Origin of the sequence: Streptomyces sp. NPDC101191, assembly GCF_044767915.1 — a bacterium.
GTDB lineage: Bacteria > Actinomycetota > Actinomycetes > Streptomycetales > Streptomycetaceae > Streptomyces.
Genome location: NZ_JBIWOU010000007.1, coordinates 173,150 through 225,412, shown reverse-complemented (window position 1 = coordinate 225,412; position 52,263 = coordinate 173,150). Strand labels below are relative to the sequence as shown.

Sequence of the window (52,263 nt, the reverse complement as noted above, 5' to 3'; positions counted from 1 at the left end):
GTGGGGGTGTCCGGACGTGGCGGCGACCTTCCCGAGCGAAGCGAAGGGAAGCTCGCAGTCCGGACACCCCCACCCCCGCGGAGGCACCGGACCCCGCGCACCCACGGGGTGAAGGCCCGCGGTGGAAGGCCCGCGGCACCCCACCCCCGGCGCCCCACGCCGTACCGCCAGGTCTCACCTCACGCGGCCCCACCCTCGCGGAGCGCACGCCCTCGCGGAGCCCCCCGCCCTCACGGAGCGCCCATACTCACGCGGCCCCACCCCCGCGGAGCCCCGCCCCCACCCTCGCGGAGCGCCCACCCTCGCGGAGCGCCGGCCTCACCCCGCCGGCCGCGCCCGCGTCAGCGCCAGCAGGTCGCGCGCGGGGCCGGTCGGCCGGTGCCCCGTCGGCCAGACCGCCCGCAGGTCGCGGCGGAGCAGGACGCCCTGCACCGGGACCGCGACCAGTCGCCGCGAGGCGAGTTCCTCGGCGACGGCGAGTTCGCTCAGCACGGCCGGGCCGGCGGCGCTGACCGCGGCCGCCTTCACCGCCGTGGTGGAGGCGAGTTCGAGGAGCGGGCGCGCCAGGCCGCCGAAGGTGGCGAGCGCCGCGTCGAGGACCTGGCGGGTGCCCGAGCCGCGCTCGCGCAGGACCAGCGGGGTGGCCGCCAGTTCCGCCGGGTCGACCGGACGGCCGCGCCGGGCCCAGGGGTGCGAGGGGGCCGTGACGACCGCGAGGCGGTCGTGGGCGACGACCGCGCCGTCGAGCCCCTCGGGAACGGCGAGCCCCTCCACGAAACCGAGGTCCGCCTCGCCCGCGAGAAGCCGCTCGGCGACGGCCGCGGAGTTGCCGGCCTGGAGCGAGACGGCCGTGTCGGGGCGTTCGGCGCGCAGCGCGATGAGCCAGCCGGGCAGCAGGTACTCGGCGATCGTCATGGACGCGGCCACCCGCAGCCGCGAGTCCCGCCGCCCGCGCAGCGCCTGCACACCGGCGTCGAAGGCCTCCGCCGACTCCACGATCCGCCGCGCCCAGTCCGTCACGAGCACCCCCGCGTCGGTCAGCCGGGACCCGCGCGGGGAGCGGTCCACCAGGGCCACTCCGAGCTGCCGCTCCATGGAGCGGATGCGACTGCTGGCGGCGGGCTGGGTGATGCCGACCTCGCGCGCGGCCCGTCCGAGGCTGCCGTGCCGGGCGACGGCGAGGAGCAGTTCGAGTGCGCCGAGGTCGGGAACCCGGTGGGAGAGCAGGCTGGGCGGGTCGCCCGGACGAGAACTCATAACGCCAGCTTATGACCTCATAGCAACATAGTCCCTGGTGGGGGCATTGATCGCGCGTGAGGCTGAGGTCATGGCAACCATCGCACCTTCTCGGTCGGTCTCCGGCGTCACCACCCCCGACGCCCGGTGGACCTCGGTCCGACACCTCGGACCCCACTGGTACGCCTCGGTGATGGGCACGGCGATCGTCGGCACCGCGGGTGCCACGCTCCCCGTGGACGTCCCGGGTCTGCGCACCGCCTGCACCCTCCTCTGGGCCCTCTCCCTCGCGATGCTGCTGACGCTGCTCACCGCCCGCGCCCTGCACTGGACGCACCATCGCGACCAGGCCCGCGCCCACCTTCTCGACCCCGCGGTCGCACCCTTCTACGGCTGTCTTTCCATGGCCCTGCTGGCGGTGGGCGGCGGCGCCGTGGTGGTCGGCCGCGACTGGATCGGCCTTCCCGCCGCCCTCGCCCTGGACACCGTCCTGTTCACCGCCGGCACGCTGATCGGCCTGGCGGCCGCGGTGGCGATCCCGTACCTGATGGTGGCCCGCCACCGCATCGAGGGCGCGACCCCCGTCTGGCTGCTTCCGGTCGTCGCCCCGATGGTCTCCGCCGCGCTGGGTCCGCTGCTCGTCCCCCACCTCCCCGCCGGCCAGGCCCAGGAGACGTTCCTGATCGCCTGCTACGCGATGTTCGGCATCAGCCTGCTCGCGACCCTCGTCATGCTGCCCCTCGTCTTCGGCAGCCTGGTCACCCACGGCCCGCTCCCCCTGGCCCTCACCCCCACCCTGTTCCTGGTCCTGGGTCCGCTGGGCCAGTCGACGACCGCCGCGAACAAGTTCGCCGACGTCGCGCCGGGCGTGCTGCCCGCGCCGTACGCCCACGCCTTCTCCGCCTTCGCGGTGCTCTACGGGGTCCCCGTCATCGGCTTCGCCCTGCTCTGGCTGGCCCTCGCGGGCGCCCTCGTCGTCCGGGCCCGCCGCCGGGGCATGGGCTTCGCGATGACCTTCTGGGCCTTCACCTTCCCCGTCGGCACCTGTGTCACGGGCGCCGAGGGCCTGGCCCAGCACACCGGTCTCACGGCCTTCCGCTGGCTGGCGGCAGGGCTGTACGTGCTCCTCGTCGCGGCCTGGCTGGTGGCGGCGGGCCACACGCTGCGCGGTCTGTTCAGCGGAGCGCTGCTCGCAGCACCCGGGGCGCCCCGGCCAGCGACGGCCCGTACCAGGTGAGGTGACGTCCGTCGACGAGTGCCACGGCGGCCCCGGGGAACGCCTCGGGGCCGTCGGCGCGCGTGAAGCGGTAGGGCTCGTCCGGCAGCACGACCAGCTCGGGCGCGACGGCCCTGAGCTCGTCGAGGGGGACGCGCGGGTAGCGCTCGGGGTGGGCGGCGTACACGTTCCGCACGCCGAGGCGGGCGAGCAGGTCGCCGGCGAAGGTGTCGCTTCCGAGCACCATCCACGGGCGGCGCCAGATCGGGACGACGGCGGTGCGCGGCGGCCCGTCGGGGGTGACGGCGGCCCACGCGGCCTCGGCCTCGTCGAGCCACCCGGGCCGGCTGCGTACGGCGCAGGCGTCGAGGACCCGGTCGAGCTCGGCGAAGGCCTGGTCGAGGGTGCGGACGCAGGTGACGAGCACGTCGAGGCCGGCGGCGCGCAGCGCGTCCAGGTCCGGCGCCCGGTTCTCCTCCTCGTTGGCGATCACCAGGTCGGGGCGCAGCGCGGCCACGGCGTCGACGTCGGGGTTCTTGGTCCCCCCGATCCGGGCGGCCCCGCCGAGGTCCGCGGGGTGGGTGCACCAGTCGGTGACTCCGACGAGGGCGCCGGGCGCGGAGACGGCGACGGCCTCGGTCAGCGACGGCACCAGCGAGACGACCCTCATGCCGTCGCCCTCACGTCTCGGCGGCCTCGATGTGGTCCGCGACGGACACGAAGACGAGTCGTGTCCCGGCCGCGGTGGCCCGCCAGCGGTGCCGCACCCCGCCGGAGAGGTAGAGGCTGTCGCCGCGCCCCAGTCGGTAGGCGCGGCCCTCGGCCTCGATCTCGACGGAGCCGTCGGCGACGTATAGCAACTCGTCGTTGCGGTGCAGGAATTCACGTCCGGCGTCCTGCTCGCCGGTGAACTCCAGGGCCTGCAGCTGGTGCCGGCCGCGCACCAGCGGCCGTACGCCCGGGGGCATCTCCCACAGTTCCTCGTGGGCGCGGACGACGTCGACGGTCCGGGCGGCCTCGGCCGCCGCGAGCAGTTCGGCGGCGGTGGTCTCCAGGGCGGTGGCGACGAGCTGGAGGGAGCGGTCGCTGGGGCGGGCCCGCTCGTTCTCGACCTGGCTGAGGAAGGGCACGGACAGGCCGCTGCGCTGGGCGACGACGGCCAGGGTGAGCTGGAGCGCCCGGCGGCGCCTTTTCACGGCTGCGCCCACGCGCAGCGACTCCTTGTCGTCCATGTCGGCCCCCTCCCTCGTGTCACTCGTGGTCTCGTACTGGTCGGTTACCTGAACCTTACGCAGCTTTGGGCCGGTGTTTCGCGTCGTGGCGAAAAGGGGTGGTCGCCGAATACGTTCGGCGACCACCCCTTTTCGGACAGGAGTCGATATTCCTATTGCGGGGCGAGCCGCTCGGCGACGCCCTGGTTCCGGTCGAGCCAGGTGCGGACGGCCTCCTGCTCCTTGCCCTTGCCGGTCTCCTGGATGACCGCCTCCAGGCCGGTGAGCTCCTTCTCGCTCAGCTTGAAGCGCTTCAACCAGGCCCCGACCTCGGGGTTCTCGGCGGCGAAGCCCTTGCGGGCCAGGGTGTGCACGCCGTCACCCTTGCCCCAGCTGCCCTTCGGGTCCTGGAGCTTCTTGAGGTCGTACGTGGAGTAGGCCCAGTGCGGCGACCAGAGGGTGACCGCGATCGGCTCCTTCTTGGCGTACGCACGCTTGAGTTCGGCCAGCATGCCGGGCGTGGAGCCGTCGACGACCTCGTACTCGCCCTCCAGGCCGTAGTCCTTGAGGACCTTGTCCTTGAGGATGCCCATCATGCCGGCGCTCGGTTCGATGCCGACGATGCGGCCCTTGAACGTGCCCGCCTTGCCCTTGAGGTCGGCGAGGGTGTTCACGTCCTTCATGTAGGAGGGGACGCTGAGCTCCAGGGAGGTGGGGCCGTACCAGGAGCCGAGGTCCTCGAGCTTGTTGCGGTACTTCTCCCAGTACTGGGCGTGGGTGACGGGCAGCCAGGAATCCGTCTGGAAGTCGATCTGGCCGCCGGCGAGGCCGGTGTAGAGGGCGCCGGCCTCCAGCTGCTTGGTCTCGACCTCGTAGCCGCGGCGCTCCAGGAGCTCCTTCCAGAGGAAGGTGGAGGCGATGCCCTCGTCCCAGGGGATGTAGCCGAGGCTGATCTTCTTGCCGTGGCCGGTGTTCGGACCGGACGCGGTGGTGGAGGCGCCGCCGCTGCCGCCGAGGAAGCCCATGCCGCCGGCGACCAGCGCGAGGACGACGACGCCCACTAGCGCGGTGACGGGCTGCGGGCGGTGGCCCCAGATCTTCGCGCCGGTCCGGGCGACGCTCGCGGCGCGTGCCTTGGCGGCGGCGCGGCGGCCGAGCGGCGAGACCTGGCGGCCGAGGGCTCCGGTCATCCGGTCGAGGTACATGGCGAGGATGACGATGGAGATGCCCGCCTCGAAACCGAGGCCGATGTCGACGTTGCCGATGGCGCGGTAGACGGCACCACCGAGACCACCACCGCCGACCATGCCGGCGATGACGACCATGGACAGGCCGAGCATGATCACCTGGTTGACGCCCGCCATGATCGTGGGCAGGGCGAGCGGCAGCTGGACGCGCAGCAGGGTGTTGCGCGGCGTGGTGCCGAAGGCCTCGGCGGCCTCGACCAGCTCGCTGTCGACCTGCCGGATGCCGAGCTCGGTCATGCGGACGCCGGGCGGCAGGGCGAAGACGATGGTCGCGATGATGCCGGGGACCACGCCGACGCCGAAGAAGATGATGCCGGGGATGAGGTAGACCATCGCCGGCATGGTCTGCATGAAGTCCAGGACCGGGCGCAGTACGGCGCTGACGGTCTTGGAGCGGGCCGCCCAGATGCCGAGCGGTACGGCGATCACGAGCGTGACGAGGGTGGCGACGAGCACCAGCGACAGGGTCGCCATGGCCTCGTCCCACAGTTCGACGGAGTCGACGAGCGCGAAGGCGGCGAAGGCGACGACGCCGGTGGCGAGGCCGCGCAGCCACCAGGCCAGGACGGCGAGGATGCCCGCGAAGAGCAGCGGCTGGGGCGCGGACAGGACGGCGTCGATGCCGTCGTAGAGGCCGGTGACGCCGGTGCTGATGGCGTCGAACAGCCAGGACAGGCGGCTCTGCAGCCAGTCGACGCTGCTGTCGACCCACTGGCCGAGGGGGATCCTAGGCATGGGCGGTCACCTCCTCGGCGCCGGTGCGGGGTTCGCCGACGGCGGTGTCGGCCTCGGCCTTCTGGACCGGGATGCGGGAGCCGCGCTCCGCGTCCGTCCCGGCGGCAGGGGCCTTGTCGGCCGGACTGACGTCGGCGTCCAGTCCGCCCATGACACCGAGCAGGCGGTCCTGGGCGACGACACCGAGGACCCGGCCGTCGGCGGCGGTGACGGCCACCGGGTGGAGGGAGCGCGCCGAGACGGCGCACAGCTCGGCCAGCGGCATCTCCGGGTGGACGGTCTCGCAGCCGCAGCCCGGCGGGCAGTCCTCGGGTGCCACCGTGCCGGCCGTCATGACGGACTCGGCGGTGAGCACACGGGTCCGGTCGACGTCCTGGATGAAGGACGCGACGTAGTCGTTGGCGGGGCGGACCAGGATGTCCTCGGCGGTGCCGAGCTGGACGATCCGGCCGTCACGCATGACGGCGATGCGGTCGCCGAGGCGCATGGCCTCGTTGAGGTCATGGGTGATGAAGACGATGGTCTTCTTCAGCTTCTGCTGCAGCACGAGCAGCTGGTCCTGCATGTCGCGGCGGATCAGCGGGTCGAGGGCGCTGAACGACTCGTCCATGAGGAGCAGGTCGGCGTCGGTGGCGAGCGCGCGGGCGAGGCCCACCCGCTGCTGCATGCCGCCGGAGAGCTCGTCCGGCCAGGACTTCTCCCAGCCGGCGAGCCCGCACAGCTCCAGGGCCTCGGCGGCGCGCTTCTCGCGATCGGCGCGCGGCACGCCCTGGACCTCCAGACCGTAGGCGGCGTTCTCGAGGACGCTGCGGTGCGGGAAGAGCGCGAAGTGCTGGAAGACCATGCTGATCTTCTTCGAGCGGACGTCGCGCAGCTCGCGCGGGGCGAGCGCGGTGAGGTCGCGGCCGTCGAAGAGGACCCGGCCCGCCGTGGGGGCGAGGAGTCCGTTCAGCATGCGCAGGAGGGTGGACTTGCCCGACCCGGACAGACCCATGACGACGAAGATCTGGCCGGGTTCGACGACGAAGGACGCGTCGATCACGGCTGCCGTGGTGCCGTCGGCACGCAGGGCGTCGCGGTCGACCGCGTTCTCTCCTTCCGCGGCGAGTTCACGGACTGCTTCGTCGGGTCGTCTGCCGAACACCTTGTACAGGTGGTCGGCCTGGAGCCTGGACACATACACCTCAGGGGTAGCAACGAAAAACGGCCCGCCACCCCCGCAGCAGCCGGGCCGTGGAGCGAGGCGCGGGATCTGCCCGCGCACCCGTCGCGTACGGAATCCGTCCGCGCCCGGATCTGTCGTCCGGACGGCCGGATCCCCTACCGGGTCCGCTCCGGGCTCCCGCCTGCCCGGGCTCCTACCCCCCAAACACGAAGGTGACCGGTGTCACGCCTGGTGGGGGGCGTTGTCGGTGGGGTGCGGCATGATCGGGGTGTGACGCGACGCCTGATGCTCCTCGACACCGCCAGCCTCTACTTCCGCGCGTACTTCGGCGTGCCGGACTCGGTCCGGGCGCCGGACGGGACGCCGGTGAACGCCGTGCGCGGGCTGCTCGACTTCATCGGCCGGCTGGTCCAGGACCACCGGCCGGACGACCTGGTGGCCTGCTGGGACGACGACTGGCGCCCGCAGTGGCGGGTGGACCTGATCCCCTCGTACAAGGCGCACCGGGTGGCCGAGGAGACGCCGGTGGGACCTGACGTGGAGGAGATCCCGGACACGCTGTCGCCGCAGGTCCCGGTGATCGTGGACGTGCTGGCGGCGCTGGGCGTCGCCCGGGTGGGCGCGCCCGGCTTCGAGGCGGACGACGTGATCGGCACGCTGACGGCGCGGGCGACCGGCCCGGTGGACATCGTCACGGGCGACCGCGACCTCTTCCAGCTGGTGGACGACGGGCGCGGGGTGCGCGTGCTGTATCCGCGCAAGGGCGTGGGCGACTGCGACCTGGTGGACGAGAAGCTCATCCTGGAGAAGTACGGGGTGCGGGCCGACCGGTACGCGGACTTCGCGGCGCTGCGCGGCGACACCAGCGACGGGCTGCCCGGCGTGAAGGGCATCGGCGAGAAGACGGCGGCGCAGCTGATCACGGAGTACGGGGACCTGGCGGGCGTGCGCGCGGCGGCGGGCGACCGGACGTCGAAGCTGACCCCGGCGAAGCGGCGCGGGATCATCGAGGCGGCGGACTATCTGGACGTGGCGCCGACGGTGGTGCGGGTGGCCCGGGACGCGCCGCTGCCGGAGTTCTCGGCCGCGCTGCCGTCGGCGCCCCGGGACCCGGAGGCGCTGGCGCGCCTGGTGGAGCGGTGGGGCCTGGGCGGTGCGGTGGGACGCCTGCTGCCGGTGCTGGGCGGCTGAGGGCCGGACCGTTCCGTCCGGGCCCATGGTCCCTCTGGGCCCGGCGACCCCCGGGATGCTAGCTTAGGCAAACCTAAGTAATCATCCGAACGGGAGACCCTCGTGGCAGAACAGCCCGCACGCAAGGCACCGAGGGCCCACGAGGCCCAGGTGGTACGCACGGAGCGGATCACCCCGCACATGGTGCGCCTGGTGCTCGGCGGCCCCGGGCTCGACGCCTTCGAGATCGGCACGTACACCGACCACTACGTGAAGCTCCTCTTCGCGCCCGAGGGCGTGAGCTACCCGGAGCCCTTCGACATGGAGCGGATCCGGGCGGAGTTCCCGCGCGAGCAGTGGCCGACGACCCGGACGTACACGGTGCGGGCCTGGGACCCGGTGCACCGCGAGCTGACCGTCGACTTCGTGGTCCACGGCGACGAGGGCCTGGCCGGCCCGTGGGCGGCGCGGGCCCAGGAGGGCGACACCGTGCGCTTCCTCGGCCCGGGTGGCGGCTACGCCCCGGACGAGGCCGCGGACTGGCACCTCCTGGTCGGCGACGAGAGCGCGCTCCCGGCCGTCGCGGCCGCCCTGGAGCGGCTGCCGGAGGGCACGACGGTGCACGCCTTCCTGGAGGTCCCGGACGCGTCCGAGGAGCAGAAGTTCACGACGGCGGCAGGGGTGGGGGTGACCTGGCTGCACCGCGGCGCGCGCCCGGTGGGCGAGGCCCTGACCGAGGCCGTGCGCGCCCTCGACTTCCCGGCCGGCGAGGTGCACGCCTTCGTCCACGGCGAGGCCGGCTTCGTGAAGGACCTCCGCCGCCACCTGCGCCTGGAACGCGGGGTCCCGCGTGAGCGCCTCTCGATCTCGGGCTACTGGCGCCTGGGCAAGACGGACGAGGCCTGGCGCGCGATCAAGCGCGAGTGGAACGAGCAGGTGGAGCGCGAGCAGGAGGCCTGACGCGCCCCGCGCGACGACGCCCGAGGGGCGGGAGCCGGCCGGCTTCCGCCCCTCGGGCGTTTCGCGCCCCGGAGCGCCGACGTCTCTCAGCGCCACACCCCGGCGTCAGCGTTCCGCACCGAAGACCTTCCCCGAGGCGTCGGCGTGGGCGAGGCGGCGCAGTGCGCCGAACATCGCGTCGCCGAGGACGATGCCGACGACGACGCTCTCGACGAGCTCCTCACGGACCACGTTGCGGGCCACGTAGTCGAGGTCCGTGCGGGCGACGCGCTCCGCCGCTTCGGCGTAGGCGTCCAGGACCTCGACGAAACCGCCGTGGCCGACGTTCTCCAGGGCGGCGAGGGCGACCGCGAGCGCCTCGGCGGCCGGGCCTTCGGGGTCGGTGTGCCAGCCGCGGCGGGCGATCAGGTCCACGACCGCCGCACGGGCGCCCACCAGGGCCTCCCCCGGCTCGTCGCCCGCGCCCTGGTAGCGCGGCACCACGTTGTCGGCGGCCGCACCGAGCATGTCGTGCAGCGGCCGCTCGGAGTCGTCGACCGCGGCGACGACCTCGCGGACCCCCGCGACGGACAGCCCTCCGACGTCCAGCAGGGCGCGGATCAGGCGCAGCCGCCGCACGTGCGCCTCGTCGTACGAGGCCTGGTTCGGGCTCGTCAACTGGCCTGCGGGCAGCAGCCCTTCCCGTACGTAGTACTTGATCGTCGGTACAGACACCCCGGTCCTGCGACTCAACTCTCCGATGCGCATGCCCTGTTCACCTTCCCGGTCGCCACCCGACCTCACTTTCGGCCTTGCCGACCGCACCTCCATCATAGATAGTGGGACTATCAGATAGCGGCGAGTGCCACTATCCATTCTGCGTTCACGCGCATCCCACGGGGGGATCTCCCATGTCATCGACGCCAGCGACGCCTTCGACGCTCTCGGCTCCCCAGCTCCGCACCCTCCACCGGCCCCTGGTCTGGTTCGTCGCCTCCATGGCCGCCCTGACCCTCGTCGCGGCCGGCGGGCTCGCCCTCGACGACCGGGTCCTGGTCGGCGCGCCGATCTGGGCCAAGCCCTTCAAGTTCTCGGTCTCGTTCGTGGCCTACGGGCTCACGCTCGCCTGGATGCTCTCCCTGCTCCCGACGGCCCGCGCCCGGCGCGTCGGCTGGTGGGCCGGTACGGTCCTCACGGTGGCCAGCACCGTCGAGATGGTGCTGATCACCATGCAGGTGATCCGCGGCGAGCAGAGCCACTTCAACAACGCCACCCCCTTCGACACGGCCGTCTTCCAGGTCATGGGCGCGACGGTCGTCATCCTCTGGCTGGCCGCCCTGCTGATCGCCGTCCTGCTGCTGCGCGCCCGCTTCCTCGACCGGGCGACCGCCTGGGCGGTGCGGCTCTCCTCGCTCATCGCCCTGGCCGGCGCGGCGGTCGGCTTCGTCATGGTCCGGCCGACCCCGGAACAGCTCGCCCAGGACGACCCGGCGACCCAGGGCGCGCACAGCGTCGGCGTCCCCGACGGCGGCCCCGGCCTCCCGGTCCTGGGCTGGTCGACGACCGGCGGCGACCTGCGGATCGCGCACTTCTTCGGCATGCACGCGCTGCAGTTCGTCCCGCTGCTCCTGCTCGTCCTCGCGGCCCTCGCCCCGCGCTACGCCCGGCTCGCCGACGACCGCATCCGGCTCCGCCTGATCCTGGTCGCCTCCGCCTCCTACGCCGCGACCTTCCTCCTCGTCGCCTGGCAGGCACTGCGCGGCCAGGCGCTCCTCTCCCCGGACGCCCTCACGCTCGCTGCGGCGGCCGCGATCACCGCCCTGACCGTCACGGCCACGGCACTCGCCCTGCGCACCCCCACCTCCACGCCCTCGACAAGCCGGGAGCTCGCGGCATGACCGCCTTCCTCTTCGAACTCTCCTTCCTCCTCGCGGCCCCGGTCTGGTTCCTGATGATCTTCGCGCCGGGCCGACGGATCACGGACCGGGTCGCTTCGTCGCCCCTGACCGTCCTGCCGATCCTGGCGGTCTACCTGCTCCTCGCCGCACCGGTCCTGCCCGAACTCTGGGCGGCCGTCAGCCGTCCGGACCTCGACGCCTTCCGGGACCTCACCGCCCTCGCGGACGGGGCGGGCGCGGTCTGGGCCCAGATCATCGCCTGGGATCTCCTGCTGGGCCAGTGGATGTACCGCGAGTCCCGCCGCCTGGCCCTCTCCCCGTTCCTGACGGGCCCCCTTCTCGTCCTCACCATCCTCCTGTCCCCCTTCGCCCTCCTCCTGTTCCTGCCGATCCGCGCGATCAGGACGGCCCGCACCGGCCCCGCGCTAGCCTCGGCCGATGCGACATGAAGACCGCGCCGTCGGCGCCGTACTGGGTTCCGCCGTCGGGGACGCGCTCGGGGCGCCGTTCGAGTTCGGATTGCCCGGGGTCTTCCGGGAGCGGTTCGCCGACGGGGCCGGCGAGATGTGCGGGGGCGGCGGGTGGGAACCCGGTGAGGCCACGGACGACACCCAGATGGCGGTGCTGGTCGGGAAGTCGCTCCTCGACCGCGGCGGGCTCGATCTGCCCGACGTCTTCGCCCGGTTCCGGCGCTGGGCCCTCGCCGACCCCAAGGACATCGGGCTCACCACCGAGGCCGTGCTGCTGGGCGGCGACTCCTGGGACCTCGCCGCCGCCCTGCACTTCCAGCTCAACGGCCGCGGCGCGGGCAACGGTTCACTGATGCGGGCCGCCACCTCCGCCGTCTACTACGCCGCCGCCGGCCGCGCCGCCACCATGGCCGCGGCCCGGCGGATCGCCGCCCTCACCCACGGGGACGCCGCCGCCTGGGAGGGCACGGCGCTGCTCCATGAGCTCGTACGCGTCGCCCTGCTCGGCGAGGACCCGCTCGCGGCGGTCCCCGCCGCGCTCGACGAGGTGGCGGCGGCGCACCGGGAGCGCTGGGCCGTCGTCCTCGCGCCGGACTGGCGCCCCGAGGACGCCACCGAGTTCAACGGCGCCGTCTGGCCGTGCCTCGGCTCCGCTGTGTGGGCGCTGCGCACCACCTCCTCCTTCGAGGCGGCCCTCGCCGCCGCGATCGACCTGGGCGGCGACACCGACACCGTCGCCGCCGTCACCGGCATCCTCGCCGGGGCCGTGCACGGCCCCGACGCGATCCCGGCCCGCTGGACCGCCGCGCTGCACGTACCGCTGCCGGGCTTCGGCGACCGGGTGCTGCGAGCCGACGACCTGCGCGCGCTCGCCCGCTCCCTGGCGCGGTCGGGCTCGGACGTCGTCGCACAGGGCTGACGAGAGGTCCGCACCGAGGGGCAGCGGCAACCGCAACTCCCCGGCGCCGCCTGCCCGCCCGCCGGGGGTGGTCCGCCGGCCCGCTTCCGGCGCCGCCTGCCGTTCCGCTCGACGGCACGGTGGAGCCGCACCACAGCCGTTGCGCTGGCGGGCCGCTACGGAAGCCGAGCGGCGCCCCCGGCCACGGCGCCCCCGGCCACGGCGTCCCCGCGGCCCCCGGCGGCCCGTTGCCCCTCGGCTCCACGGCCCTCCCGCGCCCCGCGAGGCTCCCGGGCCCCAGGGAAGTGCCCGCCCCCCACCACCACCGTCCGGCCGCCCAGGCCCTGTCGTCGAACTCCCGCCTGCCCCGCGACGCCGTACACGCGCGCGCTCGCCGCACCGGGCACAAGCCCGAGCACGTCCGGTACGAGGCCTCGCGCCCGGCCCACCGAGACCACGCACCTGACGCCGCGGCGCCGCCCGCCGGGCAACGACGGGAGTCCGACGACAGGAACTAGCGCGCCCGGACCGTCGCCAGGACCTCCCGGTCCGGCTGCAGCGTCAGACCCGGGACCGGGAGCACTTCCTCCGCGTCGAGGTCGAGACGGAAACGGCGGGCGACGACGGCCAGGATCAGCACCGCCTCGACCATGGCGAAGCGGGTGCCCAGGCACACCCGGGGGCCGCCGCCGAACGGATACCAGGCGTACTCCGGTATCTCCTCGGTCTCCCCCTCCGTGCCGCCGTCCTTCGCCGACAGCCAGCGCTCCGGACGGAACTCCAGCGGGTCCCGGAACCAGCGGCCGTCCCGCTGGGTGGCCCACTGACTGCTCCAGACCCGGGTGCCGGGGGCGACCGGGGCGCCCCCGAGCGTGGCACCCTCCTTGGCTATGCCGGTGAGCAGCCAGATCGTCGGGTAGAGGCGGAGCGTCTCCTTCACCACGGCCTGGGTGTAGGCGAGTTCGGCGTAGTCGTCGAAGCCGGGGTCGCGGTCGCCGAGGACCCGGTCGAGCTCGGTCCCGAGAGCGTCGGCGACGCGGGGGTTGCGGGAGAGGAGATACCAGGCCCAGACGAGGGTGGAGCTGGTGGTCTCGTGCCCGCCGATGTAGAGGGTGACCGTCTCGTCGCGGATCTCCCGGTCGGAGAGGGGGGTGCCGGTCTCGTCGCGGGCGGCGAGGAGCCGGCTGAGCAGGTCCGGCCGCTCGCCGTCGCCGTCGCGGTGGCGAGCGACGACGCGGGAGACCTCGGCGTCGATGACGGCCGTGGCGCGCTTGATACGCGCCCGTCCGGGGGTGGGGATCCAGTCGGGCAGGATCGCGCCGATGCCGCTGAACTCGGCGCCGATCTCGTGCTGGGCGACGTCCATGGCGCGGCCGATGGCCTCGGCATCGGCGGCGGTGTCGACGCCGAAGATGGTGCGGACCGCGATCAGCTGGGTGAGGGCGGCCATCTCCTTCTTGACGTCGACCCGGTCCCCGTCGGACCACCGGCCGGCCAGATCGACGGCGCACTCGGCCATCGTGGCGGCGTAGGACCTGACCTGCCGGGGACGGACCGAGGGCTGCACCAGGGAGCGCTTGCGCCGCCAGTCGGCACCCTTGGAGACCACGACACCGTCGCCGAGCAGCGTCCGGAAGGCGATGCCGAGGTCCGGCTGGTCGAAGGTCCGCTCGACCTCGGTCAGGAGCTCGCCGACCGTCTCGGGGTGGGCGATGAAGAGCGCGGGGGTGCGGCCGAAGCGCCAGCGGACGAAGTCCCCGCGCTCACGCAGCCGTTCGAAGAAGGCGAGCGGGTCCTTGCCGAACTCCGGCAGGTTCCCGAGCCCCGGGACGCCCCGGGGTCCCGGTACGGTCTTCCGTCCGTCCGCCGTCGTGGTGCCGACGGCGGACGGACCGGCTTGCGTGGTCACGTGCGTTTCCTTCCGCAGGAGGTGCGAGATGCTGGCCCCAGTGCCCCACGTACTCGTTCTGCTGTACGAGTTCATGGAAGCGGAAGGAACCGACACTCCGCCACCCCTGTGGAAAACCCCCTGTGGACAAAGCCGCTGAGGGTGCGTCAAGGGCGCGCCGCCGGGGCCGTCAGCCCACCGAGCTGTAGGCCACGACACCCCTCAGCAGCGAGTCCACCGCCTTGCGGGCGTTCTTCGCGACCGTGCTGTTCTCCTTCGGCGCGGCCGCCGCGATCTGGCCGAGCACGTCGATGACCTGCTTGCACCAGCGGACGAAGTCGCCGGCCGGCATCTCCGCCTCGCGCAGCACCTCGTCGAGCCCCTTGTCCGAGGCCCACTGGTAGGCGGCCCAGGCGAAGCCGAGGTCCGGCTCGCGCTGGCCGACGCCTTCCGTCTGGTGGAGCTTGAACTCCTCCTCCAGCGCGTCGAGCCGGCCCCAGATCCGCACCATCTCGCCCATCGCGGCCTTCGCCCGCCCGGCGGGCAGCTTGGGCGCGACGGCGTCGTCGGACTGCCGGGCCTCGTAGACGAGCGCGGAGACGCAGGCGGCGAGCTCGGCCGGATTCAGCCCCTCCCACACGCCTTCCCGCAGGCACTCGCTGGCCAGCAGGTCGAGCTCGCCGTAGAGCCGGGCGAGCCGCTTGCCGTTGTCGGTGACGTCGTCGCCGCGGAGGTAGTCGAGCTCGGTGAGGAGCGCGACGATCCGGTCGAAGGTGCGGGCGATGGTGTTCGTCCGGCCCTCGATGCGCCGCTCCAGCTGCTTGGTGTCGCGCTGCAGGCGGTGATAGCGCTCGGCCCAGCGGGCGTGGTCCTCGCGCTCGTCGCAGCCGTGGCAGGGATGGGCCCGGATCTCCGTGCGCAGCCGGGCGATCTCGCGGTCGTCGGCAGCGGCCGAGCGCTGCCTGCGGTGCCGCTCCGGGTTGATGTGCCCGGCCTTGCTACGCAGGGCCGAGGCGAGGTCACGGCGGGACTGCGGGGACTTGGGGTTGAAGGACCGCGGGATCCGCATGCGCTCCAGCGGCTCCACGGGCACCGGGAAGTCGATGGACGCGAGCCGCTTGACCTGCCGCTCGGCCGTGAGCACCAGCGGGCGCGGCCCGTCGTGGTACTCGAAGCCGCGGTGCCCGTTGGTGCGCCCGGCCGGGACGCCCGGGTCGAGGACGAGGGCGAGACCGGCGAACTTGCCCGTCGGCACGTGGATGACGTCGCCGGGCTTGAGCCGCTCCAGCGAGGCGGCGGCCTCGGCGCGGCGGTGGGCGGCGCCCTGCCGGGCCAGTTCGGTCTCGCGGTCCTTGAGGTCGCGGCGGAGCCGCGCGTACTCCTCGAAGTCGCCGAGGTGGCAGGTCATGCCCTCGCGGTACCCCTCCAGGCCCTCCTCGTTCTTCTGGACCTGCCGGGAGATCCCCACGACGGAGCGGTCGGCCTGGAACTGGGCGAAGGAGGTCTCCAGGAGCTCGCGCGAGCGGTGCCGGCCGAACTGGTCGACCAGGTTGACCGCCATGTTGTACGAGGGCTTGAAGCTGGAGCGCAGCGGATACGTACGGGTGCCCGCGAGTCCGGCGAGGTGGCCGGGGTCCATGCCGCGCTGCCACAGGACGACGGCGTGTCCCTCGATGTCGATGCCGCGGCGGCCGGCGCGGCCGGTGAGCTGGGTGTACTCGCCGGGGGTGATGTCGGCGTGCTGCTCGCCGTTCCACTTGACGAGCTTCTCCAGGACCACCGAACGCGCGGGCATGTTGATGCCGAGGGCGAGGGTCTCGGTGGCGAAGACGGCCTTGACGAGGCCGCGGACGAAGAGCTCCTCGACGACCTCCTTGAAGGTCGGGAGCATGCCGGCGTGGTGGGCGGCGATGCCGCGCTCCAGGGCCTCGAGCCACTCGTAGTAGCCGAGGACGTGGAGGTCCTCGCTGGGGATGGCCGCCGTGCGCTCCTCGACGATCTCGCGGACGCGGCGGCGTCCGTCCTCGTCGTTGAGCCGCAGGCCCGCGTAGAGGCACTGCTGGACGGCGGACTCGCAGCCGGCGCGGCTGAAGATGAAGGTGATGGCGGGGAGGAGCCCCTCGGCGTCGAGCCGCTCGATGACCTCGGGCCGTCCCGGCGTCCAGATACGGGAGCGCTGGCGGCGCTCGCGCTCGCGGTCGGCCTCGCGGACCATCTTGCCGCGGCGCCGGTCGCGCGGGTTGTACGTGCGCGAGTTCTCCGTGCGGGCGAGGCGGAGCAGGTCGGGGTTGACCTCGCGGCGGGAGGCGCCGCGGCCGCCGTGGTCGGTCTCCTCCTCGAAGAGGTCGTACATCCGGCGGCCGGCCAGCACGTGCTGCCAGAGCGGCACCGGACGGCTCTCGGAGACGATGACCTCGGTGTCGCCGCGGACGGTGTCGAGCCAGTCGCCGAACTCCTCGGCGTTCGACACGGTCGCGGAGAGCGACACCAGCGTCACCGACTCGGGGAGGTGGATGATCACTTCCTCCCAGACGGCGCCGCGGAAGCGGTCGGAGAGGTAGTGCACCTCGTCCATCACGACGTAGCCGAGGCCGGAGAGCGCCTGGGACCCCGCGTAGAGCATGTTGCGGAGGACCTCGGTGGTCATGACGACGATGGGCGCGTCCCCGTTGACGCTGTTGTCGCCGGTGAGCAGGCCGACCTTGTCGTGGCCGTAGCGCTTGACGAGGTCGGCGTACTTCTGGTTGGAGAGCGCCTTGATGGGCGTGGTGTAGAAGCACTTGCGCCCTTGCCGGAGGGCGAGGTGGACGGCGAACTCGCCGACGATCGTCTTGCCGGAGCCCGTGGGAGCGGCGACGAGCACGCCCTTGCCCGCTTCGAGGGCCTTGCACGCCTCGATCTGGAAGGGGTCCAGACCGAACTCGTACATCTCGCGGAAGGGGGCCAGCGCCGTCGCCTGCTCCGCGTTGCGGGCGCGGGCGGCTGCGTACGCTTCGGCTGGTGTGAGGTCCTCTGTCATCTTGTTGTCGAGCCTACCCGCCACCTCTGACAGTGACGCGATCTTTATCGAGGCACCTGCGGCGGCGCCTCGGGGGCGAGGACCCGGAGCGCGCCGGGCACGCAGCGGACGGCGAGCGGCAGGGGCCCGAGCGGCTCGCCGTCGGCGTAGCCGGTGATGCCGGGGGCGTCCATGGTGAGGGAGCGGACCCGGTGCACGGTGACCTTGGGATGGTCGAGGTGGGTGCCCCGGTAGACCCTCGGGAAGACCTTGATCAATTCCGTACGGGAGCAGTCGCCGACGACGGTGACGTCGAGGAGTCCGTCGTCGAGGAGCGCGTCGGCGCAGATGCGCATGCCACCGCCGTACGAGGTGCCGTTGCCGACCGCGACGAGGGTGGCCTCGATCCGGGTCTCGGCCCCGTCGTCGAGGGTGAGCCGGTACGGGACGGGCCGGAAGGCGGCGAGCTCGGCGAGGATCGCGAGGTCGTACGTGAAGCGTCCGGCGGGCAGCCGCATCCGGTTGCCGCGGTCGTTGACGCGCGAGTCGAAACCGGAGGCGAGCACGGTCCCGAACCAGCGGTGCCCGGGGCCGCCCGCCGGCCCGCCACCCGCCCCGCCGGAGGCCTTCTCCGGCGCGGCGGCGCGTTGCTCGACCTGCCCGAGGTCGATGGTCCTTCCGCCGCCGCCCTCGAGCGCCTCGACGGCGACCCGGCCGGCGGCCGCCGGGTCGCGTACGGGCAGTCCGAGGCAACGGGCGAAGTCGTTGCCCGTGCCGACGGGGATCACGCCCAGCGGGGTGCCGGTGCCGGCGACGGCCTGGAGGGCGAGCGAGACCATGCCGTCGCCGCCGACGGCGACGAGGGCTCCGGTGCCGTCCTCGACGGCCTCGCGGGCCCGCCGCAGGGCGTCGTCGGAGCTCTCACCGAGGACGGTGCGCACGGTGAATCCGGCGTCCCGGAAAGCACGAGCGGCCGGCTGCGCGGCGTGCGCGCCCCGGCCGCGTCCCGCGGTGGGATTGACGAAGAGAGTGATCTCGCTGGTCATGGCGGGTCCCCCCGGACGGAGTCTGGGGGGACCCTACAAGATCAGGTGACGTCGTCGTAACCGTTGAGGCGGTGTGACCTGCCGTCCGCCTCGCCGGTGGCCTGCTCGGGCAGGGTCCGGGCGGCGCCGACGCTCTCGACCGTGCCGACGGACTCCGGGGTGAGGTCGAGGCTCGACGCCTCGTCGTCGTCCAGCTCGGCGTCCGGGTTCCTGCGCCGGCGACGCTTGTCGTTGAGGAGCGAGAAACCGACGGCAGCCAGGTAGAGGATGGTGATCGGTCCGGCCAGGGCGAGCATGCCGACGGGGTCGGTGGTCGGGGTGATGACGGCGCCGAAGATGAAGACGCCCATGATCACACCGCGCCACCAGCGGGCCATCCGCTTGCCGCTCAGCACTCCGGTGAGGTTCAGCATCACCAGGACCAGCGGGAGCTCGAAGGCGAGGCCGAAGACGAGCACCATGCGCAGGGTGAAGTCGAGGACGTCACCGAGCGAGAGGATGTTGGCGGATCCCTCCGGCGTGAGGCTGATGAGTACCTGCACGCTGATGGGGAGGATCAGGTACGCGAGGTAGGCGCCGGCCGCGAAGAGCGGGACCGCGGCGCCGACGAAGGCGTACGTGTACTTCTTCTCCTGCTTGTGCAGGCCGGGCGCGATGAACGCCCAGAGCTGGTACAGCCAGACGGGGCTCGCGACGACCAGGCCGGTCGTCAGCGAGAGCTGGATCGTCGTGCTGAAGGGCGCCATCAGCGTGTTGAAGGAGACGATGGCGCAGTTTCCGCCGTCGCTCGTGACGCCGGGCGCGCACTTGGGCACCGACTTCGTCAGGAACACCATCAGCTGCTCGCTGTACACGAGGGCCACGACGGTGACCGCCGCGATGGCCAGCAGGCCCTTCGCCAGGCGGTTGCGAAGCTCACGCAGGTGCTCCACGAGGGGCATCCGGCCCTCGGGATCCTTCTCCTGCTTGCGGGCAGACTTGAGCAACCCACGTCCTCATCTCGTGCGGCAGCCGCCGCTCAGGGCGGCGGCCGCGGCGGACCGGGTCAGCGCTTGGTGGTGTCGGTGGGCTCGGTCACCGGGCGCGAGCTCGTCACGTCGCCCGGGGCGGCCTGGATGGTGCGCGGCACGGCCTGCTCCTGCGGAGCGGGGTGCGGCGGATCGGCGGGCGCGCTCTGCTGGTCGTCCGACTTCATCGCCTTGGCCTCGCTCTTGAGGATGCGGGCGGACTTGCCCAGCGAACGAGCCATGTCCGGGAGCTTCTTGGCGCCGAACAGCAGGATGATCACGACGAGGATCAGAATGATCTCGGTGGGGCCGAGCCTACCCATAGCTGTTTACCTTCTTCACCGAGGCGACATTGGACTGCGGGCCCGGCCGGTCGGACATGCGTCCGGCCACCGTGCTTGCAGCGATCGTAACCCGCAGGAGTAAACGGGCGGCAATGGCCGTGCATACGCGCGCTTTCGTCCCGCCCGCGTGCCCCGTCCGGCCTCCGCGCAGCGTACGGCGCGAATTCAGCGCAGTGTCTCGCCCGTTCGCGCCAGGTCGCCGGCGGCTCGTTCCAGCTCCTCGGCGGCCTCGTTGATGCGCTGTGTGGTGTGCGCCACTTGACGGCCGAGGCGCTGGGCCTCCAGGAAGACCTTGATGCCGAGGATGCCGAGGACGGCGATGCCGAGGAAGCCGAGGGCGATGGCGAGCATGGGCCAGAACATGAGCCGAGCCTAGACGTTGCCGGAGGGCGGCGCGGTCAGCCGGTGGTGTGCAGGCGCAGGGTGCGCACGCCGCCGCCGGTGAGGAGTTCGACGATCCGCTCCCCCGCGGGCTTGCGGACGGCGCTGCCGCACTCCGGGCAGGTGAAGGAGTAGAAGGTGGTGCGGCGGCTGGCCCCGATGGCGAGCCGGAGGGCGCCTGCGGAGAGTTCGAAGCGGGAACGGCAGTCGGGGCAGGCGGCCTTGAAGTGGACCGGGGCGACCGACGCCGTCAGACCGGGCATTGCGGACATTTCCCTCAACTCTCCCCACTGCGGTTCGGGTACGTCACTGGGAACAGCGTCCGGAGCCACCGGAACGTCACGTTCCCCCTGCTGCACCGCCGCCCGGCCTCCCGGACGGCGCCGCCCGGCCCCGTCGGCGGGCGCCGCTCAGCCCTCGTAGGCGGCGAGGGCCGCGGCCGCGGCCTCCCGGGCGCTGTCCGCGAGCTCCTGCGGGGCGACGATCCGGCCGTCACTGCCGAGCCGCAGCGCGAGCCGCCGCAGCGAGGCCGGCGCCGGGGTGCGCAACGTGATCCGCAGGCCCCCGTCGGGCAGCTCCTCGGCCCGGTCGTGCGGGTAGTACTCGGCGACCCACCGGCCGCCGGGCCCGACCTCCACCACGACCTCCGGGTCCTCGGCGGAAGGCTGCACGAGGCCCTCCGACAGGTCCCGCAGCTCGATCTCCGGAGGCGCGGCCGGCGCGTCCAGGAGCCGGATCTCGGCGACCCGGTCGAGCCGGAAGGTGCGCCGCGCCTCGGAGAGCCGGCACCACGCCTCCATGTACGTGTGACCCACGGCGAACAGCCGGATCGGGTCCACCTCACGCTCGGTGAGCTCGTCCCGGGCGGGCGAGTAGTAGCGGAGCCACAGCCGCCGGCGCTCGGAGATCGCCCGGTCGACCTCGGCGAAGACGCCGCCCTCGGACTCGAAGGTCACCGACAGGCGGGAGCTGGCCCCGGCCGCCTCGCCGGCCGCCGCCTCCAGTTTGGCGGTGGCGCGCAGCAGCGCCTCGCGGTCGCTCTCGCGCAGCCCCGGCAGGGTCGCCACCGCGCGCGCCGCCACCAGCAGGGCGGTGGCCTCGTCGGCGGCGAGCCGCAGCGGGGCGGCGACGTCGTCCGGGTTGTGCCACCAGATGCGGTCGCCGTCGGTGTCGATGTCGAGCAGGTCGCCGCCGCGGAAGCTGGTGCCGCACATCGGCAGCACGTCCAGGTCCGAGATCAGCTCGTCCTCGGTGATCCCGAAGGCGCGGGCGACGTCGGCGACGTGCGCGCCCGGGCGCTCGCGGAGATAGGTGACGAGGGAGAGCATCCGCCTCGTCTGGTCGATGGCGTTGGCAGCCATGGTCGTTCCTCTCCCCCTCAGCCCTTGGCCACGGCGCGCAGCCGCTCCACGACGTCGGCCCGCAGGTCGGCGGGCTCGAGCACGACCACGTCGGGGCCGAACTCCACGAGCCAGGCGTCCAGCCCGTGCCCGTACGGGATCTCCAGCTCGTCCCAGCCGTCGGCGCCCTCGGTCACGGACTGGGCACGCGAGCGCAGCGGGTAGCCGCATCCGGCGCGCAGCCGGATCCGGGCCGAGCGGGTGGCGGTCTCGCCGGCCCAGCTCTCGACGGTCTCCCGGACGGTGACCACGTCGGGCACGGGCGCCGTGAAGGCGCCGGCCCGGGAGCGGACCTTGCCGGTGATCCGGGACAACCGGAAGACCCGCTCGGCGCCGCGGTCGCGGTCCCAGCCCGCCAGGTACCAGTGGCCGCGCCAGCACTCCAGGGTCCACGGCTCGACGTGCCGGGTCTCGGGGCGGGCGGCATTGGCCTTGCGGTAGTCGAAGACGACCGGCCGCCGGTCGCGGCAGGCCAGCATCAGCGGCTCGAAGGCGGCCTCGTGCACCGGGATGCGCGGTTCCAGGGCGCTGTGCTGGGCATCGTACGAGTCCTCTGCCTCCGGCATCCCGGCGGCGCGCAGCTTCTGCAGTGCGCCGCTCGCGGCCCCGGCGAGGCGGGCCTGCTGCCAGACCCTGGCCGCGAGCCCGAGGGCGGCGGCCTCCTCGGCGTCCAGGGTGATGGGCGGCAACCGGTTGGAGTCGCGGCGGGCGAGGTAGCCGGTCTCGCCGTCCAGGTTCTCGACGGTCTCGATGACCAGGCCGAGCTCGCGCAGATCGTCCTTGTCGCGCTCGAACATCCGGTTGAAGGCGTCCTCGCCGGTCGCTTCGAGGTATGCCTCGATGGAGCCGCGGAGTTCTCTCTTGCTCAGCGGACGGCGGGTTCCGAGCAGGCACAGCGCAAGATTCATCAGCCGCTCGGCCTTGGCAATCGCCATCGACGCCCCGCACCCTCTTCTGCCGGATTGACTTCGTGAGACGTCCGACCGTACCGCCCCGGGGTGTCCGGACAAAAGCCGGGACGAACGCCGAGGGCCCCCGCCGGGGAGGCGGGGGCCCTCGGGACCGCGAACGGCTCGGGTCAGCGCTTGGCGACGCCGACGAGGTCGCAGACGAAGATCAGCGTCTCGCCGGGGCCGATCTTGCCGCCGGCGCCCTGGTCGCCGTAGGCGAGGTGCGCGGGGATGACCAGCTGGCGGCGACCGCCGACCTTCATGCCCTGGACACCCTTGTCCCAGCCCTGGATGACCATGCCGACACCGAGCTGGAAGTCCAGCGGGGCGCCGCGGTTCCAGGAGGCGTCGAACTCCTCGCCGGAGTCGAAGGACACACCCACGTAGTGGACCTTCACCATGTCGCCGGCCTCGGCGACCTCGCCGTCGCCCTGCCAGATGTCCTTGATCTCCAGGTCGGCCGGCGGCTCGCCGCCCGGGAAGTCGACCTCGGGCTTCTCGATGCTCACTGCAGTGCGCTCCTCAAAAACTATGAACCGCCCAGACGATGGTCTGCGCGACCAGGACAGTCTTACACCTTCGCCAGGATGTCGACGGCGAACACGAGGGTCGAGTTCTTCGGAATACCCTGCTGCTCCTTGTCACCGAACGCCTCGGACGGCGGGGCGACGATCAGGACGCGGCTGCCGACCTTCTTGCCGACGAGGCCGTCCTTGAGGCCCTTCAGGGTCAGCTGGCTCAGCGGGAAGTTGGCCGGCTTGCCCTGGGTGTAGGTCGAGTCGAAGACCTTGCCGTCCTTCCACAGGGCGGCGACGTAGTTCACGGCGACCGTGTCGGTGGCGGCGACGACCTCGCCCTTGGACTCCAGGACGTAGTTGGAGACCAGCTTGGTCGGCGGGTCGACCTTGGGAACGGCCAGCGAGGGCTGCTTGCCGTCGGTGTTGGTGCCGACCTTCGGCAGGTCCTTGTTGTCCTGGGCGACCGGGGTCCCCTCGGCGGACTTCGGGATGGTGACGGCCTTCAGGATGTCGACCACGAACACCAGGGTGGCGTTGGGCTTGATGTCGCCCTGGCCCTGCTCGCCGTAACCGAGCGCCGGCGGGATGCCGATCTCGACGCGGCTGCCGACCTTCTGGCCCTCCAGACCCTTCTCCCAGCCCTGGATCACCTGCCCCTGGCCGAGGGTCAGCGAGAAGGGCTGCTTGCGGTCGAAGCTGTTGTCGAAGGGGGTGGTCTCGTCCCACTCCTGACCCAGGTAGTTCACACTGAGCGCGTCGCCCTTCTTGGTGACCGCGCCGTCGCCCTCGCTGATGACGTTGACCTTGAGGTCCTTCGGCGGGTCGCCCACGCCCTTGGCCAGGGTCGGCTTCTCCCCGAACTTCTCGCCCGCGGTGATGGCGGGGAGACCGTTCTTCATCGAACCGGAATCGGAGCCCTTGTCGTCGCTGCCGCAGGCCGCTGTGGTGAGCAGCAGCAGCGGGACGACGAGCAGGCCGGCAAGTCGGCGCACTAGTTCCTCAGATCTCAGACGGCACAGTAGTTGTCCGGACACTCTAGGGGACCACTCCGAGAAGCCGTCGGCCCCGCACGTGAAACGTGCGGGGCCGACGAGCAGTTCTGTGCCGCCGCTGGCCGGTTCCTACATTCCGGCGATCAGCTTTTCCACCCGGTCGTCGACCGAGCGGAACGGGTCCTTGCACAACACGGTGCGCTGTGCCTGGTCGTTGAGCTTGAGGTGGACCCAGTCGACGGTGAAGTCCCGGCGCTGCTCCTGGGCGCGGCGGATGAAGTCGCCGCGGAGCCGGGCCCGGGTGGTCTGCGGGGGCACCGACTTGCCCTCGAAGATCTTCACGTCGTTGCACACCCGGGCCGCCTGGCCGTTCTTCTGGAGCAGGTAGTACAGCCCGCGGCGGCGGTGGATGTCGTGGTACGCGAGGTCTATCTGGGCGACCCGCGGGTGCGACATGGTCATGTTGTGCTTGGCCCGGTAGCGCTCGATGAGCTTGTACTTCATGACCCAGTCGATCTCGGTCTCGATGCGGTCGAGCTGCTCCGCCTCGATGGCGTCGAGGGTGCGGCCCCACAGTTCGAGGACCTGGGCGACGGTGCCGCTGCGGATGCCGCGGCGGTCGACGAAGTCGGCGGCCTTCTCGTAGTACTCCCGCTGGACCTCCAGGGCGGAGGCCTCGCGGCCGCTGGCGAGCCGGACCTTGCGCTGGCCGGTGATGTCGTGACTGACCTCGCGGATGGCCCGGATCGGGTTCTCCAGGGTGAGGTCGCGCATCACCGTGCCCGCCTCGATCATGCGCAGCACCAGGTCGGTGGCGCCGACCTTGAGGAGCATGGTCGTCTCGGACATGTTGGAGTCGCCGACGATGACGTGGAGCCGGCGGTAGCGCTCGGCGTCCGCGTGCGGCTCGTCGCGGGTGTTGATGATGGGACGCGAGCGGGTGGTGGCGGAGCTGACGCCCTCCCAGATGTGCTCGGCCCGCTGGGAGACGCAGTAGACGGCGCCGCGCGGGGTCTGCAGCACCTTTCCGGCGCCGCAGATGAGCTGGCGGGTGACGAGGAAGGGAATGAGGATGTCCGCGAGCCGCGAGAACTCTCCGTGGCGGGCCACGAGATAGTTCTCGTGGCAACCGTAGGAGTTTCCGGCGGAGTCGGTGTTGTTCTTGAAGAGATAGACGTCGCCCGCGATTCCCTCCTCGTGCAGGCGGCGTTCCGCGTCGACGAGCAGTCCTTCGAGAATGCGCTCGCCGGCCTTGTCGTGGGTGACCAGTTCGACCACGTTGTCGCATTCGGGAGTTGCGTATTCCGGATGCGAACCCACGTCCAGGTACAGGCGGGCGCCGTTCCGCAGGAAGACATTGCTGCTGCGGCCCCATGACACGACACGGCGGAAGAGGTAGCGCGCCACTTCGTCAGGAGACAGTCGGCGCTGTCCCCTGAACGTGCACGTGACGCCGTACTCGTTCTCCAGCCCGAAAATGCGGCGGTCCATGTCTGAACATTACGCCTGAAGCCCTGCGCTGAAACCGGGTTCGGCGGCCCCGTTTCGATCATTTTCCGATGAGTGCGGGTTCTTTTCGGCCTGCCCGGTGCGGGGCCCGCCCGTTTCGGCGCCCCCGCTGACGGCGTGTCGCGCCGGCGGCACCGGCCCGAGGACCCGGCCGGTGCCGAGCAGGACCAGGAAGGCCACGAAACCGCCGATGCCCGCGACCGCGAAACCGGCGGAGGTCCCGGCGAGTTCGACGGCCGGACCGGAGACCGCGGAGCCGAGGGCCGCGCCCACGCCGAAGGTGGTGACGAGCCAGGAGAAGGCCTCCGTGACCGTGCCCGCCGGTGCGTGGCGGTCCACGACGATGAAGGCACAGGCGATGGCCGGGGCCAGGAACACACCCGCCAGGGCCGCGAGGGCGCTCATGGCGGCCGGACCGGGCACGAGCAGCAGCGGCAGGTAGCCGAGGGCGAGCAGCAGGACCAGGACGCGCAGCCGCCGCTCGGGGGCACCGGCCCACTGGCGGGCTCCGTAGGCCACGCCGCCGACGAGGGCACCGAGGCCGAGGGCGGCCATCAGCCAGCCGTAGACGGCCTCGTTGCCCCGGTCGTCGGCGTAGGCGACGGCGGCGACGGTGATGGAGCCGAGGGCCAGGCCGACGAAGAAGAAGGAGGAGAGCAGGGCGAGCAGCCCGGGTGAGCGCAGCGCGCCGAGCCAGTGGGCCTCGCGGGGTGCCGAACGCCAGGTCCGGGAAGGCTTGGAGACGACCACGGAGAGCGCTCCGAGGACACCCAGCACGTTGATGACGACCAGGGCGGCGGCGGGCGACCAGAGGGAGACCAGCAGGGTCAGCAGCAGCGGCCCGACGGTGAACATGACCTCCTGCGCGACGGCGTCCAGGGCGTACGCGCGGTGCACCCGGTCCTCACGGCCGAGAACGCTCGGCCAGAGGGCCCGCAGGCCGCCTTCGAGGGGCGGCGTGAAGAGCCCGGCGACCAGAACGGCGGCGTAGGCCAGGAGCAGGTTCCCGATGCCCGTGACGGCCAGGGCGGCCATGCCGACCGCGGAGACCACGGCGGCCGGCAGCTGCACGCGCGGCTGGCCCTTGAGGTCGACGGCGCGCCCCAGGAGGGGCTGGCCGACGGCGGTGGCGAGGCCGTACGCGGCGATGAGGCCGCCCGCGAGGCTGTAGCTGCCGCCCTCGGCGCGGGTGAAGACGGTGATGGCGACGGGGCCGGTGCCGTTGGGGAGTCGCCCGATCAGGGTGCCGGTCAGCAGGCGCGCCGCGTGGGGCGCGCGCAGAATGTCCAGATAGCCGCCCTTGGGCGTGGCCTCGCCGGCCATGTCGTCTCCCCTCCCGGGGCCTGCGCCCGAGGTTTTACGTATAACGTCTGCCGTCATACGTACCATGACCGCAACGCGCCGGTCCACCCCGCGCGCCGGAACGGTCCTGCAGCAAACCGCCGCGGAGGTACGAGTGCACAGCCCGGAACCCATCGGCGGGAGCCGTCCCACCAGCCGCGATGTCGGCCGGGCGGCCGGGGTCTCCCAGGCCACGGTCTCCCTCGTCCTCGGCGACAAATGGCGCGGCCGGGTCTCCGAACGCACCGCCGCCGCCGTGCGCGAGGCCGCCGCCGAACTGGGCTACCGCCCCAACATCGCCGCCCGCAATCTGCGCCTCGGCCGGACCCGTACGGCGCTCCTCGTCGTCCCGGCACTCACCAACGAGTTCTTCGCCCGGGTCTACACCGGCGCCGCGACCGTCGCCGCCCGGCACGGCTTCGGCGTCGTGCTCTACCCCTCCCCCGACGGCGTCGGCCCCGCCAGGGACCCCTTCGCCTCCGCCCGGGCCGCCCTCGACGGCGTCATCGCCTCCTCGATGGCCTCCGACGCCCTCAAGGCCTTCCGCGGCACCGACCTCCCCCTCGTCATGCTCGACAGCGACCCCGCCGACACCGGCGCCGCCGCCCATGTGAACCTCGACATCGCCGACGGCATGCGCCAGGTCACCGCCCACCTCCTCGGCCTCGGCCACCGGCGCTTCCTGCACCTCGCCTCGGCCGTGCCGTCCTGGACCTTCGACGTCCGGGCCGCCGCCCTCGCGGACGCCCTCGCCGGCACCGAGGTGACGACCGTACGGGCCCCCCTCGACGTCCAGGGCGCCCGCGAGGCCACCGAGCGGGCCCTCACCGCACCGGGGCCCCGGCCCACCGCCGTCGTCTGCGACGACGACATCCTGGCCGCCGGCGCCTGCAAGGCCGCCCGGCGGCTCGGACTCCGGGTCCCCGAGGACCTGTCCGTCACCGGCTTCGACGACCTGGCCCTCGCCACCGCCGTCGAACCCGAGCTCACCACCGTCGGCCTGCCCGCCGAACGCATCGGCGAACGGGGCATGGCCGCCCTGCTCGCCGTCCTGGACGGCCGCGAGCCCGAGCGGGGCGATCTGCCCGTCAGTCTGGTCCCCCGGGCCTCCTCGGGCCCCGCACCGGCCGCCTGACACCCCTCGCCACGACGAAGGGCCCCGGAACCGCGTCACCGCGGCCCCGGGGCCCTCCGTGCCGTTCGTCGGCGCCTACTCCTCGGCGGCCTCGTCCGAGGGGTCGTCCGTCTTCGCGACGGCCGCGTCGTCGGCCTCCAGCAGGCGCTTCAACTGCCGGCCGAGGACCCGCTTGAACTTGCGCTGCTGCGGACGGGTACGGTCCAGCACCGCCACCTCCAGCCGGTCCGCGGGGATCTCCCGCTCGGTGCCGTTGGTGTCCCGGGACAGCGCCTGCACGGCCAGCTTCAGCGCCTCGGCGAGCGACATCCCGTCACGGTGCCGCTGGTCCAGGAAGGAGCTGATCTGCTCCGCGTTGCCGCCCACCGCGACCGAACCGTGCTCGTCGACGATCGAGCCGTCGTGCGGCAGCCGGTAGATCTGGTCGCCCTCGGGCTCCGCGCCCACCTCGGCGACGACCAGCTCCACCTCGTACGGCTTCTCGCCGGCGCTGGAGAAGATGGTGCCCAGCGTCTGGGCGTACACGTTGGCCAGACCGCGGGCCGTGACGTCGTCACGGTCGTAGGTGTAGCCGCGTAGGTCGGCGTAGCGCACGCCGCCGATCCGCAGGTTCTCGTACTCGTTGTACTTGCCGGCGGCGGCGAAGCCGATCCGGTCGTAGATCTCGCTGAACTTGTGCAGTGCGCGGGACGGGTTCTCGCCGACGAAGACGATGCCGTCGGCGTACTGGAGGACGACCAGGCTGCGGCCGCGGGCGATGCCCTTGCGGGCGTACTCGGCCCGGTCGGCCATGGCCTGCTGAGGTGAGACATAGAACGGCGTGGACACCGGCTACCGTCCCTTTCTTCCGGTCTGAAGGGCTCTGGAGGGCTTCAACGGTCGAGTGGTCAGAGCAGGGCGGCGCGCGGCCCGTCGGGCTGCTCCAGACGCCGCTCGGTGATCGACCGGGCCAGGTCGGAGGACTCCGTCTCCGTCAGCCTGCGGAAGCCCTCGTCGGTGATGACGGTGACGATCGGGAAGATGCGCCTGGCCAGGTCCGGACCGCCGGTGGCCGAGTCGTCGTCCGCCGCGTCGTACAGCGCCTGGACGACGAGCGTGGTGGCCTGCTGCTCGGTCAGGTCGTCCCGGTAGAGCTTCTTCATCGACCCGCGCGCGAAGATCGAGCCCGAGCCGGTGGCGGCGTACCCGTGCTCCTCGGAGCGGCCGCCGGTGACGTCGTAGGAGAAGATCCGGCCCTTCTCCCGGCCCTCGTCCCAGCCGGCGAAGAGCGGGACGACGGCGAGGCCCTGCATGGCCATGCCGAGGTTGCTGCGGATCATCGTGGACAGGCGGTTGGCCTTGCCCTCCAGGGAGAGCGTCGCGCCCTCCACCTTCTCGAAGTGCTCCAGCTCCAGCTGGAACAGCTTGACCATCTCCACGGCGAGACCGGCCGTGCCGGCGATGCCGACCGCGGAGTACTCGTCGGCCGGGAACACCTTCTCGATGTCCCGCTGGGCGATCATGTTCCCCATGGTCGCCCGCCGGTCACCGGCGAGCACGACCCCGCCCGGGAACGTCGCGGCGACGATGGTGGTGCCGTGCGGCGCCTCGACGATCCCCTCGGGGAGCTTCCGGTTTCCCGGGAGCATCTCGGGCGAGTGGCCGGCGAGGAAGTCGATGAACGAGGACGAGCCCGGCGTCAGGAAGGCCGCCGGCAGACGCCCGATACTACGAGGGTTGGCTTCCACGCGATTCCTTCCGATGGGAACGACGGCCCGCCGTGGGACGCGCGGGCCGATCTTGCGTACTGTGCACGGACCTTACCCGTGCCGGTGCCTGTCATCCGTCCCCGGGCCCGCGGCTTTCCGGGGCTCCGGGGACGGAGGGCGACAGGCTCGCCGCAGCGGCTACTCGCCACCCTTTTGCACGAAGGACCGAACGAAGTCCTCGGCGTTCTCCTCGAGCACGTCGTCGATTTCGTCCAGGACCGAGTCGACGTCGTCGCTCAGCTTCTCCTGGCGCTCCTGGAGGTCGGAGCTCGCCTCCGTGGTGGTCTCCTCGACCTCCTCCGTGGAACGCGTCGCCTTCTGCTGTCCGCCGCCGGTGTCCTTGGTCGCCATAAACCTCACCCCGCTCGAATCGGCCCGCTCGTGTAGGTCTCTCAAGATCAGACCCTACAAGCCGGGACTGACATCGGCCCCGCAGTTTCGAGAACGTCCGGGCACTGCTTCCATGATTCCCAGTCCCCGGGCATTTCAGCCGCGCCCGGGAACGGCGAATCCCGTTGCTTTTCAGCCGCCGGAAAGGAAGCGGACGAGTTCCTCCGCCGTCCGGCAGCGGTCGAGCAGCTCCTTCACGTGGTTCCGGGTACCCCGGAGGGGTTCCAGGGTCGGTACGCGCTGGAGGGAGTCCCGGCCGGGCAGGTCGAAGATGACCGAGTCCCAGGAAGCGGCGGCCACGTCGTCCGCGTACTGCTCCAGGCAGCGGCCGCGGAAGTAGGCCCTGGTGTCCTCCGGAGGGCTGGTCTCGGCCCGTTCCACCGTCGGCTCGTCCAGGAGGCGCTTCATGCGTCCTCGGGCCACCAGACGGTTGTACAGCCCCTTGTCGGGGCGCACGTCCGCGTACTGGAGGTCGACCAGGTGCAGGCGGGCGGCGTCCCAGTCCAGGGCGTCGCGCCGGCGGTAGCCCTCCATGAGCTCCCGCTTGGCGACCCAGTCCAGCTCGCCGGCCAGGCTCATCGGGTCGTTCTCCAGCCGGTTGAGCGTGTCCTCCCAGCGGACCAGGACGTCCTTGGTCTGCTCGTCGGCGTCCGACCCGTAGCGCTCGTCCACGTACTTCCGGGCCAGCTCGAAGTACTCCATCTGGAGCTGCACCGCGGTGAGTGTCCGGCCGCTGCGCAGCGTGAGCAGGTACTGGAGGGACGGGTCGTGGGAGACCTGGTGGAGGGTGCGGACGGGCTGGTCGACGGCGAGGTCGACGGTGATGAAGGCGTCCTCGATCATGGAGAGGACCAGCGCGGTGGTGCCCAGCTTGAGGTAGGTGGAGATCTCGGAGAGGTTGGCGTCTCCGATGATCACGTGCAGTCGCCGGTACTTCTCGGCGTCCGCGTGGGGTTCGTCGCGGGTGTTGATGATGGGGCGCTTGAGGGTGGTCTCCAGGCCGACCTCGACCTCGAAGTAGTCGGCGCGCTGGCTGAGCTGGAAGCCGTTCTCGCGTCCGTCCTGGCCGATGCCGACGCGGCCGGCCCCGGTGACGACCTGGCGGGAGACGAAGAAGGGCGTCAGGTGGCGCACGATGTCCGAGAAGGGGGTCTCCCGCTTCATCAGGTAGTTCTCGTGCGTGCCGTAGGACGCGCCCTTGTTGTCGGTGTTGTTCTTGTAGAGGTGGATGGGCTGGGCGCCGGGGAGCTGGGCGGCCCGTTCGGCGGCCTCGGCCATGATCCGTTCGCCGGCCTTGTCCCAGAGGACGGCGTCGCGGGGGTTGGTGACCTCGGGGGCGCTGTACTCGGGGTGGGCGTGGTCCACGTAGAGCCTGGCGCCGTTGGTGAGGATGACGTTGGCGAGGCCGATGTCCTCGTCGGTGAGCTGGCTGGAGTCGGCGGCCTCGCGGGCGAGGTCGAAGCCGCGGGCGTCCCGCAGCGGATTCTCTTCCTCGAAGTCCCAGCGGGCGCGGCGCGCCCGGTGCATCGCCGCCGCGTAGGCGTTGACGATCTGGGACGAGGTGAGCATGGCATTGGCGTTGGGGTGCCCCGGGACGGAGATCCCGTACTCCGTCTCGATGCCCATTACTCGCCGTACGGTCATGCGGCCCTCCTTGCCCGGCGCCGCTCCCCGCACAGTGCGTGATTCGGCGGTACCCACGAGCCTAGAGCGGCCGCGCGCGTACGGGGAGATCAAAAGCGAATACGTGAGTGGAAAGCGACGGCTGCGGATGTCCGTTCTCCGGACATCCGCAGCCGGTGCGCGTCACTGCGAGTTGCGCGTCACTACAGGTACTGACCGGTATTGGCCACCGTGTCGATGGAGCGACCGGTGTCCGCGCCCTGCTTTCCGGTGACGAGGGTGCGGATGAAGACGATCCGCTCGCCCTTCTTTCCGGAGATGCGGGCCCAGTCGTCGGGGTTGGTGGTGTTGGGAAGGTCCTCGTTCTCCTTGAACTCGTCCACGCAGGCCTGGAGGAGGTGGGAGACGCGAATGCCCTTCTGGTCGTGGTCGAGGAATGCCTTGATGGCCATCTTCTTGGCCCGGTCGACGATGTTCTGGATCATCGCGCCGGAGTTGAAGTCCTTGAAGTAGAGGACTTCCTTGTCGCCGTTGGCGTACGTGACCTCGAGGAAGCGGTTCTCCTCGGATTCCGCGTACATCTGCTCGACCACGGACTGGATCATTCCGTGGGCAGCGGCCTCCTTCGATCCGCTGTGCTCGGCGAGGTCGTCGGCGTGCAGCGGGAGGGTGGAGGTGAGGTACTTGGCGAAGATGTCCTTGGCGGCCTCCGCGTCCGGACGCTCGATCTTGATCTTGACGTCGAGCCGGCCGGGCCGCAGGATCGCGGGGTCGATCATGTCCTCGCGGTTGGAGGCGCCGATGACGATGACGTTCTCCAGGCCCTCCACGCCGTCGATCTCGGCGAGCAGCTGCGGGACGATGGTGTTCTCCACGTCCGAGCTGACACCGGATCCGCGGGTGCGGAAGAGGGATTCCATCTCGTCGAAGAAGACGATGACGGGGGTGCCCTCGCTCGCCTTCTCCCGGGCACGCTGGAAGACGAGGCGGATGTGCCGCTCGGTCTCGCCGACGTACTTGTTGAGGAGCTCGGGGCCCTTGATGTTCAGGAAGTAGGACTTCCCAGCGGGCTGGCCGGTCACCTCGGCGACCTTCTTGGCAAGGGAGTTGGCGACGGCCTTCGCGATCAGCGTCTTGCCGCAGCCGGGCGGGCCGTAGAGCAGGATGCCCTTCGGGGGCCGCAGTTCGTGTTCCTTGAAGAGGTCCGGGTAGAGGTAGGGGAGCTCGACGGCGTCACGGATCAGCTCGATCTGGTTGCCCAGGCCGCCGATCTTGTCGTAGTCGACGTCGGGGACCTCTTCGAGGACGAGTTCTTCGACCTCGCTCTTGGGGACGACCTCGTAGACGTAGCCGGACCTGGGTTCCAGGAGCAGGGCGTCGCCGGGGCGGATGGTGATGTCCAGCAGGGGCTCGGCGAGCCGCACCACCCGTTCCTCGTCGGTGTGCCCGATCACCAGGGCGCGCTCGCCGTCCTCGAGGATCTCCTTGAGGGTGACGATGTCGCCGGCGCGCTCGAATTCCATGGCCTCGACCACGTTGAGCGCTTCGTTGAGCATGACTTCCTGGCCCCGCCTGAGCTCGTCGAGCTCGACGCTGGGGCTGACGTTCACCCGGAGCTTGCGGCCCCCGGTGAAGATGTCGCACGTGCCGTCCTCATTCGCCTGCAGGAAGACACCGAAGCCGGCCGGCGGCTGGGCGAGCCGGTCGACCTCCTCCTTGAGGGCCACGATCTGGTCCCGGGCCTCACGGAGCGTATTGGCGAGTCGCTCGTTCTGAGCGGACACGCCGGCCAGGTTCGTCTGCAGCTCGACGATCCGCTCCTCGAGAATCCTCGTGTGACGCGGAGAGTCGGCGAGCTTGCGGCGCAGGACGGCGATTTCCTGCTCGAGATAGGCAACCTGGCCGGCGGGGTCCTCAGACCCCCGCCCCGGCCGGATGCCGCGGTTGATGTCGTCGTCGTGGGCTGCCACGGTCCTCACCTCCTCCAAGGGGAGCTGGACGCTTCCTGACCCTACCTGGGTGGGTGATGATTGAAACCCCTAGATCAAAAAGACTCCGAGGTGTGTCCGATCTTCACCCTTGCGCTTCCCCTCACGCCAGGGAAATACCCACCGCCGGTCATTGCAAAAGCAGGCAGTTGTATCGTCGTGGGTGGTCAACACCCGTCAGGCTTGGCCCGACTTACCCGCGCGACGCAGAAACGGCAGGAGACATGACCGTGCAGCAGGAGGCCCCGGCCGCAGGTGCCGAGGAGGCGCTCGAGGTCTGGATCGACCAGGACCTGTGCACCGGGGACGGGATCTGCGTCCAGTACGCGCCGGAGGTCTTCGAGCTCGACATCGACGGGCTCGCGTATGTGAAGAGCGCGGACGACGAGCTGTTGCAGGAGCCGGGGGCGACGACCCCGGTGCCGTTGCCGCTGCTGCTCGACGTGGTGGACTCCGCGAAGGAGTGCCCGGGCGACTGCATCCATGTACGGCGGGTCGGTGACGGCGTCGAGGTGTACGGTCCCGACGCCGAGTGACCGCCCGGTGACGGGTGCGCCGGGTCAGACGGCGCGCGCTTCGGCCTGGCCGCTGCGGACGAAGGTTCCCCCTCGCCAGCGCCATGTCACCTGCTCGCGCTGGTCGGGGCAGCAGCTGGGTACGTCGGGGGACGAGTAGCCGAGCAGGGTGGCCTGGACGGCGCCGTCGCGTACGGCGAAGCCGCTGACGTTCTTGAGCTGCGAGGGCTCCACGAGGGTGGCCACGACGCGTGCGGCGGGGGCGCCGGCGCCCTTGCCGCGGGTGAGTACGTAGATGCCGCTGGGCGGCGTCCCGGAGCCGGCTTCGCAGTGTACGACTGCGACGGTCTCGGGGTTTCCGTCGCCGTCGAGGTCTCCGGTGGCCCGCTGGGCGATCTTGCTGGGGGCTCCCCCGCACGCGAGCGGGTAGTGCGCGGTGGCGGCGTCGGGGGCGGGCAGCGGGGCGGGGGCCGCGGCGGCTCCGGCGGGACCGGGCTGGGCGAGGCCCGCGAGGGCGACGACTCCGGCCATCGCGGTGGCGGTGGCCAGCCAGTGCACCGGCCGGGCGTGGGTGTGCGCCAGGTCCGTGACGGCGGAGGTCTGCACGCGAGAAGTCTCCTGTGAGGCGGTGCGGAAGGAGTTGCGGGCATCGTGCCACACGTCACAGGGTGGCGGAACAGGCGGGTCGGCCCTTGTCGTACGCCGCGGCGGGGCGGTCGCAGGCGCGTGCCGTACCTGGGCCGAACATGAGGGTGCCGCCGTCGACTTCCGCGCCCGGGGGCGGGAACTCGGCGGCGGCACGCGCGCGTTGTCGGGGCGTCAGCCCCTTCGGGGGCCTCAGCCCTTGTTGGGGCCCTCGTAGTCCTCGCCGTAGGCGCCCTTGGCGGGCCGGCGGCGGCGCATCGGGGGCTCGACGCCGTCCGCGAGGCGGCGGGCGGTGACGAGGAAACCGGTGTGGCCGATCATCCGGTGGTCCGGGCGGACGGCCAGGCCCTCGACGTGCCAGTTGCGGATCATGGATTCCCAGGGCTGCGGCTCGGCGTAGCAGCCGAACTCGCGGATGGACTCCACGGTGCGGGCGAGCTGCGTGGTGGTGGCCACGTAGCAGCAGAGGATGCCGCCGGGGACGAGCGCCTTGGAGACGGCCTCCAGGCACTCCCAGGGGGCGAGCATGTCGAGGATGACGCGGTCGACGTCGGTGTCGGACAGGTTGTCCTGGAGGTCACCGACGGTCAGCTGCCACGCGGGGTGGGGGCCGCCGAAGTAGCGCTCGACGTTGCCCTTGGCGATCTCGGCGAAGTCCTCGCGGCGCTCGTAGGAGTGCAGCATGCCGTTGTCGCCGATGGCGCGCAGCAGGAAGGAGCTGAGCGAGCCCGAGCCCACGCCCGCCTCGACGACGCGTGCGCCGGGGAAGATGTCGGCGAAGGCCAGGATCTGCCCCGCGTCCTTGGGGTAGACCACGGCGGCGCCGCGGGGCATGGACAGGACGTAGTCGGGGAGCAGGGGGCGCAGCGCGAGGTAGGCGACGTTTCCGGTGGTACGGACAACGCTGCCCTCGGGGGCGCCGATCAGTTCGTCGTGCGGGAAAGAACCCTTGTGGGTGTGGAAGTTCTTTCCCTCTTCGAGCGTGAACGTGTAGTGACGGCCCTTGGGGTCGGTCAGCTGAACCTGGTCCCCGACCTTGAAGGGCCCGCGTCGGCGGGCGGCACCGGTCGGTTCGGACATGTGAACAGGGTACCGGGCCTACGAACCGGGTCGTGCCATGGCCTTCACGAAGGCCTTCTCGACGTCGGCGGTGGAGAGGACCCCGTAGATCTCGCCGCTGTCCTCGACGACGAGGTATTCGGTGGCGGGGCTGGCGCGGAGGTGGTCGAGGAGGGGTTGGCCGGTGAGGTCGACGGGGACCTTCATGCCGTCGACGAGGTCCTGGGAGAGGGAGCTGACCGCGACCCAGGGGCGGCGGTGCTGGGGGACGCCGGCGATGGCGGTCTCGCGGACGATGCCGGTCGGGGTGCCGTGGCCGTCGACGACGACGAGGGCGCGGGCGCCGGCCTCGTTGGCGCGGCGGAGGGCCTCGGAGAGCGGGGTGGCGGTCTCGACCGGGATGGCGCGGCGGGTGAGGGTGCGGGCGCGCAGCTCGGGGAGGTGCTCGCGCAGCCGGGCCATGCGGAGGCTGTTGCCGGCGCCGGTCCAGATGATCGCGGCGAGGATGGCGGCGAGCAGGGCGTCGGTGACGGTGGTGAAGCCGGAGATGTTCTCGGTGGAGTTGCCGAGGAGTCCGGTGCGGGTGAGCAGCGGGAGTCCGATGAGGACGGTGACGGCGAGCGCCCGGCCGACCCAGGCGGCGGCGACGGTGCCGCTCATGGGGTTGCCGGTGAGCTTCCAGACGACGGCGCGGAGCATGCGGCCGCCGTCGAGGGGCAGGCCGGGCAGGAGGTTGAAGATCGCGACGATCAGGTTGGAGATCATCAGGCCGCCGAGGAGGACACCGGGGACGGTGCCGGGCTCGACGACGTACAGGGTGAGGTAGAAGATCCCGGCGAGCAGGAGGGAGAGCAGCGGGCCGACGAAGGCGAGGACGAACTCGCGGCCGGGGGTCTCGGTCTCCTTGTCGATCTCGGAGACGCCGCCGAAGAACTGGAGCTGGATGCGGCGTACCGGGAGCTTGAAGCGGAGCGCGGCGAGGGTGTGGGCCAGTTCGTGGACGAGCACGGAGGCGTAGAAGGCGATCGCGAAGAAGAGGGAGACGAGGTAGCGTGCGGCGCCGAGGTCGGGCAGGACGCGTTCGATCTGGTCGCCGAAGACCCAGGTGATCAGGGCGGCGACCAGGAACCAGCTGGGCGCCACGTAGACGGGCACGCCGAAGGGCCGGCCCATGAGGATGCCGCCGCCCGGGTCCTCGGTCCGCTGCGGCTTGGACTCGTCCTGGTTCACGGGTTCCTTTCGTCGCCGAGCTGCTCGGTCCGCGCGCTCGGTCACGGATCGATCATGCAGCGCGACGGGCTCCTGCGTCGATGGTATTCCGCGAGGGCCCGTCCGGTGGATCAGGGTCGGGTGGGCCGTGGCTGTCGGTGCCGGGTCGTAGGGTCTGTGTCATGACTACGAGCGAGCAGCCGCCGGTGGAGCCCCGGGCGCCCATGTCGCTGTCGCCTTCGCGGGCGAGTGACTTCATGCAGTGCCCGCTGCTGTACCGGTTCCGGGTGATCGACCGGCTGCCGGAGAAGCCGAGTGCGGCGGCGACGCGCGGGACGCTGGTGCACGCGGTCCTTGAGCGCCTGTTCGACGCGCCGGCCGTGGAGCGTACGGCTCCGCGGGCGAAGGCGCTGATCCCGGGCCAGTGGGACCGGCTGCTGGCGTCGCGTCCGGAGCTGGGCGAGCTCTTCGCCGAGGGCGGTGACGGTGCCGGGGACCCCACGGAGCCTCCGGCCGAGCGGCTGGCCCGGTGGCTTTCGGAGGCGGAGAGGCTGGTCGAGCGGTGGTTCACGCTGGAGGACCCGACCCGGCTGGAGCCGGCGGAGCGTGAGCTGTTCGTGGAGACGGAGCTGGCGTCGGGGCTGCGGCTGCGCGGAGTGATCGACCGGGTCGACGTGGCGCCGACGGGCGAGGTGCGGATCGTCGACTACAAGACGGGCAAGGCGCCCCGCCCCGAGTACAGCGAGGGCGCGCTGTTCCAGATGAAGTTCTACGCGCTGGTGGTCTGGCGGCTGAAGAACGTGGTGCCGCGCCGGCTGCAGCTGGTCTACCTGGGCAGCGGTGAGGTGCTGACGTACGACCCGGTGGAGGCCGATCTGCTGCGGGTGGAGCGCAAGCTGCTCGCGCTGTGGGAGGCGATCCGGCTGGCGACGGAGACGGGCGACTGGCGGCCGCGCCCCACCAAGCTCTGCGGCTGGTGCGATCACCAGGCGGTGTGTCCGGAGTTCGGCGGCACTCCCCCGGTGTATCCGCTGCCCGTGGTGCCCGTGCGCCCGGCGGAGCCGGGCGGACTCGGCCAGGGGGGTCAGGGCAGAATGGATCAGGTCCCGCCCGCCGTCTGAGGTCCGTCCGGGCCGCATGCGGGCCGATGAAGGAGTTGTTCGTGGCTATCCGCGTCCTACTGGTCGACGACCAGCCGCTGCTGCGCACCGGTTTCCGGATGATCCTGGAGGCGGAGCAGGACATCGCGGTGGTGGGTGAGGCAGGGGACGGCTTGCAGGCGCTGGACCAGGTGCGGGCGCTGCAGCCCGACGTGGTGCTCATGGACATCCGGATGCCGCGGATGGACGGTGTGGAGGCCACCCGGCAGATCACCGGTCCGGGCCGGGACGGCCCGGCCAAGGTCCTGGTGCTGACCACGTTCGACCTGGACGAGTACGTGGTGGAGGCGCTGCGCGCGGGGGCGAGCGGCTTCCTCCTGAAGGACGCACCGGCGCACGAGCTGGTGCAGGCGATCCGGGTGGTCGCGGCCGGCGAGGCGATGCTGGCGCCGTCGATCACGCGCCGGCTGCTGGACAAGTACTCGGCGCACCTGCCCTCCGGCGAGGAGCAGGTGCCGGACACGCTGAACACGCTGACCGACCGTGAGGTCGAGGTGCTGAAGCTGGTGGCGCGCGGTCTGTCGAACGCGGAGATCGCGGCGGACCTTTTCGTCAGCGAGACGACCGTCAAGACGCACGTGGGCCATGTCCTGACGAAGCTGGGTCTGCGCGACCGGGTGCAGGCTGCGGTGTACGCGTACGAGAGCGGGCTGGTGCGCCCCGGCGCGCAGTGACCGTATGCGGAAGGGCCCGGCGCGCGAGCTGCGCGCCGGGCCCTTTCGCGTACCGGGTTCCGGTCAGCCCTTCTTGATCTCCCAGAAGCGGAAGACGGTGGACGCGTCCAGGGTCCACTCCAGGCCGGTGACGTCCTCGCGGGCGACGGCGTACTGCTTGCCCTGCCACAGCGGCAGCAGCGGGAGCTCGTCGGCGACGAGGTCCTGCACCCTGTTGTAGGTGGAGCCGGTCGAGGCGCGGTCGGGGGACGCGGCGACGGCGGGCAGCAGCTCGCCCGTGATGAGGGCGTTCTTGTAGCGGTTGCCGAGGACGTTGTCGTCGCCGAAGAACGGGGTGGTGAAGTTGTCGGCGTCCGGGTAGTCGGGGACCCAGCCGCGGACGTACACGCCGTACTTGCCGGCCGCGATGTCCTTCTCGTACTGCTCGAACGGCACGGACTCGACCTTGGCCTCGAACAGGCCGCTCTCGTTGAGCTGGTCGGCTATGGCCTCCATCATCTGGTCGGTGGAGGGGCCGAAGCGGTTCGGGGTGGACCAGAGGGTGAGCTTGACCTTGCCGGTGATCCCGGCGTCGCGCAGCGCCTTCTTCGCCTTGGCCTTGTCGGGCTCGCCGTAGGTGTCGAAGAACGAGGTGGCGTGTCCGGCGATGCCGGCCGGGACGATGGAGTACAGCGGCGTCGCGGTCGACTGGTAGACGTCCTGGACGAGCGCCTCGCGGTTGACGAGGTGGGCGATGGCCTTGCGGACGCCGAGCTTGCCGACGACCGGGTCCTTGACGTTGAAGACCATGTGCTGGACCTCGGCGCTGGAGCCCTGGACGACCTGGATGCCCTTGTCGTCCTGGGCGTTCTCCAGGGTGGCGATGTCGCCGGCGGACAGGCCTCGGTAGGCGACGTCGACCTCGCCGGCCGAGAAGGCCTTGGCGAGGGCCTCGCGGTCGCCGCCGTAGAGCTTGAGCGTGACGGCGTCGTTCTTCCGCTTGGCGTTGCCCTGGTAGGTGTCGTTGGCGGTGAAGACGGCCTCGGTCTCGCTGAAGGCGTCGAGCTTGTACGGGCCGGAGCCGACGGCCTTGCCGTCGGTGCGCAGCGCGTCGGCCGGGTACTCGCGGTGGTCGACGATGGAGCCGGCGCCCGAGGCGATCTTGCTGGGGAAGGTGGCGTCGGGGGTCTTCAGCCTGAAGACGACGGTCTTCTCGTCGGGGGTCTCGATGGAGGCGATCGAGGCGAGCAGCGGGGCGGGGCCGTTGGGGTCGGCGATCTTGAGCGCGCGCTCGAAGGAGAACTTGACGTCCTCCGAGGTGAGCGGGTTGCCGTTGGAGAACTTGAGGCCCTCGCGCAGGGTGCAGGTGTAGACCGTGCTGCCGCCCGAGAAGCCGCACTTCTCGGCGGCCTCGGGCTCGGGCTCGGAGCCGCCCTTCGGGAAGGCGATCAGGGACTGGAAGACGTTGTTGAACAACAGCCACGAGCCGGGGTCGTAACCGGCGGCGGGGTCGGTCGCCAGGATCTCGTCCGACATGCCGACGCGCACGGCGGCTCCGGAGCCGCCGGCGTCGCCGCCCTGTTCGGTGCCGCAGCCGCTGAGCAGGGTGGCGGCCAGGCCCGCAGCGAGCGGAGCCGTCAGCCACTTGTTGTGTGCCTTCACAGAACTTGCCTCTTGATCTCTTACCAGGCCGGCCGCGCAACGGCTGCGCGGCCGGTACGACGAAGGGGTCAGGCGGTGCCGCGTCCGAGCTCCCACAGGAGCAGGTCGGAGGAGGTGTTCAGCGCCCACTCGACGCCGGTGACGTCGTCGCGCGCGGCGACGTACTGCTTGCCCTGCCACAGCGGCAGCACGGGTACGTCCTTGGCGACGATCTTCTGGATCTGCTCGTAGACGGGGGTCGCGGCGGTGCGGTCGGCCTCGCGGCGCGACTGCGGGATCAGCCGGTCACGGACCGACTGATTGACATAGGGGGTGTTGAGGAAGTTGTCGCTGTCGAGGAACGGAGCGACGTAGTTGTCCGGGTCCGGGTAGTCCGGGAACCAGCCGAGGCCGTAGACGGCGTAGTCGCCGCGCTTCTGCGCCGGGCGGAACTTGGACCACTCGGTGCCCTGGATGCGGGCGTCGAAGAGCTTGGTGGCGTTGAGCTGGCCGCGCAGGGCCTCGAACTCCTTGGCCGTCTCGGCGCCGTAGTGGTCGGTGGTGTAGTTCAGGGTGACCTTGACGGGGGTCTTCACGCCGGCGTCGCGCAGGATCTTGGCGGCCTTGGCGGTGTCCGGCTGGCCGTAGGTGTCGATGAACGAGGTGGCGTGGCCGGTGATGCTGGAGGGGATCAGCGAGTAGAGCGGCTCCGCGGTGGGGCCGTAGACCTGCTCGACGAGGCGGCCGCGGTCGACGACGGAGGCCATGGCCTGCCGGACGGCCTTCTCGTCGACGGCGGGAGCCTTGGTGTTGAAGCCGAGGTAGCGGATCTCCAGGCCGGGGACCTCGGTGAGGTCGATGCCCTCCTGGGGCTTCTCGGTGAGTTCCTTGATCTGCGCGGTCGACATGGCGCGGGCGGCCATGTCGATGCTGTCGTCGCGCAGCGCCTTGTCCATCCCGTCGGCGTCGCCGAAGGTGCGCAGCTCGACCTTGTCGTTGCGCAGGGTGATGTCGCCCTTGTACTTGGCGTTCTTGGTGAAGACGAACTTCGTCACCTTGTCGCCGTCGGTCTCGGTCTTCATCGTGTACGGGCCGGACCCGTCGACGTCGAAGCCCTCGCGCAGCGCCTTGCCCTCGTACTTGGCCTTGCTGAGGATGCCGGCGACGGGGGTGGAGATCTTGTACGGGAAGGTCGCGTCGGGGGTCTTGAGGTGGAAGATCACCTCGAGCTCGCCCTTGGTCTCGACGGCGTCGATGTTCGAGAGCAGCGCGGCGGTGCCGTTGTCGGACTTGATCGCGAGGACGCGCTCGACGGAGAACTTCACGTCCTCGGCGGTGACCGGCGTGCCGTCGGCGAAGGTCAGGCCCTCGCGGAGCGTGCAGCGGTAGCTCTCGCTCTCCTTGTCGGAGAAACCGCAGCTCTGGGCGGCCTCGGGGACGGGCCGGCCGCTGCCGCGCGGGACGCGCATGAGGGTCTGTACGGTCTGGCGCAGGATGTTCCAGGCGCCGGTGTCGTAGGCGAAGGCCGGGTCGAGCGGCGCGGGAGCGTCCTCGGTCGCGACGAACTGGTCCGTGGTCCCGACGACGATCGCTCTGCTCTGGTCCCCTCCGCCGCAGCCGGCGAGCAGGGGGGTGAGCAGTGCGGCCGCGAGGGGCAGCACCAGGGTCTTGCGGTTCATCGGGGAACGTTCTCCTCATCCGGCACGGGGTGACGGCCGGCACGTACAGCGGCTTCGGTCACTCCGCCGGCCGCCCGGTCGGGGCGGTCGATCGGGCCGGTACGGGGTGCGATCGGTCCTGCGGGGACGGCGACTTGGGTGGGCGCCGGGGCACGCGGATGGTGCGGCGGAGTACTCGCGAAAGATTAGTGGGCGGTACCGCGCCCTCAGGACGGCGAGGGTCGCGGGAGCGAGCGTCCGTCGGGCATGAATACGGTGCGTTCGATAGTCATGCGCCGGAATGATTCGTACGGGGTGTAGCGAATCAGGACACATGGGCGGGCCGTAAACGTCATGTTCCGGACACGGCACGCAGACAGGCCACCCGCCGACCGACACGCTGGGTGACCAATGTCACTCAGGGTCCTTTTCGGCGGATGGCCTGTTCGTTTCCGAAAGCGAAGCTACGAGGGCTTCGCAGGGTGGGCCGGAGGGCTCAGAGCCCCCTGGGCGTGGCGATCAGCGTCCGCAGGAAGGGCACGTCGACGTCCTCCAGGGAACGCACGACGACCCGCCCCGCCGAGGGCGCGATGGGGGCGACGGAGGGCACCGCGACGACCCTGCAGCCGGCCGCCTCGGCGGCCGCGACCCCGGTCGCCGTGTCCTCGACGACCGCGCAGAGCACCGGATCGGCCCCGACCCCGCGGGCGGCGGTCAGATACGGCTCCGGATGCGGCTTCGTACGGACCACCTCGTCGCCCGCGACGGTCAGCGCGAAGCGGTCGGCCCCCAGGGAGGCGAGCACCCGGTCGATGATCCGGCGGTGCGAGGCCGAGACCAGGGCGGTGGGGATGTCGTGCCGGGCCAGCTCCGTGAGCAGTCGGTCGGCGCCCGGCATCAGCGGCACGCCGCGGTCGATGCGCTGCTCGAACTTCTGGTTGAGCAGGACGGTGAGCTCCTCCACCGTGATGTCCGCGCCCGTGGCCTCGATGAGGTAGCCGGCGCTGCGGGTCATCGGCCCGCCGACGACGACGTCCCGCCAGGCCTCGTCGAGGCGGTGTCCGAGGTCGGCGAAGACCTCGACCTCCGCGTCCCACCAGAAGCCCTCGGTGTCGACGAGGGTGCCGTCCATGTCGAGGAAGACCGCCTGCAGGGCGGAGCTGCCGTTGGCACGGAACAAGGACGCGGGGACCGTACTGGTCATCCGGCACACCTCCACGGAGGGACGAAGAGGCCGGCCACCCACCCCGGCACGGGGGTGGGCGACCGGCCTGCACTGGACCGACCAGTGTACGTCCGGTTCACACCAGGCGCAGGGATTTACCCCCGCCCCGGTTACCGAGCGTTGAAGTACTTCGCCTCCGGGTGATGGATGACGATGGCGTCCGTGGACTGCTCGGGGTGGAGCTGGAACTCCTCCGACAGGTGGACTCCGATCCGCTCGGGCTCCAGGAGCTCGGCGATCTTCGCCCGGTCCTCCAGGTCGGGGCAGGCGCCGTAGCCGAGCGAGAAGCGCGCGCCGCGGTACTTGAGCGCGAACATGTCCTCGACGTCCGCGGGGTCCTCTCCGGCGAAGCCGAGCTCGGCGCGGACCCGGGCGTGCCAGTACTCGGCCAGGGCCTCGGCCAGCTGCACGGAGAGGCCGTGCAGCTCCAGGTAGTCGCGGTACGAGTCGGACTCGAAGAGCTTGGCGGTGGCCTCGCCGATCCTCGACCCGACGGTGACGACCTGGAGGCCGACGACGTCGGTCTCGCCGGACTCCTCCGGGCGGAAGAAGTCCGCCAGGCAGAGCCGGCGGCCTCGGCGCTGGCGCGGGAAGGTGAAGCGGGTGCGCTCGTTGCCCGCGTCGTCGAGGATGATCAGGTCGTCGCCCTTGGAGACGCAGGGGAAGTAGCCGTGCACGACGGCCGCCTCCAGCAGGTTCTCCGTGTGCAGGCGCTCCAGCCAGCCGCGCAGCCGCGGCCGGCCCTCGGTCTCCACCAGCTCCTCGTACGACGGTCCGTCACCGGCCCGGTTCTGCTTGAGGCCCCACTGGCCCTTGAACAGGGCGCCCTCGTCGAGCCAGCTCGCGTAGTCCTTGAGGGGGATGCCCTTGACGACCCGGGTGCCCCAGAACGGCGGGGTCGGCACCGGGTTGTCGGTGGCGACGTCGGAGCGCCCGCCGGGCTCCGGCTCGTCGACCTGCAGGGTGCCGGCGCCCTTGGCGACCCGGCGCTGCTTGAGCTCGGGCAGGGTCGCGCCGGGGACGCCGCGCTTGACCGCGATGAGGGCGTCCATGAGACGCAGGCCCTCGAACGCGTCGCGGGCGTAGCGGACCTCGCCTTGGTAGATCTCGTGCAGGTCCTGCTCGACGTAGGCCCGGGTGAGGGCGGCGCCGCCGAGGATCACGGGGTACTTGGCGGCCAGCTCGCGCTGGTTGAGCTCCTCCAGGTTCTCCTTCATGATCACGGTCGACTTCACCAGCAGACCGGACATGCCGATCACGTCGGCCGCGTGCTCCTCGGCGGCTTCCAGGATCGCGGAAACGGGCTGCTTGATGCCCAGGTTGACCACGTTGTAGCCGTTGTTGGAGAGGATGATGTCGACGAGGTTCTTGCCGATGTCGTGGACGTCACCGCGGACCGTGGCCAGGACGATCGTGCCCTTGCCCTCGGCGTCCGACTTCTCCATGTGGGGCTCCAGATGGGCCACCGCGGTCTTCATGACCTCGGCGGACTGGAGCACGAACGGCAGCTGCATCTGACCGGAGCCGAACAGCTCACCGACCGTCTTCATGCCGTCCAGCAGCGTGTTGTTGACGATGTCGAGAGCCGGGGTCGTGGTCAGGGCCTCGTCGAGGTCCGCCTCCAGACCGTTCTTCTCACCGTCGATGATCCGCCGCTTCAGACGCTCCTCCAGCGGCAGCGCGGCGAGCTCCTGCGCCTTGCCGGCCTTCAGCGACTTCGCCGTCGCACCCTCGAACAGCGCCATCAGCTTCTGCAGCGGGTCGTAGCCCTCGGCACGGCGGTCGTAGATGAGGTCGAGTGCCGTCTGCACCTGCTCCTCGTCGAAACGCGCGATCGGCAGGATCTTCGACGCGTGCACGATCGCCGAGTCCAGCCCCGCCTTCACGCACTCGTCCAGGAACACCGAGTTCAGCAGGATCCGGGCGGCCGGGTTCAGACCGAAGGAGATGTTCGACAGACCCAGCGTCGTCTGCACCAGCGGATGCCGCCGCTTCAGCTCACGGATCGCCTCGATCGTCGCGATACCGTCCCTGCGCGACTCCTCCTGACCCGTGCAGATCGTGAACGTGAGGGTGTCGATGAGGATGTCGGACTCGAGGATGCCCCAGTTGCCGGTCAGGTCGGCGATCAGACGCTCGGCGATGGCGACCTTGTTCTCGACCGTGCGGGCCTGGCCCTCCTCGTCGATCGTCAGCGCGATCAGCGCCGCACCGTGCTCCTGTGCCAGGCGGGTGACCTTCGCGAACCGCGACTCCGGACCGTCGCCGTCCTCGTAGTTGACCGAGTTGATGACCGCCCGGCCACCCAGCTTCTCCAGACCGGCCCGGATGACCTCCACCTCGGTGGAGTCCAGCACGATCGGCAGCGTCGACGCGGTCGCGAAACGACCCGCCAGCTCCTCCATGTCCGCGACACCGTCACGGCCCACGTAGTCCACGCACAGGTCCAGCATGTGCGCGCCCTCACGGATCTGGTCGCGCGCCATCTCCACACAGTCGTCCCACCGGGCCTCCAGCATCGCCTCGCGGAACTTCTTCGACCCGTTCGCGTTCGTCCGCTCACCGATCGCCAGGTACGACGTGTCCTGACGGAACGGGACGGTCTGGTAGAGCGAGGCGGCGCCGGGCTCGGGGCGGGGCTCGCGGGGCTGCGGGGTGAGGTCGCGGACGCGCTCGACCACCTGGCGCAGGTGCTCGGGGGTCGTGCCGCAGCAGCCGCCGATCAGGGAGAGCCCGTACTCGCGGACGAAGGTCTCCTGGGCGTCGGCGAGCTCGGCCGGGGACAGCGGGTAGTGGGCGCCGTCGGAGGTGAGCACCGGCAGGCCGGCGTTCGGCATGCAGGACAGCGGGATGCGCGAGTGGCGGGCGAGGTAGCGCAGGTGCTCGCTCATCTCGGCCGGTCCGGTGGCGCAGTTGAGGCCGATCATGTCGATGCCCAGCGGCTCCAGCGCCGTCAGCGCGGCGCCGATCTCCGAGCCCAGCAGCATGGTGCCCGTCGTCTCGACGGTGACGGAACAGATCAGCGGGACGTCGACGCCGAGGGTGTCGAGGGCGCGGCGGGCGCCGATGATCGACGCCTTCGTCTGCAGCAGGTCCTGGGTGGTCTCGACGAGCAGGGCATCGGCGCCGCCGGCGAGCAGACCCTCGGCGTTCTGCTGGTAGGCGTCACGCAGCGCCGTGTACGGGGCGTGGCCGAGGGTCGGCAGCTTCGTGCCGGGACCCATCGAGCCGAGGACCCAGCGCTGCTGCCCGGTGCTCGCCGTGAACTCGTCGGCGACCTCGCGGGCGATCCGCGCACCGGCCTCGGACAGCTCGTGGACCCGCTCGGGGATGTCGTACTCGCCGAGCGCGGCGAAGTTGGCACCGAAGGTGTTCGTCTCCACGCAGTCCACGCCGGCGGAGAAGTACTCGTGATGGACCGAACGGACGATGTCGGGCCGGGTGACGTTCAGGATCTCGTTGCAGCCCTCGAGGTTCTGGAAGTCCTCGAGAGTGGGGTCCTGTGCCTGGAGCATGGTCCCCATGGCGCCGTCGGCGACGACGACTCGGGTGGCGAGTGCTTCGCGGAGCGCTGCCGCGCGATTGCGGAGGTCTGCGGAAGGGGTCGGCGACGAGGCCATGGATTGAGCTCCCTGGGATGCGACGGCTGTCGGCTTTGCACCCCCTGAGGAGGGTGCACTGGCCCAGACTAACCGCGAGCGCGCCGGGCTGGACATGGGATTCCGACTGGTGGACTGCATCCTGTGTGCGGGGACTCCCGGTCCGGCCCGTTCATGTCCGACACTGTTGGTGTGACACGAGGTCGGCATCGACCGATAGTGTTCAGCATTGTCGAACAGCATGTGAGGAGAAGGGCCGGGCGATGGCGAAGAACATCCAGTCGCTTGAACGGGCGGCGGCGATGCTGCGACTGCTCGCGGGCGGCGAGCGCCGGCTGGGCCTGTCCGACATCGCCTCCTCCCTCGGCCTCGCCAAGGGCACGGCGCACGGCATCCTGCGCACCCTCCAGGCCGAGGGCTTCGTGGAGCAGGACGGGCCCTCGGGCCGCTACCAGCTGGGCGCCGAGCTGCTGCGGCTCGGCAACAGCTATCTGGACGTGCACGAGCTGCGCGCACGGGCCCTGGTCTGGACGGACGACCTGGCGCGCTCCAGCGGCGAGAGCGTCCATCTGGGCGTGCTGCACCAGCAGGGCGTGCTCATCGTCCACCACGTCTTCCGGCCCGACGACAGCCGTCAGGTCCTGGAGGTGGGGGCCATGCAGCCGCTGCACTCCACCGCCCTGGGCAAGGTGCTCTCCGCGTACGACCCGGTGGCGCACAGCGAGGTGCTGGAGGTCGAGAGGGAGCCCTTCACACCCCGGACGGTCACGGAGCTCGCGGGCTTCGAGTCCCTGCTCGACATGACCCGGGCGCGCGGCTGGGCCGCGGACGTGGAGGAGACCTGGGAGGGCGTGGCCTCGGTGGCGGCGCCGATCCACGACCGGCGCCGGATGCCGGTGGGCGCGGTGGCCATCACGGGCGCGGTGGAGCGGGTCTGCGCGGAGGGCGAGCTGCGCTCGGAGCTCGTGGCGGCCGTACGGGACTGCGCCCGGGCGGTCTCCCGGGACCTGGGGGCGGGCCGCTTCTGAGGCCGCGGCCGGGCCCGTACAGACACCCCTGAAACCCGTCGGTAACGATCGCGTTATCGGCGGGTTTTTCGCGCCCGGGACCCTTGACGCGCTGTTAACCGTGGCGCAAAACTTCCGTTCATCGGTCGGCATTGTCGAACACCTACCGGCAATACGCGCTAAGGTATGGCAGTGCCAAGGGCCGAAATCGCCCTCACACGAGGGCGCGGACCACCGGAGGGACCCGGGGTTCGCCTTCCCCTGGACGAAGGACAAAGGAGTCGCGGGTGTCCAGCTCCGACATCTTCCTCGGCGAGACCATCGGTACCGCCGTACTCATCCTGCTCGGCGGTGGCGTCTGCGCCGCCGTCACGCTGAAGAGCTCCAAGGCCCGCAACGCGGGCTGGCTTGCGATCACCTTCGGGTGGGGCTTCGCCGTCATGACGGCGGTCTACATGACCGCTTCCCTCTCCGGCGCCCATCTGAACCCCGCCGTGACGATCGGTATAGCGATCAAGGACGGCGACTGGAGCAACGTGCCGGTGTACATCGCCGGTCAGATGCTCGGCGCCATGATCGGCGCGGCGCTCGTCTGGATCGCCTACTACGGGCAGTTCCAGGCCCACCTCACCGACGAGTCGATCATCTCCACGCCGCACGAGGAGGGCATGGTCGACCAGAAGGCCTCGCCGAAGGCGGGCCCGGTGCTGGGCGTCTTCTCCACCGGCCCGGAGATCCGTAACACCTGGCAGAACCTGGCCACCGAGATCATCGGCACCGTCGTGCTCGTGCTCGCCGTGCTCACGCAGGGCCTCAACGACAGCGGCAAGGGCCTCGGCGTCATCGGCGCCCTGATCACCGCCTTCGTCGTCGTCTCCATCGGCCTCTCGCTCGGCGGCCCGACCGGCTACGCCATCAACCCGGCCCGTGATCTCGGCCCGCGCATCGTGCACGCCCTGCTCCCGCTGCCGAACAAGGGCGGATCCGACTGGAGCTACGCCTGGATCCCGGTCGTCGGCCCGCTGGTCGGCGGCGCCATCGCCGCGGGTATCTACAACATCGCGTTCGCCTGAGCCGTCCTTCTTCCAGACCTCCCTTGGAGTACACCGTGACCGACGCCCACACCGCCGCCGCCTCTCACGGCGCGGGGCCGTTCATCGCCGCCATCGACCAGGGCACCACCTCGTCCCGCTGCATCGTCTTCGACAAGGACGGCCGGATCGTCTCCGTCGACCAGAAGGAGCACGAGCAGATCTTCCCGAAGCCGGGCTGGGTCGAGCACGACGCCACCGAGATCTGGACCAACGTCCAGGAGGTCGTCGCCGGCGCCATCGCCAAGGCCGGGATCACCGCGGCCGACGTCAAGGCGATCGGCATCACCAACCAGCGCGAGACCACGCTGCTCTGGGACAAGACCACCGGCGAGCCCGTCCACAACGCCCTCGTCTGGCAGGACACCCGCACCGACGCCCTGTGCAAGGAGCTCGGCCGCAACGTCGGCCAGGACCGCTTCCGCCGCGAGACCGGCCTGCCCCTCGCCTCGTACTTCTCCGGCCCCAAGGTCCGCTGGCTGCTCGACAACGTCGAGGGCCTGCGCGAGCGCGCCGACCGCGGCGACATCCTCTTCGGCACCATGGACTCCTGGGTCATCTGGAACCTCACGGGCGGCGTCGACGGGGGCCACCACGTCACCGACGTCACCAACGCCTCCCGCACCATGCTGATGAACCTCCACACCATGGCCTGGGACGAGAAGATCCTGCAGTCCATGGAGATCCCGGCCGCCGTGCTGCCGGAGATCCGCTCCTCCGCCGAGGTGTACGGCACGGTCAAGGGCGGCGTCCTCGACGGCGTCCCGGTCGCCTCCGCGCTCGGCGACCAGCAGGCCGCCCTGTTCGGCCAGACCTGCTTCGCCGAGGGCGAGGCCAAGTCCACGTACGGCACCGGAACGTTCATGCTGATGAACACCGGCGACAAGATCATCAACTCCTACAGCGGCCTGCTGACCACCGTCGGCTACCAGATCGGCGACGCGAAGCCGGTCTACGCCCTGGAGGGCTCGATCGCGGTCACCGGTTCGCTCGTCCAGTGGATGCGCGACCAGATGGGCCTCATCAAGTCGGCAGCCGAGATCGAGACGCTGGCCTCCTCCGTCGAGGACAACGGCGGCGCCTACTTCGTCCCGGCCTTCTCGGGCCTCTTCGCCCCGTACTGGCGCTCCGACGCCCGCGGTGTCATCGCCGGCCTCACCCGGTACGTCACCAAGGCACACATCGCCCGCGCCGTGCTCGAGGCCACCGCCTGGCAGACCCGCGAGATCACCGACGCCATGACCAAGGACTCGGGCGTCGAGCTGACCGCCCTCAAGGTCGACGGCGGCATGACCTCCAACAACCTGCTGATGCAGACCCTCTCGGACTTCCTGGACGCCCCCGTCGTGCGCCCGATGGTCGCCGAGACCACCTGCCTCGGCGCCGCCTACGCCGCCGGCCTGGCCGTCGGCTTCTGGCCCGACACCGACGCCCTGCGCGCCAACTGGCGCCGGGCCGCCGAGTGGACCCCTCGCATGGACGCCGGCAAGCGCGACAGCGAGTACAAGAACTGGCTCAAGGCCGTAGAGCGCTCCATGGGCTGGCTCGAAGAAGAAGAGAACTGACGAGGAGTAAGTTGCGATGACCACCCTGCAGAGCCTCCCCTCCCTGGGGATGCACCCGGCTGCCGGTTCCCTTCCGACCCGCGCCGTGACCCGGGAGCAGCTGTCCAAGGCGACGTACGACCTCCTGGTGATCGGCGGCGGCATCCTGGGCATCTCCACCGCCTGGCACGCCGCGCAGTCCGGACTGCGGGTGGCCCTGGTGGACGCCGGCGACTTCGCCGGCGCCACCTCCTCCGCCTCCTCCAAGCTCCTCCACGGCGGTCTGCGCTACCTGCAGACCGGCGCGGTCAAGCTGGTCGCGGAGAACCACTTCGAGCGGCGCGCGGTCTCCCGGCAGGTGGCCCCCCACCTGTCGAACCCGCTCACCTTCTACCTGCCCGTCTACAAGGGCGGCCCGCACGGCGCGGCCAAGCTCGGCGCCGGCGTGTTCGCCTACAGCGCCCTGTCCGCCTTCGGCGACGGCGTCGGCCACCTGCTGAGCCCCGCCAAGGCCGCCCAGGACGTGCCGGAGCTGCGTACGGACAACCTGAAGGCCGTCGCCGTCTACGGCGACGACCAGATGAACGACTCCCGCATGGCCCTGATGACGGTCCGCGCCGCGGTCGACGCCGGCGCGGTCGTCCTCAACCACGCCGAGGTCACCGGCCTGCGCTTCACCCGGGGCCGGGTCACCGGCGCCGAGCTCCGGGACCGCATGTCCGGCGAGGAGTTCGGGGTCGACGCCCGCCTGGTGCTCAACGCGACCGGCCCGTGGGTCGACCACCTGCGCAAGATGGAGGACCCGAACGCGGCCCCCTCCATCCGGCTCTCCAAGGGCGCCCACCTGGTCCTCAAGCGCACCTCCCCGTGGAAGGCCGCGCTGGCCACCCCGATAGACAAGTACCGGATCACCTTCGCCCTCCCCTGGGAGGACATGCTCCTGCTCGGCACCACCGACGAGGAGTACGAGGGCGAGCCGGGCGAGGTCGCGGTCAACGACAAGGACATCGCCCAGATCCTGGACGAGGCCGCCTTCTCCATCCGCGACCAGCAGCTCGACCGCTCGCTGATCACCTACGCCTTCGCGGGCCTGCGGGTACTGCCGGGTGGTCCCGGCGACACCTCCAAGGCCAAGCGCGAGACGGTCGTGACCGAGGGCCGCGGCGGCATGCTGTCGGTGGCCGGCGGCAAGTGGACCACCTTCCGCCACATCGGCCGCACCATCATGAAGAAGCTGGAGTCGCTGCCGGGCCACCCCCTCGGCGACGACTACGAGCCGGTCGCCACGCTGCCCAAGCGTCTGCCGCTGCCCGGCATCGCCAACCCGAACGCGGTCGCCCACCGGCTGCTCGTGGACGGTCCGGCGCCCGGCCCGCGCATGTCCGCCGACACGGCCAAGCACCTGGCCACCCATTACGGCTCGCTCTCCTTCGACATCGCCCGCATGGCGAACGAGAACCCCGAGCTCGCCGAGCGCGTCCACCCCGACGCGCCGGAGATCTGGGCCCAGGTCGCCTACGCCCGCGACCACGAGTGGGCGGAGACCGCGGACGACGTGCTGCGCCGCCGCACCACACTGACCATCCGCGGTCTTGCCACGGACGAGGTCCGCGGCAAGGTCGAGGACATGCTGCGCAAGTAGCGGTGTGCCGCCGCGTTCGGGCGGCACAGCGGAGGAGTGCGGTCGGGGGGGGGGGCCCCCGGGGGCGCCCCCCCCCCCCCCCCCCGGGGCCGGGGGCCCCCCCCCCCCACCGCCGGAAAAAAAGGGGGGCGGCGTTGTTTGAAGTATTTTAAAATTTTTTTTATAATAAGGC

General features: G+C 71.3%; 45 protein-coding genes. 14 read left to right on the top strand and 31 right to left on the bottom strand.

The genetic code is table 11. The features are described 5' to 3' along the window. Positions 1–318: 318 nt before the first annotated feature. Positions 319–1,257, bottom strand: coding sequence for a LysR family transcriptional regulator (locus ACIRQF_RS27190; RefSeq protein ID WP_376638202.1), 939 nt, complete (start codon positions 1,255–1,257; stop codon positions 319–321). Positions 1,258–1,327: 70 nt separating this feature from the next. Here ACIRQF_RS27190 and ACIRQF_RS27185 point away from each other — a divergent pair, with 70 nt between their 5' ends. After that, positions 1,328–2,473 (top strand): TDT family transporter, encoded by a 1,146-nt coding sequence (locus ACIRQF_RS27185; RefSeq protein ID WP_404095769.1) that lies wholly within the window; start codon positions 1,328–1,330, stop codon positions 2,471–2,473. Here ACIRQF_RS27185 and ACIRQF_RS27180 read toward each other — a convergent pair. From ACIRQF_RS27180 to ACIRQF_RS27165, 4 genes are all read right to left on the bottom strand, one after another. Then, on the bottom strand, positions 2,412–3,122 hold the full coding sequence (locus tag ACIRQF_RS27180) for a helical backbone metal receptor (RefSeq protein ID WP_404095767.1): 711 nt from the start codon (positions 3,120–3,122) through the stop codon (positions 2,412–2,414). The two genes, ACIRQF_RS27185 and ACIRQF_RS27180, sit on opposite strands and share 62 nt — an antisense overlap. Positions 3,123–3,132: 10 nt before the next feature. Then, positions 3,133–3,684 (bottom strand): helix-turn-helix domain-containing protein, encoded by a 552-nt coding sequence (locus tag ACIRQF_RS27175; protein WP_376638205.1) that lies wholly within the window; start codon positions 3,682–3,684, stop codon positions 3,133–3,135. A 152-nt stretch (positions 3,685–3,836) separates the two neighbouring features. Then, a complete protein-coding gene (locus ACIRQF_RS27170; RefSeq protein WP_382487690.1) occupies positions 3,837–5,645 on the bottom strand; it encodes an ABC transporter permease/substrate binding protein in 1,809 nt (602 codons plus the stop codon). Beyond that, the gene (locus ACIRQF_RS27165) at positions 5,638–6,822 is read right to left on the bottom strand and encodes a glycine betaine/L-proline ABC transporter ATP-binding protein (RefSeq protein WP_404095764.1); all 1,185 of its coding nucleotides are present in this window, start codon (positions 6,820–6,822) and stop codon (positions 5,638–5,640) included. The genes ACIRQF_RS27170 and ACIRQF_RS27165 overlap by 8 nt, the downstream gene beginning before the upstream one ends. A gap of 273 nt (positions 6,823–7,095) precedes the next feature. On the opposite strand from ACIRQF_RS27165, the gene ACIRQF_RS27160 reads away from it, so the two are divergent. Continuing rightward, positions 7,096–8,001, top strand: a complete 906-nt coding sequence (locus ACIRQF_RS27160) for a 5'-3' exonuclease H3TH domain-containing protein (RefSeq protein ID WP_404096107.1) — start codon at positions 7,096–7,098, stop codon at positions 7,999–8,001. A 102-nt stretch (positions 8,002–8,103) separates the two neighbouring features. Continuing rightward, entirely contained in the window at positions 8,104–8,940 is an 837-nt protein-coding gene (locus tag ACIRQF_RS27155; RefSeq protein ID WP_404095762.1) for a siderophore-interacting protein, read from the top strand. A 105-nt stretch (positions 8,941–9,045) separates the two neighbouring features. Here the strand turns inward: ACIRQF_RS27155 and ACIRQF_RS27150 are convergent, their stop codons facing one another. Beyond that, positions 9,046–9,687, bottom strand: coding sequence for a MerR family transcriptional regulator (locus ACIRQF_RS27150; RefSeq protein WP_376638209.1), 642 nt, complete (start codon positions 9,685–9,687; stop codon positions 9,046–9,048). A gap of 230 nt (positions 9,688–9,917) precedes the next feature. Here ACIRQF_RS27150 and ACIRQF_RS27145 point away from each other — a divergent pair, with 230 nt between their 5' ends. From ACIRQF_RS27145 to ACIRQF_RS27135, 3 genes are read left to right on the top strand one after another with little or no spacing between them, the layout of a single operon-like run. After that, on the top strand, positions 9,918–10,817 hold the full coding sequence (locus tag ACIRQF_RS27145; RefSeq protein ID WP_404096104.1) for a hypothetical protein: 900 nt from the start codon (positions 9,918–9,920) through the stop codon (positions 10,815–10,817). Further along, the gene (locus ACIRQF_RS27140) at positions 10,814–11,266 is read left to right on the top strand and encodes an ABA4-like family protein (protein WP_382487686.1); all 453 of its coding nucleotides are present in this window, start codon (positions 10,814–10,816) and stop codon (positions 11,264–11,266) included. The genes ACIRQF_RS27145 and ACIRQF_RS27140 overlap by 4 nt, the downstream gene beginning before the upstream one ends. Continuing rightward, entirely contained in the window at positions 11,256–12,206 is a 951-nt protein-coding gene (locus tag ACIRQF_RS27135; protein ID WP_404095758.1) for an ADP-ribosylglycohydrolase family protein, read from the top strand. The genes ACIRQF_RS27140 and ACIRQF_RS27135 overlap by 11 nt, the downstream gene beginning before the upstream one ends. Positions 12,207–12,699: 493 nt before the next feature. Here ACIRQF_RS27135 and ACIRQF_RS27130 read toward each other — a convergent pair whose 3' ends face one another. The 13 genes from ACIRQF_RS27130 to ACIRQF_RS27070 form a co-directional block, all read right to left on the bottom strand. Next, positions 12,700–14,094, bottom strand: a complete 1,395-nt coding sequence (locus tag ACIRQF_RS27130) for a cytochrome P450 (protein ID WP_404095755.1) — start codon at positions 14,092–14,094, stop codon at positions 12,700–12,702. Between the two features lie 169 nt (positions 14,095–14,263). Next, positions 14,264–17,092: a DEAD/DEAH box helicase gene (locus tag ACIRQF_RS27125; protein WP_376638213.1), complete on the bottom strand. Its 2,829-nt coding sequence runs from the start codon at positions 17,090–17,092 to the stop codon at positions 14,264–14,266. Positions 17,093–17,136: 44 nt separating this feature from the next. Continuing rightward, positions 17,137–18,117 (bottom strand): diacylglycerol kinase, encoded by a 981-nt coding sequence (locus ACIRQF_RS27120; protein ID WP_404095753.1) that lies wholly within the window; start codon positions 18,115–18,117, stop codon positions 17,137–17,139. 41 nt (positions 18,118–18,158) lie between these two features. Then, the gene (tatC, locus tag ACIRQF_RS27115) at positions 18,159–19,058 is read right to left on the bottom strand and encodes a twin-arginine translocase subunit TatC (RefSeq protein WP_376638237.1); all 900 of its coding nucleotides are present in this window, start codon (positions 19,056–19,058) and stop codon (positions 18,159–18,161) included. 104 nt (positions 19,059–19,162) lie between these two features. Next, on the bottom strand, positions 19,163–19,447 hold the full coding sequence (gene tatA, locus ACIRQF_RS27110; RefSeq protein WP_376638215.1) for a Sec-independent protein translocase subunit TatA: 285 nt from the start codon (positions 19,445–19,447) through the stop codon (positions 19,163–19,165). Between the two features lie 186 nt (positions 19,448–19,633). Beyond that, positions 19,634–19,831: a hypothetical protein gene (locus ACIRQF_RS27105; RefSeq protein ID WP_376638216.1), complete on the bottom strand. Its 198-nt coding sequence runs from the start codon at positions 19,829–19,831 to the stop codon at positions 19,634–19,636. Between the two features lie 35 nt (positions 19,832–19,866). After that, a complete protein-coding gene (locus ACIRQF_RS27100; protein ID WP_376638238.1) occupies positions 19,867–20,112 on the bottom strand; it encodes a hypothetical protein in 246 nt (81 codons plus the stop codon). A gap of 147 nt (positions 20,113–20,259) precedes the next feature. Continuing rightward, the gene (locus ACIRQF_RS27095) at positions 20,260–21,210 is read right to left on the bottom strand and encodes a WYL domain-containing protein (protein ID WP_365349926.1); all 951 of its coding nucleotides are present in this window, start codon (positions 21,208–21,210) and stop codon (positions 20,260–20,262) included. A 17-nt stretch (positions 21,211–21,227) separates the two neighbouring features. Then, positions 21,228–22,184, bottom strand: a complete 957-nt coding sequence (locus ACIRQF_RS27090) for a helix-turn-helix transcriptional regulator (RefSeq protein WP_389759230.1) — start codon at positions 22,182–22,184, stop codon at positions 21,228–21,230. Between the two features lie 143 nt (positions 22,185–22,327). After that, positions 22,328–22,708: an FKBP-type peptidyl-prolyl cis-trans isomerase gene (locus tag ACIRQF_RS27085; protein WP_376638218.1), complete on the bottom strand. Its 381-nt coding sequence runs from the start codon at positions 22,706–22,708 to the stop codon at positions 22,328–22,330. 62 nt (positions 22,709–22,770) lie between these two features. Further along, entirely contained in the window at positions 22,771–23,709 is a 939-nt protein-coding gene (locus ACIRQF_RS27080; RefSeq protein ID WP_404095748.1) for an FKBP-type peptidyl-prolyl cis-trans isomerase, read from the bottom strand. 129 nt (positions 23,710–23,838) lie between these two features. Beyond that, a complete protein-coding gene (pafA, locus tag ACIRQF_RS27075) occupies positions 23,839–25,200 on the bottom strand; it encodes a Pup--protein ligase (protein WP_376638220.1) in 1,362 nt (453 codons plus the stop codon). 9 nt (positions 25,201–25,209) lie between these two features. Further along, positions 25,210–26,541: an MFS transporter gene (locus tag ACIRQF_RS27070; RefSeq protein ID WP_404095746.1), complete on the bottom strand. Its 1,332-nt coding sequence runs from the start codon at positions 26,539–26,541 to the stop codon at positions 25,210–25,212. Positions 26,542–26,674: 133 nt separating this feature from the next. Here ACIRQF_RS27070 and ACIRQF_RS27065 point away from each other — a divergent pair, with 133 nt between their 5' ends. After that, positions 26,675–27,694 (top strand): LacI family DNA-binding transcriptional regulator, encoded by a 1,020-nt coding sequence (locus ACIRQF_RS27065; RefSeq protein WP_404096101.1) that lies wholly within the window; start codon positions 26,675–26,677, stop codon positions 27,692–27,694. A gap of 75 nt (positions 27,695–27,769) precedes the next feature. Here ACIRQF_RS27065 and prcA read toward each other — a convergent pair whose 3' ends face one another. The 5 genes from prcA to arc all read right to left on the bottom strand — a co-directional run bounded on the left by prcA (position 27,770) and on the right by arc (position 33,425). Beyond that, positions 27,770–28,522 (bottom strand): proteasome subunit alpha, encoded by a 753-nt coding sequence (gene prcA / locus ACIRQF_RS27060; RefSeq protein ID WP_376638223.1) that lies wholly within the window; start codon positions 28,520–28,522, stop codon positions 27,770–27,772. Positions 28,523–28,581: 59 nt separating this feature from the next. Further along, positions 28,582–29,421, bottom strand: a complete 840-nt coding sequence (prcB, locus tag ACIRQF_RS27055; protein ID WP_404095743.1) for a proteasome subunit beta — start codon at positions 29,419–29,421, stop codon at positions 28,582–28,584. A gap of 159 nt (positions 29,422–29,580) precedes the next feature. Continuing rightward, complete coding sequence (locus ACIRQF_RS27050) at positions 29,581–29,793, bottom strand: ubiquitin-like protein Pup (protein WP_030315996.1); 213 nt, start codon at positions 29,791–29,793, stop codon at positions 29,581–29,583. 171 nt (positions 29,794–29,964) lie between these two features. Then, positions 29,965–31,476, bottom strand: a complete 1,512-nt coding sequence (gene dop / locus ACIRQF_RS27045; RefSeq protein WP_389759223.1) for a depupylase/deamidase Dop — start codon at positions 31,474–31,476, stop codon at positions 29,965–29,967. 182 nt (positions 31,477–31,658) lie between these two features. After that, the gene (arc, locus tag ACIRQF_RS27040) at positions 31,659–33,425 is read right to left on the bottom strand and encodes a proteasome ATPase (protein WP_376638226.1); all 1,767 of its coding nucleotides are present in this window, start codon (positions 33,423–33,425) and stop codon (positions 31,659–31,661) included. Positions 33,426–33,667: 242 nt separating this feature from the next. Between arc and ACIRQF_RS27035 the strand changes: the two genes are divergently transcribed. Beyond that, on the top strand, positions 33,668–33,979 hold the full coding sequence (locus tag ACIRQF_RS27035) for a ferredoxin (RefSeq protein WP_376638227.1): 312 nt from the start codon (positions 33,668–33,670) through the stop codon (positions 33,977–33,979). A 24-nt stretch (positions 33,980–34,003) separates the two neighbouring features. Here the strand turns inward: ACIRQF_RS27035 and ACIRQF_RS27030 are convergent, their stop codons facing one another. From ACIRQF_RS27030 to ACIRQF_RS27020, 3 genes are all read right to left on the bottom strand, one after another. After that, complete coding sequence (locus ACIRQF_RS27030; RefSeq protein ID WP_404095738.1) at positions 34,004–34,564, bottom strand: hypothetical protein; 561 nt, start codon at positions 34,562–34,564, stop codon at positions 34,004–34,006. Positions 34,565–34,795: 231 nt separating this feature from the next. Next, entirely contained in the window at positions 34,796–35,683 is an 888-nt protein-coding gene (locus ACIRQF_RS27025; protein ID WP_376638229.1) for a tRNA (adenine-N1)-methyltransferase, read from the bottom strand. An 18-nt stretch (positions 35,684–35,701) separates the two neighbouring features. Then, positions 35,702–36,835 carry a site-2 protease family protein gene (locus ACIRQF_RS27020; protein WP_382486480.1) on the bottom strand — a complete coding sequence of 378 codons (1,134 nt, stop codon included), beginning with the start codon at positions 36,833–36,835 and terminating at the stop codon, positions 35,702–35,704. Positions 36,836–37,053: 218 nt separating this feature from the next. On the opposite strand from ACIRQF_RS27020, the gene ACIRQF_RS27015 reads away from it, so the two are divergent. Both ACIRQF_RS27015 and ACIRQF_RS27010 read left to right on the top strand, forming a co-directional pair. Next, positions 37,054–37,992, top strand: coding sequence for a RecB family exonuclease (locus ACIRQF_RS27015; protein ID WP_404095735.1), 939 nt, complete (start codon positions 37,054–37,056; stop codon positions 37,990–37,992). A gap of 41 nt (positions 37,993–38,033) precedes the next feature. Further along, on the top strand, positions 38,034–38,705 hold the full coding sequence (locus tag ACIRQF_RS27010; protein WP_345490029.1) for a response regulator transcription factor: 672 nt from the start codon (positions 38,034–38,036) through the stop codon (positions 38,703–38,705). Between the two features lie 63 nt (positions 38,706–38,768). Here the strand turns inward: ACIRQF_RS27010 and ACIRQF_RS27005 are convergent, their stop codons facing one another. The 4 genes from ACIRQF_RS27005 to metH all read right to left on the bottom strand — a co-directional run bounded on the left by ACIRQF_RS27005 (position 38,769) and on the right by metH (position 46,828). Further along, positions 38,769–40,346 (bottom strand): ABC transporter substrate-binding protein, encoded by a 1,578-nt coding sequence (locus tag ACIRQF_RS27005; RefSeq protein ID WP_404095731.1) that lies wholly within the window; start codon positions 40,344–40,346, stop codon positions 38,769–38,771. A 68-nt stretch (positions 40,347–40,414) separates the two neighbouring features. After that, entirely contained in the window at positions 40,415–42,004 is a 1,590-nt protein-coding gene (locus tag ACIRQF_RS27000; protein WP_376638232.1) for an ABC transporter substrate-binding protein, read from the bottom strand. A 475-nt stretch (positions 42,005–42,479) separates the two neighbouring features. Next, a complete protein-coding gene (locus tag ACIRQF_RS26995) occupies positions 42,480–43,187 on the bottom strand; it encodes an HAD family hydrolase (protein WP_376638233.1) in 708 nt (235 codons plus the stop codon). 131 nt (positions 43,188–43,318) lie between these two features. Next, entirely contained in the window at positions 43,319–46,828 is a 3,510-nt protein-coding gene (gene metH / locus ACIRQF_RS26990) for a methionine synthase (RefSeq protein ID WP_404095727.1), read from the bottom strand. Between the two features lie 242 nt (positions 46,829–47,070). Between metH and ACIRQF_RS26985 the strand changes: the two genes are divergently transcribed. The 4 genes from ACIRQF_RS26985 (at position 47,071) to ACIRQF_RS26970 (ending at position 52,091) form a co-directional block, all read left to right on the top strand. Continuing rightward, positions 47,071–47,835 (top strand): IclR family transcriptional regulator, encoded by a 765-nt coding sequence (locus ACIRQF_RS26985; RefSeq protein WP_376637224.1) that lies wholly within the window; start codon positions 47,071–47,073, stop codon positions 47,833–47,835. Between the two features lie 266 nt (positions 47,836–48,101). Next, complete coding sequence (locus ACIRQF_RS26980; protein WP_403531820.1) at positions 48,102–48,887, top strand: MIP/aquaporin family protein; 786 nt, start codon at positions 48,102–48,104, stop codon at positions 48,885–48,887. A 35-nt stretch (positions 48,888–48,922) separates the two neighbouring features. Beyond that, on the top strand, positions 48,923–50,470 hold the full coding sequence (gene glpK, locus ACIRQF_RS26975) for a glycerol kinase GlpK (protein WP_382486909.1): 1,548 nt from the start codon (positions 48,923–48,925) through the stop codon (positions 50,468–50,470). Positions 50,471–50,486: 16 nt separating this feature from the next. After that, a complete protein-coding gene (locus ACIRQF_RS26970; protein ID WP_382486912.1) occupies positions 50,487–52,091 on the top strand; it encodes an FAD-dependent oxidoreductase in 1,605 nt (534 codons plus the stop codon). Positions 52,092–52,263 lie beyond the last annotated feature (172 nt).

Coding starts and splice junctions, on each gene's coding strand:
- ACIRQF_RS27190 (WP_376638202.1), bottom strand. CDS start 1,257: ATGAGTTCTCGTCCGGGCGACCCGCCCAGCCTGCTCTCCCACCGGGTT.
- ACIRQF_RS27185 (WP_404095769.1), top strand. CDS start 1,328: ATGGCAACCATCGCACCTTCTCGGTCGGTCTCCGGCGTCACCACCCCC.
- ACIRQF_RS27180 (WP_404095767.1), bottom strand. CDS start 3,122: ATGAGGGTCGTCTCGCTGGTGCCGTCGCTGACCGAGGCCGTCGCCGTC.
- ACIRQF_RS27175 (WP_376638205.1), bottom strand. CDS start 3,684: ATGGACGACAAGGAGTCGCTGCGCGTGGGCGCAGCCGTGAAAAGGCGC.
- ACIRQF_RS27170 (WP_382487690.1), bottom strand. CDS start 5,645: ATGCCTAGGATCCCCCTCGGCCAGTGGGTCGACAGCAGCGTCGACTGG.
- ACIRQF_RS27160 (WP_404096107.1), top strand. CDS start 7,096: ATGCTCCTCGACACCGCCAGCCTCTACTTCCGCGCGTACTTCGGCGTG.
- ACIRQF_RS27150 (WP_376638209.1), bottom strand. CDS start 9,687: ATGCGCATCGGAGAGTTGAGTCGCAGGACCGGGGTGTCTGTACCGACG.
- ACIRQF_RS27145 (WP_404096104.1), top strand. CDS start 9,918: ATGGCCGCCCTGACCCTCGTCGCGGCCGGCGGGCTCGCCCTCGACGAC.
- ACIRQF_RS27140 (WP_382487686.1), top strand. CDS start 10,814: ATGACCGCCTTCCTCTTCGAACTCTCCTTCCTCCTCGCGGCCCCGGTC.
- ACIRQF_RS27135 (WP_404095758.1), top strand. CDS start 11,256: ATGCGACATGAAGACCGCGCCGTCGGCGCCGTACTGGGTTCCGCCGTC.
- ACIRQF_RS27125 (WP_376638213.1), bottom strand. CDS start 17,092: ATGACAGAGGACCTCACACCAGCCGAAGCGTACGCAGCCGCCCGCGCC.
- ACIRQF_RS27120 (WP_404095753.1), bottom strand. CDS start 18,117: ATGACCAGCGAGATCACTCTCTTCGTCAATCCCACCGCGGGACGCGGC.
- tatC (WP_376638237.1), bottom strand. CDS start 19,058: ATGCCCCTCGTGGAGCACCTGCGTGAGCTTCGCAACCGCCTGGCGAAG.
- tatA (WP_376638215.1), bottom strand. CDS start 19,447: ATGGGTAGGCTCGGCCCCACCGAGATCATTCTGATCCTCGTCGTGATC.
- ACIRQF_RS27105 (WP_376638216.1), bottom strand. CDS start 19,831: ATGTTCTGGCCCATGCTCGCCATCGCCCTCGGCTTCCTCGGCATCGCC.
- ACIRQF_RS27100 (WP_376638238.1), bottom strand. CDS start 20,112: ATGCCCGGTCTGACGGCGTCGGTCGCCCCGGTCCACTTCAAGGCCGCC.
- ACIRQF_RS27095 (WP_365349926.1), bottom strand. CDS start 21,210: ATGGCTGCCAACGCCATCGACCAGACGAGGCGGATGCTCTCCCTCGTC.
- ACIRQF_RS27090 (WP_389759230.1), bottom strand. CDS start 22,184: ATGGCGATTGCCAAGGCCGAGCGGCTGATGAATCTTGCGCTGTGCCTG.
- pafA (WP_376638220.1), bottom strand. CDS start 25,200: ATGGACCGCCGCATTTTCGGGCTGGAGAACGAGTACGGCGTCACGTGC.
- ACIRQF_RS27070 (WP_404095746.1), bottom strand. CDS start 26,541: ATGGCCGGCGAGGCCACGCCCAAGGGCGGCTATCTGGACATTCTGCGC.
- ACIRQF_RS27050 (WP_030315996.1), bottom strand. CDS start 29,793: ATGGCGACCAAGGACACCGGCGGCGGACAGCAGAAGGCGACGCGTTCC.
- dop (WP_389759223.1), bottom strand. CDS start 31,476: ATGACCGTACGGCGAGTAATGGGCATCGAGACGGAGTACGGGATCTCC.
- ACIRQF_RS27035 (WP_376638227.1), top strand. CDS start 33,668: ATGACCGTGCAGCAGGAGGCCCCGGCCGCAGGTGCCGAGGAGGCGCTC.
- ACIRQF_RS27025 (WP_376638229.1), bottom strand. CDS start 35,683: ATGTCCGAACCGACCGGTGCCGCCCGCCGACGCGGGCCCTTCAAGGTC.
- ACIRQF_RS27020 (WP_382486480.1), bottom strand. CDS start 36,835: ATGGGCCGGCCCTTCGGCGTGCCCGTCTACGTGGCGCCCAGCTGGTTC.
- ACIRQF_RS27015 (WP_404095735.1), top strand. CDS start 37,054: ATGACTACGAGCGAGCAGCCGCCGGTGGAGCCCCGGGCGCCCATGTCG.
- ACIRQF_RS27000 (WP_376638232.1), bottom strand. CDS start 42,004: ATGAACCGCAAGACCCTGGTGCTGCCCCTCGCGGCCGCACTGCTCACC.
- ACIRQF_RS26995 (WP_376638233.1), bottom strand. CDS start 43,187: ATGACCAGTACGGTCCCCGCGTCCTTGTTCCGTGCCAACGGCAGCTCC.
- metH (WP_404095727.1), bottom strand. CDS start 46,828: ATGGCCTCGTCGCCGACCCCTTCCGCAGACCTCCGCAATCGCGCGGCA.
- ACIRQF_RS26985 (WP_376637224.1), top strand. CDS start 47,071: ATGGCGAAGAACATCCAGTCGCTTGAACGGGCGGCGGCGATGCTGCGA.
- ACIRQF_RS26970 (WP_382486912.1), top strand. CDS start 50,487: ATGACCACCCTGCAGAGCCTCCCCTCCCTGGGGATGCACCCGGCTGCC.